This is a genomic window from Streptomyces sp. NPDC127114, from assembly GCF_042677525.1.
Lineage (GTDB): Bacteria > Actinomycetota > Actinomycetes > Streptomycetales > Streptomycetaceae > Streptomyces.
This window is the reverse complement of the sequence record NZ_JBHXTJ010000014.1, coordinates 55774-110661: the sequence shown is the minus strand read 5'-3', so window position 1 is coordinate 110661 and position 54888 is coordinate 55774. Positions and strand designations below refer to the sequence as shown.

The 54888-nt window shown below is 71.2% G+C and carries 55 protein-coding genes and 4 pseudogenes (2 of these 59 cut by a window edge); 30 read left to right on the top strand and 29 right to left on the bottom strand.

Annotation, left to right across the window (positions count from 1 at the left end; translation table 11 throughout):
- Positions 1-551: the 5' portion of a DUF2785 domain-containing protein gene (locus ACFVGS_RS17035; protein WP_385692881.1), read on the bottom strand. 280 nt of this gene lie to the left of the window's left edge; 551 of the gene's 831 nt are visible here — the first part of the coding sequence; it begins with the start codon at positions 549-551; its stop codon lies off the left edge, out of view.
- A gap of 74 nt (positions 552-625) precedes the next feature.
- Entirely contained in the window at positions 626-982 is a 357-nt protein-coding gene (locus ACFVGS_RS17030) for a hypothetical protein (RefSeq protein ID WP_384406559.1), read from the bottom strand.
- Between the two features lie 167 nt (positions 983-1149).
- On the opposite strand from ACFVGS_RS17030, the gene ACFVGS_RS17025 reads away from it, so the two are divergent.
- Entirely contained in the window at positions 1150-1686 is a 537-nt protein-coding gene (locus ACFVGS_RS17025; protein ID WP_385692880.1) for a hypothetical protein, read from the top strand.
- A gap of 111 nt (positions 1687-1797) precedes the next feature.
- Here ACFVGS_RS17025 and ACFVGS_RS17020 read toward each other — a convergent pair whose 3' ends face one another.
- Positions 1798-2232: a YdeI/OmpD-associated family protein gene (locus ACFVGS_RS17020; RefSeq protein WP_384406563.1), complete on the bottom strand. Its 435-nt coding sequence runs from the start codon at positions 2230-2232 to the stop codon at positions 1798-1800.
- A 132-nt stretch (positions 2233-2364) separates the two neighbouring features.
- The gene (locus tag ACFVGS_RS17015) at positions 2365-3024 is read right to left on the bottom strand and encodes a glyoxalase (protein WP_385692879.1); all 660 of its coding nucleotides are present in this window, start codon (positions 3022-3024) and stop codon (positions 2365-2367) included.
- 235 nt (positions 3025-3259) lie between these two features.
- Between ACFVGS_RS17015 and ACFVGS_RS17010 the strand changes: the two genes are divergently transcribed.
- Positions 3260-3700: a VOC family protein gene (locus ACFVGS_RS17010; RefSeq protein WP_385692878.1), complete on the top strand. Its 441-nt coding sequence runs from the start codon at positions 3260-3262 to the stop codon at positions 3698-3700.
- 216 nt (positions 3701-3916) lie between these two features.
- Here ACFVGS_RS17010 and ACFVGS_RS17005 read toward each other — a convergent pair whose 3' ends face one another.
- Complete coding sequence (locus ACFVGS_RS17005; RefSeq protein WP_385692877.1) at positions 3917-5737, bottom strand: VWA domain-containing protein; 1821 nt, start codon at positions 5735-5737, stop codon at positions 3917-3919.
- Positions 5738-6318: 581 nt separating this feature from the next.
- Positions 6319-7035 carry a type III effector protein gene (locus tag ACFVGS_RS17000; RefSeq protein ID WP_385692876.1) on the bottom strand — a complete coding sequence of 239 codons (717 nt, stop codon included), beginning with the start codon at positions 7033-7035 and terminating at the stop codon, positions 6319-6321.
- Between the two features lie 127 nt (positions 7036-7162).
- Here ACFVGS_RS17000 and ACFVGS_RS16995 point away from each other — a divergent pair, with 127 nt between their 5' ends.
- From ACFVGS_RS16995 to ACFVGS_RS16985, 3 genes are all read left to right on the top strand, one after another.
- The gene (locus tag ACFVGS_RS16995) at positions 7163-7594 is read left to right on the top strand and encodes an Hsp20/alpha crystallin family protein (protein WP_384406573.1); all 432 of its coding nucleotides are present in this window, start codon (positions 7163-7165) and stop codon (positions 7592-7594) included.
- 100 nt (positions 7595-7694) lie between these two features.
- The gene (locus tag ACFVGS_RS16990) at positions 7695-8090 is read left to right on the top strand and encodes a DUF2267 domain-containing protein (RefSeq protein WP_384406575.1); all 396 of its coding nucleotides are present in this window, start codon (positions 7695-7697) and stop codon (positions 8088-8090) included.
- Positions 8091-8164: 74 nt separating this feature from the next.
- A complete protein-coding gene (locus ACFVGS_RS16985) occupies positions 8165-8608 on the top strand; it encodes a DUF2267 domain-containing protein (RefSeq protein WP_384406577.1) in 444 nt (147 codons plus the stop codon).
- Between the two features lie 98 nt (positions 8609-8706).
- Here the strand turns inward: ACFVGS_RS16985 and ACFVGS_RS16980 are convergent, their stop codons facing one another.
- Positions 8707-9318, bottom strand: a complete 612-nt coding sequence (locus ACFVGS_RS16980; RefSeq protein WP_384406579.1) for a CGNR zinc finger domain-containing protein — start codon at positions 9316-9318, stop codon at positions 8707-8709.
- 102 nt (positions 9319-9420) lie between these two features.
- On the opposite strand from ACFVGS_RS16980, the gene ACFVGS_RS16975 reads away from it, so the two are divergent.
- Positions 9421-10269 carry an SDR family NAD(P)-dependent oxidoreductase gene (locus ACFVGS_RS16975; RefSeq protein ID WP_385692875.1) on the top strand — a complete coding sequence of 283 codons (849 nt, stop codon included), beginning with the start codon at positions 9421-9423 and terminating at the stop codon, positions 10267-10269.
- A gap of 290 nt (positions 10270-10559) precedes the next feature.
- Here ACFVGS_RS16975 and ACFVGS_RS16970 read toward each other — a convergent pair whose 3' ends face one another.
- The gene (locus ACFVGS_RS16970; protein ID WP_385692874.1) at positions 10560-10964 is read right to left on the bottom strand and encodes a type II toxin-antitoxin system PemK/MazF family toxin; all 405 of its coding nucleotides are present in this window, start codon (positions 10962-10964) and stop codon (positions 10560-10562) included.
- A gap of 345 nt (positions 10965-11309) precedes the next feature.
- The gene (locus ACFVGS_RS16965) at positions 11310-11738 is read right to left on the bottom strand and encodes a hypothetical protein (RefSeq protein ID WP_385692873.1); all 429 of its coding nucleotides are present in this window, start codon (positions 11736-11738) and stop codon (positions 11310-11312) included.
- A gap of 133 nt (positions 11739-11871) precedes the next feature.
- Between ACFVGS_RS16965 and ACFVGS_RS16960 the strand changes: the two genes are divergently transcribed.
- Entirely contained in the window at positions 11872-12312 is a 441-nt protein-coding gene (locus ACFVGS_RS16960; RefSeq protein ID WP_385692872.1) for a DUF6086 family protein, read from the top strand.
- Positions 12313-12422: 110 nt separating this feature from the next.
- Here the strand turns inward: ACFVGS_RS16960 and ACFVGS_RS16955 are convergent, their stop codons facing one another.
- Positions 12423-12680 (bottom strand): hypothetical protein, encoded by a 258-nt coding sequence (locus ACFVGS_RS16955; RefSeq protein ID WP_384407298.1) that lies wholly within the window; start codon positions 12678-12680, stop codon positions 12423-12425.
- A 643-nt stretch (positions 12681-13323) separates the two neighbouring features.
- Here ACFVGS_RS16955 and ACFVGS_RS16950 point away from each other — a divergent pair.
- Positions 13324-14076, top strand: coding sequence for a class I SAM-dependent methyltransferase (locus ACFVGS_RS16950; protein WP_384406589.1), 753 nt, complete (start codon positions 13324-13326; stop codon positions 14074-14076).
- On the opposite strand, the gene ACFVGS_RS16945 is transcribed toward ACFVGS_RS16950, so the two are convergent.
- Positions 14073-16472, bottom strand: coding sequence for a SpoIIE family protein phosphatase (locus ACFVGS_RS16945; RefSeq protein ID WP_385692871.1), 2400 nt, complete (start codon positions 16470-16472; stop codon positions 14073-14075). The two genes, ACFVGS_RS16950 and ACFVGS_RS16945, sit on opposite strands and share 4 nt — an antisense overlap.
- A gap of 463 nt (positions 16473-16935) precedes the next feature.
- Here ACFVGS_RS16945 and ACFVGS_RS16940 point away from each other — a divergent pair, with 463 nt between their 5' ends.
- On the top strand, positions 16936-17301 hold the full coding sequence (locus ACFVGS_RS16940) for a hypothetical protein (protein WP_385692870.1): 366 nt from the start codon (positions 16936-16938) through the stop codon (positions 17299-17301).
- Between the two features lie 263 nt (positions 17302-17564).
- Here the strand turns inward: ACFVGS_RS16940 and ACFVGS_RS16935 are convergent, their stop codons facing one another.
- Positions 17565-18017, bottom strand: coding sequence for an Lrp/AsnC family transcriptional regulator (locus ACFVGS_RS16935; protein WP_384406594.1), 453 nt, complete (start codon positions 18015-18017; stop codon positions 17565-17567).
- A gap of 107 nt (positions 18018-18124) precedes the next feature.
- Here ACFVGS_RS16935 and ACFVGS_RS16930 point away from each other — a divergent pair, with 107 nt between their 5' ends.
- Complete coding sequence (locus ACFVGS_RS16930; protein WP_385692869.1) at positions 18125-19069, top strand: SMP-30/gluconolactonase/LRE family protein; 945 nt, start codon at positions 18125-18127, stop codon at positions 19067-19069.
- Between the two features lie 101 nt (positions 19070-19170).
- Here ACFVGS_RS16930 and ACFVGS_RS16925 read toward each other — a convergent pair whose 3' ends face one another.
- Positions 19171-19632: an STAS domain-containing protein gene (locus ACFVGS_RS16925; protein ID WP_385692868.1), complete on the bottom strand. Its 462-nt coding sequence runs from the start codon at positions 19630-19632 to the stop codon at positions 19171-19173.
- Positions 19633-19714: 82 nt separating this feature from the next.
- Entirely contained in the window at positions 19715-20071 is a 357-nt protein-coding gene (locus ACFVGS_RS16920; RefSeq protein WP_384406600.1) for a helix-turn-helix transcriptional regulator, read from the bottom strand.
- A 274-nt stretch (positions 20072-20345) separates the two neighbouring features.
- Here ACFVGS_RS16920 and ACFVGS_RS16915 point away from each other — a divergent pair, with 274 nt between their 5' ends.
- Together ACFVGS_RS16915 and ACFVGS_RS16910 are read left to right on the top strand one after the other, a co-directional pair.
- Positions 20346-20630, top strand: a complete 285-nt coding sequence (locus ACFVGS_RS16915; protein WP_385692867.1) for a hypothetical protein — start codon at positions 20346-20348, stop codon at positions 20628-20630.
- 162 nt (positions 20631-20792) lie between these two features.
- Positions 20793-21667: pseudogene (locus ACFVGS_RS16910) on the top strand (IS5 family transposase).
- A gap of 52 nt (positions 21668-21719) precedes the next feature.
- Here the strand turns inward: ACFVGS_RS16910 and ACFVGS_RS16905 are convergent.
- The gene (locus ACFVGS_RS16905) at positions 21720-21956 is read right to left on the bottom strand and encodes a hypothetical protein (protein WP_385692866.1); all 237 of its coding nucleotides are present in this window, start codon (positions 21954-21956) and stop codon (positions 21720-21722) included.
- 346 nt (positions 21957-22302) lie between these two features.
- Between ACFVGS_RS16905 and ACFVGS_RS16900 the strand changes: the two genes are divergently transcribed.
- Positions 22303-23496 carry a hypothetical protein gene (locus ACFVGS_RS16900; protein ID WP_385692865.1) on the top strand — a complete coding sequence of 398 codons (1194 nt, stop codon included), beginning with the start codon at positions 22303-22305 and terminating at the stop codon, positions 23494-23496.
- Between the two features lie 36 nt (positions 23497-23532).
- On the opposite strand, the gene ACFVGS_RS16895 is transcribed toward ACFVGS_RS16900, so the two are convergent.
- A complete protein-coding gene (locus ACFVGS_RS16895; RefSeq protein WP_385692864.1) occupies positions 23533-24378 on the bottom strand; it encodes a GntR family transcriptional regulator in 846 nt (281 codons plus the stop codon).
- A 477-nt stretch (positions 24379-24855) separates the two neighbouring features.
- Between ACFVGS_RS16895 and ACFVGS_RS16890 the strand changes: the two are divergent.
- The 10 genes and pseudogenes from ACFVGS_RS16890 to ACFVGS_RS16845 form a co-directional block, all read left to right on the top strand.
- Positions 24856-25302, top strand: a pseudogene (locus tag ACFVGS_RS16890) (glycoside hydrolase family 20 zincin-like fold domain-containing protein); the annotation flags it as partial.
- Positions 25303-25372: 70 nt separating this feature from the next.
- Positions 25373-26815 (top strand): cellulose binding domain-containing protein, encoded by a 1443-nt coding sequence (locus tag ACFVGS_RS16885; protein WP_385692863.1) that lies wholly within the window; start codon positions 25373-25375, stop codon positions 26813-26815.
- 229 nt (positions 26816-27044) lie between these two features.
- Positions 27045-27638 carry an RNA 2',3'-cyclic phosphodiesterase gene (gene thpR, locus ACFVGS_RS16880; RefSeq protein WP_385692862.1) on the top strand — a complete coding sequence of 198 codons (594 nt, stop codon included), beginning with the start codon at positions 27045-27047 and terminating at the stop codon, positions 27636-27638.
- A gap of 112 nt (positions 27639-27750) precedes the next feature.
- Positions 27751-28308 (top strand): annotated as a pseudogene (locus tag ACFVGS_RS16875) (PadR family transcriptional regulator); the annotation flags it as partial.
- A gap of 382 nt (positions 28309-28690) precedes the next feature.
- The gene (locus ACFVGS_RS16870) at positions 28691-30415 is read left to right on the top strand and encodes an acyl-CoA dehydrogenase family protein (RefSeq protein WP_385692861.1); all 1725 of its coding nucleotides are present in this window, start codon (positions 28691-28693) and stop codon (positions 30413-30415) included.
- A 277-nt stretch (positions 30416-30692) separates the two neighbouring features.
- Positions 30693-31625, top strand: coding sequence for a hypothetical protein (locus tag ACFVGS_RS16865; RefSeq protein ID WP_385692860.1), 933 nt, complete (start codon positions 30693-30695; stop codon positions 31623-31625).
- 199 nt (positions 31626-31824) lie between these two features.
- Positions 31825-33033 (top strand): serine hydrolase domain-containing protein, encoded by a 1209-nt coding sequence (locus ACFVGS_RS16860; RefSeq protein ID WP_385692859.1) that lies wholly within the window; start codon positions 31825-31827, stop codon positions 33031-33033.
- Positions 33034-33279: 246 nt separating this feature from the next.
- Positions 33280-34845 carry a phospholipase D-like domain-containing protein gene (locus tag ACFVGS_RS16855; RefSeq protein WP_385692858.1) on the top strand — a complete coding sequence of 522 codons (1566 nt, stop codon included), beginning with the start codon at positions 33280-33282 and terminating at the stop codon, positions 34843-34845.
- Between the two features lie 119 nt (positions 34846-34964).
- The gene (locus tag ACFVGS_RS16850) at positions 34965-35651 is read left to right on the top strand and encodes an SMI1/KNR4 family protein (protein ID WP_385692857.1); all 687 of its coding nucleotides are present in this window, start codon (positions 34965-34967) and stop codon (positions 35649-35651) included.
- Positions 35652-35752: 101 nt separating this feature from the next.
- Positions 35753-36151, top strand: coding sequence for a hypothetical protein (locus tag ACFVGS_RS16845; RefSeq protein ID WP_385692856.1), 399 nt, complete (start codon positions 35753-35755; stop codon positions 36149-36151).
- 385 nt (positions 36152-36536) lie between these two features.
- Here the strand turns inward: ACFVGS_RS16845 and ACFVGS_RS16840 are convergent, their stop codons facing one another.
- Together ACFVGS_RS16840 and ACFVGS_RS16835 are read right to left on the bottom strand one after the other, a co-directional pair.
- On the bottom strand, positions 36537-36944 hold the full coding sequence (locus tag ACFVGS_RS16840) for a hypothetical protein (RefSeq protein WP_385692855.1): 408 nt from the start codon (positions 36942-36944) through the stop codon (positions 36537-36539).
- A gap of 11 nt (positions 36945-36955) precedes the next feature.
- Positions 36956-38362: a DEAD/DEAH box helicase gene (locus tag ACFVGS_RS16835; RefSeq protein WP_385692854.1), complete on the bottom strand. Its 1407-nt coding sequence runs from the start codon at positions 38360-38362 to the stop codon at positions 36956-36958.
- A 230-nt stretch (positions 38363-38592) separates the two neighbouring features.
- Here ACFVGS_RS16835 and ACFVGS_RS16830 point away from each other — a divergent pair, with 230 nt between their 5' ends.
- Positions 38593-38976, top strand: a complete 384-nt coding sequence (locus tag ACFVGS_RS16830; protein ID WP_385692853.1) for a VOC family protein — start codon at positions 38593-38595, stop codon at positions 38974-38976.
- A 17-nt stretch (positions 38977-38993) separates the two neighbouring features.
- On the opposite strand, the gene ACFVGS_RS16825 is transcribed toward ACFVGS_RS16830, so the two are convergent.
- Both ACFVGS_RS16825 and ACFVGS_RS16820 read right to left on the bottom strand, forming a co-directional pair.
- Positions 38994-39416 (bottom strand): hypothetical protein, encoded by a 423-nt coding sequence (locus tag ACFVGS_RS16825; RefSeq protein WP_384406636.1) that lies wholly within the window; start codon positions 39414-39416, stop codon positions 38994-38996.
- A gap of 157 nt (positions 39417-39573) precedes the next feature.
- Entirely contained in the window at positions 39574-40890 is a 1317-nt protein-coding gene (locus tag ACFVGS_RS16820; protein WP_385692852.1) for a phytase, read from the bottom strand.
- 241 nt (positions 40891-41131) lie between these two features.
- Here ACFVGS_RS16820 and ACFVGS_RS16815 point away from each other — a divergent pair, with 241 nt between their 5' ends.
- A complete protein-coding gene (locus ACFVGS_RS16815; protein ID WP_385692851.1) occupies positions 41132-42283 on the top strand; it encodes a PP2C family protein-serine/threonine phosphatase in 1152 nt (383 codons plus the stop codon).
- A gap of 58 nt (positions 42284-42341) precedes the next feature.
- Here ACFVGS_RS16815 and ACFVGS_RS16810 read toward each other — a convergent pair whose 3' ends face one another.
- The 5 genes from ACFVGS_RS16810 to ACFVGS_RS16790 all read right to left on the bottom strand — a co-directional run bounded on the left by ACFVGS_RS16810 (position 42342) and on the right by ACFVGS_RS16790 (position 48829).
- Positions 42342-42563, bottom strand: coding sequence for a hypothetical protein (locus tag ACFVGS_RS16810; RefSeq protein ID WP_384406642.1), 222 nt, complete (start codon positions 42561-42563; stop codon positions 42342-42344).
- 30 nt (positions 42564-42593) lie between these two features.
- The gene (locus ACFVGS_RS16805; protein WP_385692850.1) at positions 42594-43868 is read right to left on the bottom strand and encodes an NAD(P)/FAD-dependent oxidoreductase; all 1275 of its coding nucleotides are present in this window, start codon (positions 43866-43868) and stop codon (positions 42594-42596) included.
- Positions 43869-44020: 152 nt separating this feature from the next.
- Entirely contained in the window at positions 44021-44833 is an 813-nt protein-coding gene (gene xdhC / locus ACFVGS_RS16800) for a xanthine dehydrogenase accessory protein XdhC (RefSeq protein ID WP_385692929.1), read from the bottom strand.
- Position 44834: 1 nt separating this feature from the next.
- On the bottom strand, positions 44835-47246 hold the full coding sequence (gene xdhB / locus ACFVGS_RS16795; RefSeq protein ID WP_385692849.1) for a xanthine dehydrogenase molybdopterin binding subunit: 2412 nt from the start codon (positions 47244-47246) through the stop codon (positions 44835-44837).
- Entirely contained in the window at positions 47243-48829 is a 1587-nt protein-coding gene (locus ACFVGS_RS16790; protein ID WP_385692848.1) for a xanthine dehydrogenase small subunit, read from the bottom strand. Before ACFVGS_RS16790 ends, xdhB begins: the two co-directional genes overlap by 4 nt.
- A 751-nt stretch (positions 48830-49580) precedes the next feature.
- On the opposite strand from ACFVGS_RS16790, the gene ACFVGS_RS16785 reads away from it, so the two are divergent.
- Positions 49581-50255 (top strand): beta-glucanase, encoded by a 675-nt coding sequence (locus tag ACFVGS_RS16785; RefSeq protein ID WP_384406650.1) that lies wholly within the window; start codon positions 49581-49583, stop codon positions 50253-50255.
- A gap of 15 nt (positions 50256-50270) precedes the next feature.
- On the opposite strand, the gene ACFVGS_RS16780 is transcribed toward ACFVGS_RS16785, so the two are convergent.
- Positions 50271-50906, bottom strand: a complete 636-nt coding sequence (locus ACFVGS_RS16780) for a hypothetical protein (RefSeq protein WP_385692847.1) — start codon at positions 50904-50906, stop codon at positions 50271-50273.
- Between the two features lie 235 nt (positions 50907-51141).
- Between ACFVGS_RS16780 and ACFVGS_RS16775 the strand changes: the two genes are divergently transcribed.
- Positions 51142-51573 carry an Ohr family peroxiredoxin gene (locus ACFVGS_RS16775; protein ID WP_385692846.1) on the top strand — a complete coding sequence of 144 codons (432 nt, stop codon included), beginning with the start codon at positions 51142-51144 and terminating at the stop codon, positions 51571-51573.
- 281 nt (positions 51574-51854) lie between these two features.
- Positions 51855-52598 carry a class I SAM-dependent methyltransferase gene (locus ACFVGS_RS16770; RefSeq protein ID WP_385692845.1) on the top strand — a complete coding sequence of 248 codons (744 nt, stop codon included), beginning with the start codon at positions 51855-51857 and terminating at the stop codon, positions 52596-52598.
- 8 nt (positions 52599-52606) lie between these two features.
- Here ACFVGS_RS16770 and ACFVGS_RS16765 read toward each other — a convergent pair.
- Positions 52607-52714 (bottom strand): annotated as a pseudogene (locus tag ACFVGS_RS16765) (response regulator transcription factor); the annotation flags it as partial.
- Between ACFVGS_RS16765 and ACFVGS_RS16760 the strand changes: the two are divergent.
- Both ACFVGS_RS16760 and ACFVGS_RS16755 read left to right on the top strand, forming a co-directional pair.
- A complete protein-coding gene (locus tag ACFVGS_RS16760; protein ID WP_385692935.1) occupies positions 52707-52892 on the top strand; it encodes a hypothetical protein in 186 nt (61 codons plus the stop codon). The pseudogene ACFVGS_RS16765 and the gene ACFVGS_RS16760 overlap by 8 nt on opposite strands.
- Before the next feature lie 93 nt (positions 52893-52985).
- The gene (locus ACFVGS_RS16755; RefSeq protein ID WP_385692844.1) at positions 52986-54071 is read left to right on the top strand and encodes an NAD-dependent epimerase/dehydratase family protein; all 1086 of its coding nucleotides are present in this window, start codon (positions 52986-52988) and stop codon (positions 54069-54071) included.
- Here ACFVGS_RS16755 and ACFVGS_RS16750 read toward each other — a convergent pair.
- Positions 54061-54591, bottom strand: a complete 531-nt coding sequence (locus ACFVGS_RS16750) for a GNAT family N-acetyltransferase (RefSeq protein WP_384406661.1) — start codon at positions 54589-54591, stop codon at positions 54061-54063. The two genes, ACFVGS_RS16755 and ACFVGS_RS16750, sit on opposite strands and share 11 nt — an antisense overlap.
- Positions 54592-54644: 53 nt before the next feature.
- Positions 54645-54888, bottom strand: the 3' portion of a protein-coding gene (locus ACFVGS_RS16745; protein WP_385692843.1) for a hypothetical protein. It continues 434 nt past the right edge of the window; only the last 244 of its 678 coding nucleotides appear in the window; its start codon lies off the right edge, out of view; it ends in the stop codon at positions 54645-54647.

The window sequence follows — 54888 nt, the reverse complement described above, 5'->3', positions numbered from 1 at the left end:
GCGAGCCGGTCGTCCTCCTGCTGCGCGAAGAGCTCGTCGGTCGGAACCACGAGCCGCTCCGCCGCAAGCGCGAGCATCTCCTTCGGGTCGACCTCCGGATGGAGCCCGAAGGTGCCCAGCAGGTCGGCGCCGTGCGCGACGGCGTGGAGCCAGCCGAGCTCGGGGTCGTACCCGCGCAGGTCCTTCTCGGCCGGGTACCAGCGTCGGAAGGCGGCGAGCCATGCCGGGTCGAAGTCGCCGCGACCGACGATCATGTCGAGCACGAGCGGCGCGAAGGTACGCGCCTGGATCTCGGGGTCGTCGAACCGGGCGGCCATCACGGCACCGAGCCGGGCGCGCAGCGGCTCGTCGATGACGTCCCGCTGAATCCACGTCCGCAGCACCCCGTAGGGAGCGCCGTCGCGGATGTCCGGGTCGGGGTGGCGGAGTGCCTCGGCCAGTTCGGAGGCGAGGGCCGGCAGCTCGGCCGCGGCCGGGGCGGGGCAGTCGTTCTCGTAGAGGTCCAGCCAGCGGGCCTTGTCGATCGGCGGCCTGTCGTCGTTCTTGATCACGGCCTCACCTTCGGTGAGTGCCCCCGGGCAAGGCAACCGGTTATCGGACTCCCTCTCTCGTGGATGAGGTCGGCTTACGAGGCGGACGGGGGCCGGGTGTCGGTTTCCCGTCTCGGTGGGTAGTCGATCGGGTCGGGTTCCCAGTGCCAGTCCTCCCCCTGGTGGACGCGCCGGCCGGGAACGGGGCTGGGTCCGCCGTCGCGGCCGGCGTGCCAGTGGATCAGGGCGATCACCGCGCCGAGGAAGAGGACCGTCCCGAGGACGGCCCACGCTGCCGGGTCGCCTTCGGCGAGCCGTGGCCCGCCCGTGGTCCAGAGAAAGCGCCCGAACCGCCATGCCGCGACCACCAGCACGTACCCGAGCCCGAGGGCGAAGGGCAGGAACACCAGCCCGATCCCCAGACAGCCTTTGTCCACGCTCCGGCGTTTCATCTCGCAGCCCCCTTGTTTCCCCGCCCGCTGCCGGGGTGTCGCCAGGGCGGGGCATACCCGGCCCGGGACGGCCCGACACCGGCGCCGGCGCCGACACGTACTGCAATGGCGTACGCGCTGCCCCGCCGCCTCACGCCTCGCGAGGAGTGGTCACCCAGGACAACGACTTGAACGCGTTCAAGCCCTGTGCCAGGGTACGGCATACGTTCTCGATGCGGCCGGTCGCTCATGCGGCCCGCGGAACCCGCCAGGGGTGGAGTGTGTTGCGTTCCTTTCGTATTGCGCTGTTCTTGCCCGCCACGGCCCTCGCCCTGACGGCCTGCGGCAGGCTCACCGTCATGCCGCCGCCCGAGGGCGAACCCGTCTTCCTCAAACCGGCCGAGGTCGCGACCACGTGGACCGACGCCGACGGCGGAACCCTGACGCTGAAGCAGGACGGTACGTTTCTCGCCGACAAGGTCTGCGTCGCCGTCGGCTGGTACGACAGCTTGGCCTGGTCCGGAACAGGCACCTGGAGGCTGGGCTCCAACAAGGACGAGAGCTTCGTCCATGTCACCTTCGACGCCGAACACCCCGAAACGGATGGCCGGGAGCCCGACGCCTATTCCGCCTTGAAACAGGGCAAGGTCCTGAAGCTCTGGGCCGCCGTCGGCGATCCGGACAACGACTATCCGAACTGCGTCCTGACCAGCCCGGCGAGCTGACCCGGGCCGCGGGGCGGGCGAAGTCGGTGCCGCAGGCGGCCCGATTCCGCAGTCGGTGGTGGACGCCGCCGTGCCGTACGTGCGGCTCCGACCGCCGGCGGCAGACGCCGGTCAGCCCCTGAGCGTGACAATGGCCTTCTCGATGCGCCGTCGGCGCGTGTCGGGCCTCTTCGCGCTCTCGATGGCGTGCACGTGCTCGCGCCTGCGGCTGTAGGCAAGCCTGTCGTACGCGGCGCGGGCGGCGGGGTCCTCGTCCAGGGCCTGGGCGAAGTCCGCCGGTTCGACGACGACGCGCGGCTCGGTGTCGAGCTCCAGCTCGACCTCGACCTCGTCGCCGATCGCGACACCCGCTGCCCGTCGGTTGGCGTTGCTGAGACCGAGCAGGTGACGGCCGCGCAGGAGGGCGACCCGGCTCTTCCAGGAATGCCCGTTGACCGTGATCGTCACCGGCGGCCGCGCGCCCCCGCCGAGCGCGGTCACCACCTCGGCCGGAACTTCCAGGCCCCGCATGGGCTCGGGTGGTTCGACGTGGGTCCGAAACTTCATGATCTTCCTCCTGTGGGGTTCTGCCGGCTCACCGCTGAGCCGGCCCTCCGGGCCCGGACAGCCGCTTCTCCTGCCCCCGGCACACACGGGTCCGCCGCCGTGTCCTGGACGGTCCGGGGCAGGCGATCGCGGCTACTGCGCGTAAGGCTGGTCGGCAGCCTCCCAGGCGAACCCGTCCAGGTCGGTGAAGGCGCCGGCGCTGCTGCCGAGGACGATGCGGTGGGAGCCGGTGCCGTCGGCGGGGACTCCGAGGTCCTTGGCCAGGGCACGGCGCTTGTACAGTGCAAGCTTGACGGGGCCGGACTGGCCAGGGGCGAATTCCGCGTACTTGCCGCCGAAGCTCTTGGCCACGGTGAGGCCCCGGTCGACGTAGAACTGCTTGGTGGCCTTCACGTCCTCGACGCCGATCAGTACGACGACCTCGTCGACCTCGCGGGTGGCGGGGCCGGTGTCCTTCTTCGCCGACGTCGCGATCTTCCAGATCGTCCCGTCCGGGGCCTGGACGACGCCGCCGTAGCCCCACATCGACTTCGCGGCGGGCTTCAGCACCGTGGCGCCGGCCTCCACGGCAGCGCGGACGAAGCCGTCGACGGTGGCCGGCCCGGACACCGTGAGCGCCAGGGTGAAGCCACGGAACCCGGTGGAGTGCGCGTCGGACTCCCGCAGGCGTATGTACGTGTCCACGCCGAAGGCGGCGTAGAAGCGGCGAGCGGCGTCGAGGTCGGCCACCTCAAGGGTGACGGACGCGAGGGACGTGTCGGCTGCGGTGGAAGTGGTGGTTGCCATGACCATCACGCTAGGGGTCGCACGGCGGACGGGGCTTCTTCAATCCTGACCGGTCCGGTGTCGAGACCTGGGGCGGGTCACGTTCCCGCATTCGCACATTCCCGGGGCTGGGCTGGAGAACGGGGCCCGGGAACTCGGTCCGGTTGCGGGTGTCGAGGCGGGGCCGCCGGCTCCGTTCTCGGTATACCGGTGGCCTGCACCGGTGACCTCGAAGACTCGCGCAAGGCCAAGGGAGACCGTCATGACGCTTCAGCGGATCGACAACGTCGGCATCGTCGTCGAAGACCTGGACGCGGCCATCGCCTTCTTCACCGAACTGGGCATGGAAGTCGAAGGCACGGCGGAGATCGAGGGCCTCTTCGCGGACCAGGCCGTCGGACTCCAGGGAGTCCGCAGCCACATCGCGATGATGCGAACCCCCGACGGCCACGGAAAGCTCGAGCTCGCGCAGTACCACTCCCCCGCGGCGACCGGCGACGGATCGCACCCTCTGCCGCCGAACACGCTGGGCCTGCACCGGGTCATGTTCGCCGTCGACGACATCGACGACACCATCGCGCGCCTGCGCCCCCACGGTGCCGAACTCCTCGGCGAGGTGGCGCGGTACGAGGACATCTACCGCCTGTGCTACCTCCGTGGCCCCTCGGGGATCATCCTCGCCCTCGCCGAAGAGATCAGCTGACGACCCTGCGCGGCCCGGCCCGGTGTGTGGGCGTGGGGACGGCCGGACGGGCCGGCACCGGCAGCCGCGGCACCGATGATCCCGGTGCCGACGGTCCCGGTGCCGACGGTCCCGCCGGGGAGGGCGGCGGATACCGGCTGGTCATGAAGGTCTGCCCGGCCGGCGCCGCCTTCCCCCGGTCCGTCCACCCCGCAGGAGTCAGCCGGACCGGCGTGGTCAGGCTCCCTTGCGGCGCCTGAGGGCGTAGAAGGTGATGCCCCCGAGCACGAGGACCGCGACGCCGGCGCCGGCCGGTACGGCGAGGCTGCCCAGGGGCGAGTCGCCGTCCTTCGCCGACGGTGCCGGGGCGCTGGTCGCGCCGTGTTCGCCGTCGCCGTTCGCTCCGGACGGTGTTCCGTCCTGGGTGGTGGCGTCGCCGAAGAAGAACACCGGGCCGTTTTCGGGGCGTGGTGTGCCGGAGACGTCCACGGTCAGCGAGATCGGCACCACGATGCCTTTGGCCTTGTCGTCCGGCTCGGCCACCTGCGCCTGGATGTAGTAGGTGCCCGGCACGTCGTACCCGTTGGGGTCGGGGCTCTTCGTGTCGTCCTGCTCGGTGATCTCCCACGGGCCGCAGACCCGCTCGATGAGTCCGGTCCGGCCGGCGAGGAGTTCGGTGGAGCGGTGGTCCTCGTTGCAGAGTGTCGAGGTGCGCTGGGCGTTGTAGACCGTGACGCCCCATCCGGTGGTGGCGGACGCGGGGAAGTCGGCCGGGATGTCGACGCCGGCCTTGACCGTCAGTTTCTGACCCGCCTTCAGTTCGACACGCCAGAAGGGGGCCTCGCCGACGGCGATGGACTGGCGGTGGGTACCCGGTCCGATCGGCGTGGCGCTGTTGAAGGAGAAGCCGCCCTCGGCATCCGCCCCGGTACGGGGTTCGGGAGTCCGCGAGCCGGTCTGCTGGGTGTTGTCGTCGGCGATGCCGACGAGAAGTTCGACGGGCATGGGCTTGTCGCCGGGCCTGGTGATGTCGTTCTCGACCATGATGCAGCCCGTGTCGTCCGGTGCGGGCTTGTCGTTGCCTGCTCCGGGCTTGCTGCGTCCTCCGGTGGAGAGGATGTTCGCCCAGCCCATCGACTGGTCGAACTCCCGCAGCCACGCCCGGGGTTCGCCGTCGCCCGCCGGGCCGGCCGCGACGGTGATGATCGAACCGCGCTCGTAGCCCTCCTCGGCGACGGCGGTGGCGCTCGCCTGGAGCCGCTGGTCCGGCCGCTTCTTCACCTTGTAGTAGAGGTCACGGCCTCCGGTGAACTCGTCCAGGTACTGGCCGGGGGCGACCAGCGGAGCGTCCTGGCAGCCGGTCGTCGAACCGTCGACCGGTTTTCCGGTGGCGTGGTAGGTCCGCCACTCCTTGCGGAACAGGGCGCCCAGATGGGCGGTCAGCGAGTCGGCGTCGTCGGCGTCCGCGTACGACCCGTCGGTCACGTCCGCGATGCACTTCAGCTGCGCTCGCGCCGTAGAGGGCGTACGGAACCCGACCACGTCCACGGCGAGGTCGATGCCCTGTGCCTTGAGCTCGCGGGCCACCTCGCACGCGGGCGGCGGCGCACACGTGTCCTCGCCGTCCGAGACCAGGACGATGCGGCGCTTGCCGCCCGTACCGTTCCTGTCGAGGTCCTTGGCGGCTTCTCGCAGCGAGACGCCGATCGGCGTGAAGCCGACCGCCTTGAAGCCCGCGACCTGCTTCTTGGCATCCGCGCGCGCCGCCCGGTCCATCGTCGCCACCGGCCGGATCAGCTGCGTATCGGCGCAGCCCTGCTTCCTGTCCTGCCCGGGATAGGTGGCGCCGTACACGCGCAGTCCCAGTTCGGCCTGTGCGGGGGCGGTGTCGATGATCCGGGAGACCGCCTGCTTCGCGGCGGCCAGGCGGGTCAGGCCGCCGGCGTCGTTCTGGTTCATCGACCCGGACAGGTCGAGAACCAGATCGATCCGGGCCGGCTCAGGAACGCCGGGCGCTGCTGGCGCGGCGGCGTTCGCGGCCGCCGCCGCTGACGGCACGACCGCGGCAAGTGTGAGGAGAGAAACGGCGGCGAGCGCACGTCGCCGACGTCGTCTGAGAAACATGAAGGTGATCTCCGAAAGGTTGGTCTGCCAGGTCCGTTGCAAGGACCCAAGGACTCGGGACTCGGGGACTCGGGGACCCGAGGACTTGGGACTCGAGGACTTGGGACATGGGGACTTGGGACATGGGGACTCCGGGCGGTCGCACGTGGGTGAGCCGGATGCCCGGCCCCGGCGTGGCACCAGGCGGGCCTCCGGGCTCGCAGAGCCGGCCGAGGTCTCAACAGTTCCAAGCAGCACTGCTGTTGTGGGTGATCAGGGACACGCCTCGATCGACGATGAACATATGCGAACGGTTCCTCAGAACTTCCCGGATACCAATTTCCTGCACTGATTGCGCAGGCTTATGACGGGACCGTTCCGACCGCAACCACATTCGGGCCGACGCCTCGCGCCGCCTCTTCGTGCCGCCTCTTCGTGCCGAGCGCGGCGGTCCACCGGCGCGAAAGAGCGCAGAGTGGTGCTCCATGAGGGCGGAGGATCTACCCCTCACGACTGGGGACAGGCGTCGGGGGGGCTCAGGGCGGCGTGAGCCTGTCGATCCGGGCGGCGAGGTCCGGGTGGGCGGACGCCAGGTGGGGGCGGGCGGCGGCCAGGTGGGCGATGAGGTCGGCGGGGTCGTCGTGGGCGAGGGCCGCGTGGAGCTCGCCGAGCGGGCCCCGGGCGGCCGGGGGAAGGTCGGTGAGGGCGGTGATCTGGCCCGCGAGACGGCGCAGGTCGGCGGCGTTGGCGCGGGCCCAGGTGGCGGTGGTGCGTTCGGCGGCCCGGGCCTGTCGGGTGGCCGTCACGCGTTGCTCGCCGGTGGTCCCCGCGGGGCCGGGACGGCCGCGCAGATAGCGGCGCTCCGCGGCCTGGCGGCTGGCGACGCCGAGGGGATGGGCGAGGTCCGCCCAGCTGGCTCCCGCCTCCCGGGCCGTTTCGATCAGGCCGGTCTCCCATCCGGCCAGCTGCTCGCGCACCTGCCGCAGCAGCAGCAGGGAGGCCAGCGCCTGCTCCGGCCCGGGGCCGGGATCGGCCCCTGCGCGGGAGCCGAGGTCGGGGTCGGAACCTGTGCGGGAGCCGGGAGCGGGGCGGGGCGCGGAGCCCGAGTCGGGGCCTTCGGATGCGTCCGGGGACTCTCGCCGGGCGTTGCGCAGGGCGTCGTCTATGGCCCGCAGGGCCGCCGAGGCGGCGAAGAACGAGGCCGGGCTGTGGGCGTTTGCGCTGGTCGCGGGCGGTTGGTCGGCTGCAGTCACGGGCACCTCCTCAGACTGTCATCGTTTCGACGACATCATGTTTGTCATCCGATGGATGACATGTTACAACGGTGTCTGTGAGGCGCATTGGCAGCAACTGCCCGAACCTGCTGGAGGTGTTTTCACGATGTTGATGCGCACTGACCCCTTCCGTGAGCTGGACCGGCTGGCGCAGCAGCTGATGGGCCCGGGCACGTGGTCCCGCCCCTCGCCGATGCCGATGGACGCCTACCGCGAGGGCGACGAGTACGTGGTGGCCTTCGACCTCCCGGGCGTCACCGCGGACGCGATCGACATCGACGTCGAGCGGAACATGCTCACCGTGAAGGCCGAGCGGCGGCCGGTGGCCAAGGCCGACGACGTGCAGATGGAGCTGTCCGAGCGGCCGCTGGGCGTCTTCTCCCGCCAGATCGTGCTCGCCGACACCCTCGACACCGAGCGCATCCAGGCCGACTACGACGCCGGCGTGCTCACTCTGCGTATTCCGATCGCCGAGCGCGCGAAGCCCCGCAAGATCTCCATCGGCGGCGGATCCGGCCGCAAGGAGATCTCCGGCTGAAACCGGCCGGACAGGTGCGGAGGGCGAGCACCCGATCTCCCCCTCACCTCGCTCTCCGCACCCCCGTCGTACGTCCGAAGAAGAAGGGTTGGCGGCCGAGATGACCCTGCGACGCGAAGCATTCCTCGACCAGGTGAAGGAACGCGGCGAGTACGACAGTGCGGAGGAAGCCGAGCGCGCGGCGCGCGTGGTGCTCGCCCTGCTCGGCGCCCATCTGGTCGGCGACGTGCGCGCCCAGCTCGCGGCGCGCCTGCCAGAGGCGTTCTCCCTGATCCTGCTCAACCCGCTGCAGAGCGCGGAGCCGCTGTCTCCGGAGCGGTTCGTGCGCGCGACCGCGGCGTGGATCGAGGGCGCGACCGAGCAGACCGCGGCCTGGGACGTCAGTGCCGTGCTGTCCACCGTCGCCGACTCCGCCGGCGAGGAACTGCTGGGGCGGATCCTGCTCCAGCTGCCCGTCGGCTACGACCTCCTCTTCGGCCGCCCCCAACACAGCTGACCGGGACGGGTGGTGCCGCACGCACGCCGGCGCCACCCTTCACCCTCCTGACTCCACGAAAGGCATGCACCGCAGTGATCTCCGACGTCCGCGTACCGCTCGATCACCAGCAGTCGTGCGGGAAGGCGTACGAGCAGATGCTGGAGAAGGTCCGCTACGAAGGCGCCTACCCCACGCGTGAACGCGCCGACGAAGCCGTCCGCCTCGTCCTGGCCGGGCTCGGGCGCCAGCTGACCGGTGACGAACGCGTCGACCTCGCCGCCTGCCTCCCCCTGGAGGCCGCCCGCGTCCTGACCGCACAGGTCCCCGACACCCAGCCGCTGACCGGCTGGGCCTTCGTCAAGGACCTCGCCGCCCGCACCGGCGCCTCCCTCGCCGTCACCCGCTGGGACACCGGCTCCGTCCTCTCGGCCGTCGCCGCCCACGCCGGCCCGGACCTCACCGCCCGCATCCTGGCCCAGCTCCCCACGGGTTACGCCCTGCTCTTCGGCCGCGCCGAACTCGCGCCCACCGCATAGACCGAGGTGCGCGCCGGTGCCGGGCGTGACGCAACGTACGCCCCTCGCCCGTGCACCTGCCCCGCGGATGATCACCCTTCCTCGCCGGAAGGGCGGCCTCATGCCTCCGACGGCGCGCCACTGCCCTGGCGCTGCCGTCGGCGGTGTTTGCGCATGGACACCTGAGAGCCGCATCCGGTACTGCAGTACAGCCCGGCACCGTTGCGGGTGCGGTCGAAGAAGCCGAAATGGCACGGAGGGTTCCGGCACGCCTTGATGCGGCCCCAGTCGCCGCTCTGGGCGAAGGTCGTCACCGCCGCCAGTACCGTCCCGAACACCCGCGGCACCCCCGCCTGCGGCGAGGTCAGTTCCACTCCGCCGGCCGTGACCGCCGTGGCCAGCGGGTAGAGCTCACCCACACGTCGCAGGTGCCTCTCGGCCCGCAGCAGCGGCTCGCCCAGACTTTCCTCATCGCCCGAGTGCGCGAGCAGCACGGTCACCAGGGCATCACGCAACTCGCGCGCGACCGCGGCGTCGGCATCGGTCACCACGGTTTCGCCACCGAACTCGTCGCGCTCCCTCAGCCATGCCGCGAACGCGTCCCCGTCCCCGAACAACTCACGGCGACCCGATCCGTCCGCACGCGTGTTCACGAACGCGAGAACGGCCTCCACCGTCGGCGGGACGGCACGAGGGCTGAGTGCAGGAGATCCGCCTGTCGCACTGCTCATACGTCCACCCTACATCAGCACTCAGGAGCTAATCGGACTAGAAGGCAACTCAGGCCACCAGATCAATTGACGTGTTGCGAGCTAACGCCTTACGGTCGCAACATGAACGAAGCATCCAACCAGCAGACCCGCCTCCGCACATGGCTGATCACCGGCGCGACGTCCGGCATCGGCCGCGAACTGACGCTCCAGGCACTGGAGAACGGCGACACCGTCGCGGCCCTCGCCCGCGACGTCTCCCCTCTGGACGACCTGGCGCAGGCGCACGGCGACCGCCTGCTTCGCGTCCAGGCGGACGTACGCGACGAGCAAGCCGTCCGGAACGCGGTGGAGGGCACACTCGCACGCTTCGGACGTATCGACGTCGTGGCCAACAACGCGGGATACGGCCTGTTCGGAGCCGTCGAGGAGGCCTCCGACACGCAGGTCCGCGCCGTGTTCGACACCAACGTCTTCGGAGTGCTCAACGTGCTCCGCGCCACGCTGCCGGTACTCCGCGCCCAGCGGTCCGGGCACATCCTCCAGGGCTCGTCGGTCTACGGGCAGTCCGCCCACCCCGGCGTCGGCCTGCTGGCCGCCACCAAGTACGCGGTCGAGGGACTGTCGGACGCGCTCGCGGCCGAGGTCGCACCCCTCGGCATCAGGGTCACCCTCATCCAGCCCGGAATGACCGCGACCCCCTTCCTCGCCAACCTCGACGTCGCAGCCGGCCTGGACGACTACGACCAGACCGTCCGCGAGGTCCAGAAGGGCATCGGAGAACTGCCGGCATCCGCGTTCTCCGCCGCGGCACGGATAGCCGCAGGCATCCGGACCGCCGTCGAAAGCCCCAACCCTCCGCTACGCCTGGCCCTTGGCACCTCCAGCTCGACGGGCATGCGCACGGCACTGGAGGCACGCATCGCGGACCTGGCCGACTGGCACCACGTCACGGAGGCCGTCGACAGGTAGAAGCCGGCCACGCATTCCCACCAGGACCATGGTCAGGGCGGTGGCGGTACAGCCCACCGCACCGCCCGGCCATGCCCCGAGGACCCGGGGGGCGAAGCCACGTCAGACGGCTTCGCCCCAGCCTCTTCTACTACCGCTTTCCGCTACTACCGCTGCTCCGCGCTCGCCTTCAGACTGAATCGGCCCGGCATCCCTCTCGGTGGTGAGGGGCGCCGAGGCAGCAGGTGGCCAGCGTCGATCATCTCGTCCGAGATCGCCCACGCCGTCGCGGGCGCCGACTCCTTCTCCGTCTACCCGAGTTCACCGAGACGGAGCGCATCCCTCATCTCGCTGAGCTTCGCGGTCGTGGCCGGGGTCCGCTCCTGCGCTTGTTCAGCGAGTAGGAGGGCGTCGTCAATCTCGCTGAGCTTCACGGAGGACAGGACGGCTGCCCGCTCGATGAGGTCGTCCCGGGACACAGTGGTCAGCCACGTGCACGGGGTGAAGCCCGGACGCGGGAACGCGAGCCGCAGCACGCCTTCGAACGGCAGTCCTTCACCAGCACCGACCGTCACTTCGATGCCCAGACCGCTGATGTCGACGCCCGCCGGAGCGACGACCTGCATCACCCGGATCCCGGACGTGTCGTCTCCCGACAGCAGTACGACCAACCTCCGCTCGTCGAACTGGACCCACCAGACTTCGCCACGTTGCACAAGTCCTCCAGACACATGACGGCAGACAGACGCTGCGCGACGCTGACGCTCTGCGGAGACGGGTACGGCCACCGTTGATCATCGGTGTGTGAAGACTGAAGATCATGTGAGGGCCGCAGGTCACAGCGTAGACCTTGCCCGCTGGCAGGAGGCGTTCGAGGGCCTGATGGCCCAGATCGCGGGCCGGTTCGTACGGGTCGGACCCCGACGTCGGGTGGCGGGTCGAGCGTCATCCGGCCCGCGTTTGACCCGGTCCACCGGCTCGGCTGGTCCGACTGGCGTCACCGCCTCCAGGCCCGATCCCAGACCAGCCACTACCGGCGGCAAGCCGCTCGGACGTGAAGATCACGGTTTGCGGCTGGGGTTTGAGACGTCGTCTCCATTGGTGAGGTGCCGTCGGATGACCGGTGCCGTTCCCAGGACGAGTGCGGCGAAGACGGTCAGTCGTTGAAGGCCAGGCTGAGCGGTGAGGCTGCTGTGCTGGATGCCGTAGACCGCGTACCAGTTGGCGGCGAGGTCGGTCGCCACGATGACGCAGGCGAGGTCGATTCCACGGCGTTTCCCCCTGATCAGGAGCATGGCGGCGAGGGCGTCGAACAACGCCAGCGACGACCAGTACAGGTTGAGCCACCCAGGTGCCCAGTCGTACGGATGCAGACCGTGGTTGAGGAGGTCGGCGACGTGCACGGAAGCGCCGACGAAGAGCAGGACGGCCGCGATGACGCCGGTCAGCATGACCACCTTGCGCGGGGTGTGGTGCATCCATCCGATCACGCTGTGGATCGTCCCACCCGCGGGTGCTGCCCGTCAGACCGCCAGCGGGGAAACGCCTCATGCCCACGACGGCAAAAAGGGGCGGCTGGATAGGCTGGTCTGTCATGCCTAGCCTCTGGCTGAAAGGTGCGCTATGAGTCAGTACTTCGACATCGGCGACGAGACACTCTGGAACCCGTCCAACGGCGCTTCTCGCATGTTCCAGCGCCAGGTAGCGGTTTTCGAAGCGGAGTTGGAACTCCCTTCGGGCATCGGGCCGATGGAGAACGACGAGTGCCAGATCAGCCTCGACACCTTCGAGACCTTCGTCAACGCCCTTCTGATGAAGCACCGAAGAACGAGCCACGCCATCTGGCTCGCTCTCTCCGAAGGCTTCACTGCAACAGTCCTGGTTCTTGCCGAGCGCGCCGGGATCAAGGTGGACTGGGCACGACACGGGACCGCCCCTGAAGGGCCGCTCGAAGACGTGCAGGTTTCCGCGGTCACCGGCATGTCCGCCCCTTCAGAGGGTGAAGCCTGGGCGGCGGGCCTGCGTGAGAAGGCACAGGAGCTGAGCCGGCGCATGCCCCGCTGATCGAACGATCAGCACCCACGGCGCCTCGATCGCCCACCCCGAAGGGGATCCACTCTCCGCGAGGAGCTGCGCCGAGAGCTGTGACGGTGGTCAGCAACTGCGCGGACGCGCTAGACGCGCCCGCGTCCCTCCCCTGCCTCGCCGCGCCGCCCATGCGGCCGTCGCTGCTCCTCGCGGCCCAATCCGGGAGACTGGCGCTTGGCGCGCATGCCGTCGGCGTCGGGTTCGGCGTCGTCGTGGCGGTCACGGATCGCGTCGTCGGCTTCCCGGCGTGCCGCGTCGTCGCCGCTCTCGCCCTTGGCCTGGGAGGGCGTGGTGCGCGGCGGTGCGTCCGCGGGCAGGGTCCGCCGGCGCTCGTGGTGGTTCATGGTCGTCCCTCTCCCTGTTCGTCCGGACGTCAAACGGGCTCTGAAGGCGGCTGCCCCGTCACCCCACCGGGAAACACCTGGCAAGACGGTGGCCATGCTTGCGATGACCGGCCGTGTCGGCACAGCGGCGCAGTGGACCGGGTGGTCGCGGTCGACTCCCCGCTCGTGCGCAGTCATCAGCACGCCGCCGGGGCCGGTCAAAGGGGGCCCGACCGGCTAACCGTACGGCCATGCCCTCGGCAGGGCCCATGGCGCACTGACCACCAAGGTCCACCTCGCAGCAGACGTCCAATGTTCGCCCGCCCGCCTTCGTCATCACACGGGCGCCCCGCGCCTGGCCGTGGGATGGCCATCCCCGTCAAAACGCCGTTTCTACAGAAGGTGTGCGCCTTGTCGCACGGACTGGTCGGGGCGGACGGGTGGCCGGCCCTGTCCGATGCGGGACACGCAGACCTTCTCAAGTGCCAGTTCGAACGGCGGCGAGTCCCCGTACGGTTCGGCAACCGCGGCTCCAGCGCCGCCCACTGGTCGCCCGCGGGATCGTCCGGCGGATCATGGGCCGGGCGAGGGCCGGACCAGGGCGAGGGCCGGCCAGCGGGCTAATCGTTTGACCGCCCCCGGCAGGCAGTGCTGGAGTCGGCATGTGGACAGCATCCCCGCCAACCGGCGGTTCTGGAACCAGATCAGCAGCGCCTACCAGCAGGAGCACGATCCCCAGATCGGAGCCGCACCCCGGCTGTGGGGCATGTATTCCATCCCCGACGCGCACCTGCACGCCCTGGGCGACGTCACCGGCAAGCGCGTCCTCGAACTCGGCTGCGGCGCCGGTCAGTGGTCCAGGGCGCTCGCCGCCGAGGGCGCCATCGTGGTCGGGTTCGACCTGTCCGAAGCCCAACTGGTCTCAGCGGCCCGCTCGATGGGAACGGCCCGTTACCCGCTCGTGCAAGGCGCCGCCGAGCAACTCCCTTTCGCCGCCGACAGCTTCGACCTGGTGTTCTGTGACTTCGGTGGGCTCAGCTGGGCGCCCCCGCGCCTGGCCGTCCCGCAGGCCGCCCGTGTCTTGCGCCCGGGCGGGCGCCTGGTGTTCAACGTCGCCAGCCCCTGGTTCGAAGCCTGTTACGACGAAGCCGCCGACCGCGTGACGACGACGCTGCAGCAGGACTACTTCGGGCTGAACACCATCGCCGAAGACGACGGCGCGACCAGCTATCAGCTCACCTACGGCGACTGGGTCAGGGTCCTGCGCGGCGCGGGGCTCATCATCGACGACCTCATCGAGCCGCGGCCCGAACGCGGAACACCCAACGGCTACAACGAAACCGACCCACCCGACTGGGCACACCGCTGGCCTGCGGAACTGCTCTGGGTGACCCACAAACCGGGCGCTCCCATCTAGTCGTGTCCGGGGTCCTGCGGAGTCGTGGGGTGGCTCGGCGGGCTCCTGTGTCCGGTGGTGGTGCGCAGCAGGAGCAGGGCGGTGTCGTCCGTGTGCCGGCCGGTGGGCCAGGCGCGGCGGATGAGCTGGTCGATGAGGCGGTCGACGTCCTCGTCGCAGTGGCGGGCGAGGTGCTCGGCGAGGCGGGCGGCGGTCTGGTCGGGGTCTGTGCCTGGCACCTCCACGAGTCCGTCGGTGTAGAACGCCAGAGTGCTTTCCGGCGGGAGGGCGAGGTCGGTCACGGGGTAGTCCGTCCCCGTGTCGATGCCGAGCAGCGGGGCGGGGTCGAGCCCGACGACCAGGCCCTCCTGTCCCGACCGGTGCAGGAGGGGCGGTGGATGGCCGGCGCTGGCCAGGGTGGCCCGCTCGTGAGCGAGGTCGATCCGGGCGTACAGGCAGGAGACGAGGAGGTCGGTGCCCAGACCCATCAGGACGCGGTTGGTGTGGGCCAGGACCTGGTCCGGCGGGGCGCCGGCGGTGGCGCGGATGGCGGTGCGCACCTGGCCCATCAAAGCGGCTGCGGCAACGTTGTGGCCTTGGACGTCACCGATCACGGCGGCGACCGTGGTGCCGCCCAGGCGGATGACGTCGTAGAAGTCGCCGCCGATGTCCATGCCGCGGCTGGCGGGCAGGTAGCGGGCGGCCAGCGTGAGGCCGGGTACGGCCGGGAGGCTGTGCGGCAGGAGCGTTTCCTGGAGGCCCAGGGCGACGTCGTGAGCGGTGTCGTAGAGCCGGGCGCGGTCCAGCGCCTGGGCGATCAGGCCGGCGAGGGACGTGAGGACGGCGCGCTCGTCGGCGGTGAACGCGTGCGGCCGGTCGTAGGAGAGGATGCAGCACCCTACGGGCCGACCGGAGATCAGCAGCGGCAGGAAGGCCCAGGCGCGTTTGCCGCTGATCAGTGGCGCATGGGGGAACTCGCGCGCCATCTCCTCGACGCTGCCGAAGAACGACGGGACACCGGTGGCCAGCACGTGCCCGGCGGGGGTGATGTGGGTGTCCATGGGCAGGCCGTCGAGGCGTTCGATGGTGTGCGGGTCGTAACCGTGCCAGCCGGTGATCTTCAGCCGGCCGGCCTCGGCCGCGGAGAGGACCAGTCCGTCCGCGCCGAAGGCGGGCAGGACCTGCCCGGCGACCAGTTCGACGACGTCGCTGACGGCCACGGTCTCGGTCAGGGCGGACGCCAGATGCAGGAGCTGGTAGAGGCGACCGCTGTGAGCGGTCGGGGACGGGGCGGACGCGGAGCGGTCAGATGCAGGGTCGGCAGACGCAGGGCGGTCGGACGCGGGGTCGGCAGACGCAGGGCCGGCAGGCGCATGGTGGCCGGACGCGGGGGCGACAGGCGCAGGGTGGTCGGACGCGCGGCGGGCGTCGGCGGGGACGTGACCGGAGGCATCGGGGCCGTTGACGGGGCCGCTACCGGCGCCGGACCCGGATACGGCTCCGGGCCCCGAGCCGGGGTGGCCTGGGCCTGGCACGGATCGGGGCCCAGGGCCAGGTACGGAGGTGATGCGGGCGCTGATGCCGCTGGCGTCCGGATAGAGCTGGAAGCGGAGCCGGCGGTCCGGAGGGTGCGGGGTGGTGAACTCGACGTACTCCCGGCTGATGACGGCGGTGCGGTAGTGGTCCTCGACAGCGGGCTGGTCCAGCCAGGGCAGGGACTGCCAGGGCCGGGTCCCCAGCAGCCGGTCCGCGGTCCGGCCCAGCAGGGCGGCCGCCGTGCCGTTCAGGAACGTGATCCTGCCCTCCAGGTCCAGGGCCAGCGTGCCCTCAGGCAGTCGCTCGGCGTAGTCCGCGGCCGCCTGCGAGGTCCGGCCCGCGTACGGGTGGGGCGACTGCTCGACGAGCGGCACCCGATGGGGCTGCTCGGGCGCCTGGGGCGGGTTCGGGGACAGGTCGAGGGCGTGTGCGATGCCCCGCGCCTCCGCGACGATGTGGCCCTGCTCGCGGCGCGTGGCCCGTTCCGGGTGGGCGGCCGGCCACAGCAGGACCAGGCCGCCCCAGCAGCGGGAGCGTCCGGGCAGCGGCGTGGCCGCGAGGGCGAAGCGGTACGGCAGGCTCGCGGCTACTCGCGGGTACGCGCGGGCCATGTCCTCCTGGGAGCCGACCCATACCAGGCGGTTCTCCCGTACGGCCTCGGTGACCGGTGCGGTGGTCGTGAGCGGAACCCGGTGCCAGGGCCAGGCCACCTCCTCCGGAAGCCCGCACAGCACCGCCAGCCGCAGGGTGTCAGTGGCCTCGTCCAGGAGGTAGATGGCTCCCGCGGAGGCGCCGGTGTGCCGCACGGTGTCGGCCAGCGCGGGACCGAGCAGCCCGCTCTCGCCGGGCTGCTCGCCTGGGCCGGATGCCTCAGCGCGCATATCAGGACCATACGCCGACGAGCCCGACCGATCGCGCTGGTCGAGGGGGCATCCGCTCCGCCGCCGGGCCGGCGCATCGATCCGGGCGGCTCGTCGCCTCGAAGCGGAGGTCGGGTGGCGAAGGCCCTCCCCCCCACACACCTCCGCTTCCTTCCGTCGCGCCGCCCGAGCTACGAGGGAGCGGAAGCGGCTGTCGGCGGCGGGGCGCACCTAGGTGGTCAGACCGCCGCGGGAGCGTCCGAGGGCATGGTCGGTCGACTGGTCGGCCGGATCCGATTTCGCCGGCCCGGCGGCGCGTGCCCTGGTGGACGTTGCGGAGCCGGTGGATCCGGTCATCCGGTCCCGCGCGCCGGCCCCCGGCTCGTAAACCGTTATCAGGGCTGACAGCAGGCCGGATATCGTCCCCGACGCAAGTCATCCAGCTACGCACGATCCCGATCGGAGTCTCTTGTACGACGACCAGATGGCCGCTGCCACCGTCGGTCTGCTTCTCTTTGCCGTCGAGGTCCTCACGCCCGTGGTGGGAGCCGTCGTAGCCGCCCTGGCGATCCGCCGACGAGGGCGTCATGCTCGCCTCGCCATGGCGGGCTGCCTGGTCATGCTGCCCGGGCCGATCGTGTCCACAATCGGATTGGCCGTGGGCCTGGCACCACTCATGCAGGCCGTCGGGACCTACATGGCCGCCCACGTGCTCACCGCGATGACGCTGCCCTTCCATTTGGTCGGCTTCGGACTCATCCTCGCCGGGGCGATCTCCGCCCCGACGCAGCCCTCCGGGTCGGCCCCGCAATCTCCCCCTGCTCCGGCAGTCGAAGCCAGGCCGAACTGACGGACACCCGACCCGCGCCTTCCGCACCTTCCGTACCCTGCCGCTCCGGACCGGGAGGGGCGCGCTGTCGCTGATCGGAGCGCGGCCACGCGGTACACGAGCATGCCAACGCACACCCTCAGGTCACTTCGCGGCAGAGCCGGGCCGTCTGCGCGCCCAGGCGTTCGGCGAGCCGCTCGACGATCGACTCCTTCGAGCGACCGGTGAAGCGGTCGGCCACCTCGTCGGGCCGGAAGCGGTCAGCCCATCGGCGGGTGCGGTGATCACTTCTGATCCGTCGTCAGCGGTGAGAGCGGCCGCTCGAAGAAGGTCTCGAGCACGACCGTCGCCTGCGTTCCGCTGACGCCCTCGATGGCGTAGATCCGCCGCAGTACGTCTTGCAGTTGCTCGGTGGTCGCGGTCCTGACCTTCACCAGTACCGAAGCGCTTCCGGCGATGACGTGCGCCTCCAGGATCTCGGGCAGTGCGGCGAAGTCCTGCGCCGAATCGCCCATCCAGGACGTCGAGTCGACCATCACGTACGCCAGAACGGCGCTGCCGACGGCGGCTGGGTCCACCTCGGCCGTCGTGCGCCGGATGACGCCGCGCTCCCGCAGCTTCCGCACCCGCTCGTGGGCGGCGCCGGCGGACAGGCCGACGGCCTGACCGAGCGCGGCGTAGGACTGGGTGGCGTCCTGCTGGAGCTGCGCCAGCAGTGCGCGATCGATGTGATCCACAACTCTCCGTTCGGAATCAACTAGCCATAGCAGTATGGCATCTTGCAGCATGCGACTTAGGCCGATTCTCATTCGGCACGTGACAGGTTTCGCGAGAGGTGGATCCGATGAGCGGCGAGCGCCGGGGTCTGTACGAGATGCTTGACGACCGGTTCCGGACCGGCAGGTGCATGAACGGGGACGAGGCGCTGGAGGTCCTGTACACCGGCTGCCGCTGGGCGGAAGGGCCCGTGTATCTGCCCGCCTGGCGCCAGGTGATCTGGAGCGACATTCCCAACGACCGGATGCTGCGGTGGGACGAGGAGACCGGCTCGGTGAGCATCTTCCGCCGATCCGCCGGGCACACCAACGGCAACACCCTTGACCGTGAAGGCCGGTTGATCACCTGCGAGCAGGGCAACCGCCGGGTGACCCGTACCGAACACGACGGCACCCTCACCGTGCTGGCCGACCGCTGGCAGGGCAAGCGCCTTAACAGCCCGAACGACGCGGCCGTGAAGTCCGACGGCTCGATCTGGTTCTCGGACCCCGACTTCGGCATCACCAGTGACTACGAGGGATACCGCGCGCAGAGCGAGATCGGAGCCAACAACGTCTACCGGATCGACCCGGCCACGGGCGAAGTGCGGCTGGTCGCGGACTGCTTCGGCGCACCGAACGGGTTGGTCTTCTCCGCCGACGAGCGGCAGCTGTTCGTCTCCGACACGCGGGCGGGCTTCATCCGGGTCTTCGACGTACGCGACGACGGCACCTTGTCCGACGGCAAGGTCTTCGCCGAGGCCGGCGCCCGCGAGAGGGCCCGCTTCGACAACCTCCGCTTCGACGACGGCGGCCGGCTCTGGGTCGCCGCCATGGACGACGGGGTGCACTGTTACGACCCCGACGGCACCCTGATCGGCCGCCTCGACGTCCCTGAGGCGGTCGCCAACATCTCCTGGGGCGGCGCCAAGCGCAACCGCCTCTTCATCGCCGCCGAGACCAGTCTGTACTCGGTGGTCATGGGAGTGACCGGCACGCACCCGACGGGACCGGGACGACGACCCTGGCTGTAGACGGCACCTCGGCCACCTCGGCGAGCCGCTCGGAGCGACGGCGCCTCATCCCGCACCGCCGCGAGGGCATCCAGGAGGCATGCGCACGGCATCGGCTGCCCTCACCACCCACCCGGCCCTGGCCCGGCCCCGGGGAAGGGGAATGGGTCGGGGTCGGCGCCGGCGGTGATGGCCCTCGGCGGGGGCCAGCCGCGGACGATGAAGACGTGCTGGGCCCCGGTCACGTGCAGCAGGCGCGCGACCGGGCGGCTCAGTGCGGTCAGTATGAGGGTCTTTCCGGCCTTGCGTGCCAGCCGGTTCAGGCCCTCCAGGACGTGCAGGCCCTGACTGTCGAAGAAGGTGACGGCGGACAGGTCGACGTCGAGACCGCGGCTGCTGGATTCGAGTGCCGCGGCGAGGTCACGGCGCAGGCCGGCCGCGTTGTCCATGTCGATCTCGCCGCTCAGATGGGCCACCACCCGCAGCGGCCCGGGTTCGACGACCACGGCGACGACGGACGGCCGCAGGGCGCCGTTGATGTGCGCCGCCCCAGCGGGGAGCGGGCGGCCGAAGTCAGGGGTCATGGCCTTACTCCCTTCAGACCCCGAAGCGCGGGGAAGAAGGCCTGGTCGGGCACTCGCGCGGTGAGCTCGGGTCCCTCGAAGATCAGCCGTGCGGGTCGCGTCCACTGTGATCACCATCCGGATGCTCGGCCGCCCCGGCAGGTGGGGCGAGGTCGACCAGCAGGTGCAGTAGGTCCGTGATCTCGTGATGACCCTCGGCCGGATGGCGGAAGAGGGTCCCCGGCGTGACCTCGTAGTGGTTACGGCGACCGTGGCGCACCCGGGTGAGGTATCCCGCGCTGTCCAGGTCCGTGACGATCGCCTGGGCCGCCCGCTCCGTGATCCGGCAGCTCTCCGCCAGGTCACGCAGCCGGATCTCCGAGTCACGCAGGATCATGGCGAGGATCCGGGCGTGGTTCGTGACGAACGTCCAGCTACTCCGAGACACCGTCGACTCCATGTCCGAAATTATATGATTTGAGATACTTGTTCCGCCAGACCGGAATTCGGAATCCGGAATTGGAAGCGGGGCTTCCGAGTCGCGGCTCTCGGAGCGTGGCACGATGGCGGCATGCTGATCCGAAAGGCGGATGCCGCGTAGGCGTCCCAAGGGGCTGCGCGCGGAGCGTTGGCGGCCCAGACGAGGTATCCCGGTTCGCCGTATCCGCGGAGTCTCCGCGGCGACTCGCGTAGCGATCCGAAGGCTGGAAGAAGAGCGTCTGTGGCCAGGTGCCGTGGCCGCCGCCCTGGCCGAATGCCGGTGGTACCTGGGGCAACCGGGGCGCGTTCTGCCGGATCCGGTGATGGCCTGCGAGTGCTGCGATCCTCTGGTGGCGCGAGACCGCCTGGAGGACGTGCTGTTGTGGCTCCCCGGTGGCGCTCGGACCGACCTCGGCAGGCTCGTTGCCAGGCTGGACGCCGAGTTCGACCGCAGGGCCGTCTCTCTCGGTTCGCACCTCCGGCTGGCCACGCCGTTCAGCGCGTACGGATATTGGCGTCGGCGATTCATGGAGATCTGAGGGAAGCGGCTCCTCGCCGCTCGACGCGCGCCGCTTCGGGCGGCGCACTCCGAGAGGCCGACCTCTCCCCTCCAGCACCGTCAGGCGCACTGCCCGCTAGTCACACCTGCCCGCTAGGCCGTGTATCGAAAGTGGATCTTGGGCTGTGGATGATCACGGTTCATGGGTCGGGGAGATCTCACGGACGAGCAGTGGGCGGTGCTGGAGCCGCTACTGCCGAAGGGGACGAAGGCGAGGCGGCCGCCCGTCTGGCCTCGGCGGCGGTTGATCGACGGCATACGGCTCCGGGTCCGTACCAGTGTTCCGTGGCGGGACGTGCCCGTCGAGTACGGGCCGTGGGGCCGGGTATATGACCTGTTCCGCCGGTGGCAGCGGAACGGAACCTGGCACCGGATCCTCACCCGGCTGCAACCCAGGCCGATGCCAAGGGTGCGATCGTGTGGGACCTGAGCGTCGACTCCACTGTGTGCCGCGCCCATCAGCATGCGGCCGGGGCCCGCAAGCAGGGTGACCTGCAAAAGGAGCCGCCGGGTGGCGTGTTCACCGAGCCCGGAGATCACGGGCTCGGACGTTCACGCGGCGGGTTCACCACCAAGTTGCACCTAGCCGTTGAGCAGGGGTAAAAGCCCGTGTCGATTGTGATCACGGCCGGTCAGTGCGGGGACTCGCCTCAGTTCGAGCCCGTGCTGGAGAAGGTCCGCGTGCCCCGCATCGGTCGGGGTCGGCCACGCGTCCGCCCCGATCGCGTGCGGGCGGACAAAGCGTATGCCTCCCGCAAGAACCGTGCCTACCTGCGTCGCCGGGGGATCCGCTGCACCATCCCCGACAAGGCTGACCAGGCACGCAACCGGCACAAGCTCGGCTCCCGTGGCGGCCGGCCTCCGCGTTTCGACCCGGTCGACTACCGCGAGCGCCATGCGGTCGAGTGCGGGATCAACCGGCTCAACAGACACCGGGCGGTCGCCACCCGATTCGACAAGCTCGCCGTTCGCTTCGAAACCACCGTCCTTGTCCCCGCGATCGGAGAATGGCTGTGACGGACGGAGCTGCCGGTACTGCCTGCTCGCGTCCGCCATACCCTCGCGGCGATCACAGCCAGCCGGCCCAGCCGAAAGTCAAGAGGTAAGCGCGCTTGACTGCGGCCCACCCGCGGCGATCGCCACCGGCAACCGCGATAAGGGCGGCGGCGAACCAGAATGCAACCGCTCCACCAACGATCAGAGCCCACGCGGTGCCGCCAATGGCAGCGAACAAGACCACGATGAAGACCGTTATGACGAACCCGGCATGGGCACCACCGATGCTCACGCGGAACATCTCGCGCACGACGCGACGGTCCTCTGCGAGAACCCTCTCGTAAGCGTTCAGCTCTTGCCCCGGACCGTCCTGCTTCCCCTTATCCCGCTCCACAAGCCCCCCTCAACACACCCTGGCCAAGCCGAGTCCGGCAATCCCATGGACGCTCCAGCCCGCCACAACGTTGCCTCTCAGCAACTTTCGACACAGGGTCTAGTAGCACCTGCCTCCCGGTTGCCCCGCGCGCCAGTCGCACATTCCTGCCTTGAGGTCACCGCGGTCGCGTCCGAAGTCGATCTGCCGAGCAGCAGGCGCGACTCCCATAGCATGTGCACATCATGATCAATATCCGGCACAGTCTCGACGAAAGCAACTGATGCACCTCAAGCGCATGCGCACCGGCCTCGCCGCCCTCACCGCGGTCACTGCTCTCTCCGCGCTCACCGCCTGCCAGGACAGCTCCCCCGACCGTACGACCGCAGCGGACTCACCGACGTCCATGACCGACAAGGGTGCTGACGCCTCCTCACTGGAGGAGGCGCAGAACTACGTCCGGCGGTACGCCTCATGCGAAAAGATGGGCACCGACCCGAACGACCATCGACTGCCGCTCGTCGATCTCACGACCGTCGGCAAGTGGTCGGTGACCGAACGAGGAGTGTGCAGCGACCGCGTCGAGCGCGGCGAGATCGTCTTCTACATGGCCTCCGACATGAAGGCCTTCCAGGAGGGGTACAAGCAGCGCGTCATGGCGAAGATCGCCGCCGGCGACGCCACTTACGGCCTCTTCAGCCGTGTGTTCGTCGGCAAGAACTTCGCGGTCACGCCTACGGAGACCAAGACCGCGCTTAAGCTGTCCCGCTCGGAGCTGCGCATCCTCACTTGCAACCCGACGGCGACGGTTCCCGAGGGGTACAAGCGGGAGAAGGCACTCGTCGACGGCTGCGTGCTGAGCGACTTCGTCGCGAGCGCGAAGGGCGACGGCAGCCCGAACTTCGAGACGCCGCAGGATCCGGCCGCGGGCGGCTCCGCGTCCGAGAAGCCGGGTCAGCCGGCCGACGGCAGTCTCGGTCTGCCGAAGGCGGGCAGCCTGGCCGAGCTGAAGGCCATGCTGCACCCGAACTACGTCGACTGCACGCAGTACTCGACCGACCCGGCCTCGCTCGCGGTCGAGTCGATCGACTACCAGCCCGTCGTCACCGGCGACCACCACGCCTGGGGCGTCGAGGAACGGGCGATCTGCGGCAATCCCGGCGGTGCCCAGCGCGCCCATGATCTCAACTGGCTGAATGTGGTTAGCGATATGACGGTCCTTCAGTTGCGCGCCAAGGCGGCCCAGCAGGAGGACCTCAAGGACGACGGTCGCGTCCGGGCCACCGCGAGCAAGCTGCTCGTGGGCCAGAACATCGCGGTGGAGACGAACGACCAGTCCGTCCGCCACGGCCTGTACCAGCTCCAGTTCCTCTACCTGAACTGCGAGCCTGGCTTCTCCGCACCGGCCGGCTACCGCGTGGAGAAGGCCGCCGTCGCCGGCTGCGTCCTGACCAATTACGAGCCGGGCGCCAACTGACGAGCGGCGCGTCGCCGGTCCCTGCGACGGGGTGGTTCAGATGCCGTGCTGGACGACCCCTCGCGTGGAGAAGGTGACGGGATCACCGCCGGTGAAGTCGCCCGGCGGGATCCCGGGGTGGTGTCCTTCGGTGGTGACGGCGGGTTCCGCGCTGGGGCCGAGGGCGAGGCGGGAGACGATGCGGTAGCGGTCGCCGCGGTAGAGGGAGTGGACGTACTCCACCGGGCGGTCGCGGACGTCCGTGGTGAGGCGTTCGAAGAGCAGCGCCGGGGAGAACTCCGGGACGTCGAGCAGGTCCGCTTCGGCCCGGGTGACCACGGTCGGCTCGATGGACTGCACCGCTTCGCTGACCTGGATGCCGTGCAGGTCACGGAGGTGCTCGTACAGGTCGCCCTCCTCCAGTTCCTCACTGGTCAGGTCGGGTACCAGGTCGGCCCTGATGTGCAGGTGCTCGATGGCCATGGGCGCGCCGTCGACCAGCCGGAGGCGGGCGACGTAGCGGATCTCCGCCGCCGGCGAGATCCGCAGCCTGCGCCCCACGCGCGCGCCCGCGGGCAGCGTGCGAAGCTCCAGCAGTCTGCTGGTCCACACACCGCCCGCCTGCGGGAGGCTGAAGGCGTTGCGGTCCGAGACCAGTTCCTGGGTGATCTTCTCCGCGGCCACGAACATGCCGCGGCCGTGCTCGCGGACCAGCAGTCCCGCCACGACGAGTTCGTCGACCGCGGCGCGCAGGGTCGGGCGGGAGACCCCGAGTTCCGCGCACAGGACGCGCTCGGAAGGAATGGCGTCACCGGGGCGCCGCGCCTCGATGAGTTCGAGGATCGCCTCCCGGACCCGTTCGCGCTTGAGCATCGCCCCGGAGGCGGCGGTGTCGATCTCCAATGGGAGCCCTCGTTCGTCTGGGGACAGTCACTGGTCATCTTCAGTGGTTCGCTGGTCAGGTCAGTCTAAGCGGTGAGACGCGCGGCCATCCAGCCCCTTGATCGCGACCCTTCGCCAAATCCCCGTCATTCCGGCGGGGTTGACGGCGCCAGTGGTCCATGCCACCTTCATCCCCGCACCAACTGGTAAGCCCTCTACGACCAACTGGTCAAGCCGAGATGTCGTGCGCTGCTCCGTCTCCCGTCCCCCGTCTCCCGCCTCCCGTCCCCTCGCTCCTTCTCCAGGCTCCTCAGAGGTGAAGCACCGTTCCCTGGCCTTATCGGCCCCGACCAACCCTCGAACGCTGACGGTTGGCCGCTGACCGCGCCCGCCCGCCGCAGAACCGTCGCCCCCGCCCCATCGACGCCGAACCGTAGAGCCGCACAACAGCCGACCGCGCCCGCAGCCCGCCGACCGCCGGAGACACATCCCGTGGACATGCCACGCCCCGAGCTCTCCCTGGTACCCCGCCCCCGCACCATGCTCCGGCGTCCCGGACACTTCCGCGTCGACGCCACCACCCGCCTCCGTGTGACGCCGGGCGCCGAGACCGCCGCGCGCCTGCTGCGCGACTATCTGACGCCGCCCACCGGGCTGCGCCTGGAGCACTCCGACGAAGGGGCGTTCGTCCTGGCCGTCGACCCCACGCTCAGCGGCCTGGGCGACGAGGGGTACGGGCTGACCGTCGGTCCGTACGGGGTGCCCACAAGCTCAACGTCCTCCAGCTCCACCTCACCGACGACCACGGCTGACGCATGCCGGTGGCCGCCTGTCCCCCGGCTCACCGAAATCGGCGGCCACCGCGCCGAGTCGATGGTCGGACCGGCGGGATGCGACCGCTTCGACGGGCGTCCGCGCGGCGGTTCGCATGGACGTCTTTCCCTCCCCGTACGTCCACATCGGCCACCTACCTCGACTACCCCGCACACCGCGAGAGTCACCGAAAGGAACAAGGATGAGCACTCGCCCCACCGGCCGCCGATCCCGCGCTGTCCTCGCCCTGACCGCGCTGACGGGAAGCGCCGCCCTGGCCACCCTGCCCGTCACGACCGCCTCCGCGAGCGCCGACGGAGTCGCCGTGCAGTACCGCACCAGCGCCTCGGGAGCCACGGCGGACCAGAGCGAGCCCTGGTTCAAGGTACGGAACACCGGCTCCTCCACGATCCAGCTCAGCCAGGTCAAGGTCCGCTACTACTTCAAGGCCGACTCCCCCACCGCCACCTACCGCTTCGCCTGCTCCTGGGCCGTCCGCGGCTGTGCGGCGATCACCGGCACCTTCGGGACGCCGGCCCATCCCACCGCCACCGCCGACCGCTATCTGGAGGTCGGCTTCACGCCGGCCGCCGGCTCGCTGGCGCCTGGTGCCGACACCGGCGACATGCAGCTGCGCTTCTACGAGTCGAACTGGCAGACACTCCGGCAGAGTGACGACTACTCCTTCGGGGCCACCCAGACCGCGTACGCCGACTGGTCCAAGGTCACCGCCCAGGTCGCCAGCACCACCGTGTGGGGCACCGCCCCCGAAGGCAACGACCCGACCGACCCCACGGATCCGACCGACCCCACCGACCCGACCGACCCGCCCGGCGGCGGCCAGACGCTCTTCGACGACTTCACCTACTCCTCTCACACCGACCCGGCCCTATCGGCGCACGGCTGGAGCGTCCGCTCGAACTCCGGCGGACCCGGTGTGCCCGGAGCCACATGGGACCCGTCCAAGGTCACCTTCGTCAGCCAGTCCGGGAACACGGTGATGAACCTGGAGACCTCCACCGCCGGCACCGGCGAGTCCACCCGGCACACCGAAGTCCTCACGAAAGCCGTGAAGTTCAGGAACGGTACCTACGCCGCCCGCGTCAGGTTCTCCGACGCCCCCAGGTCCGGCCCCGACGGCGACCGTCTCGTGCAGACCTTCTTCACCATCAACGACCTCAAGGCGCCGATGGCGGACGACTACGCCGAGTACGACTTCGAGTACCTGCCCAACGGAGGCTGGGGCGAGCCGGCCGACATCCTCTACACGACCTCGTGGGAGACCTACAACCCCGACCCCTGGCAGGCGGTCAACCAGCACAGCGAGAGCCGGCAGAGCTTCGCCGGCTGGCACGACCTGGTCGTGACCATCGACAACAGCGCGATCAGGTACTACGTCGACGGTCAGCTCTTCGGTACCCATGACGCCGCGTACCTGCCGGAGCGGCCGATGTCGATCAACTTCAACCAGTGGCTCATCGACCTCAACGGCCAGACGTCGACCACGCCGCGCGCGTACGACCAGCAGGTCGACTACGTCCTGCACGTCAAGGACCAGGTCCTCACCCCGGCCCAGGTGGCCGCGAAGATCGCCGCCTACCGGGGCGCGGGCACGACGTTCGTCGACGAGGTCCCGTCAAGCTGATCGTGACGTGAACGGACGCGCGGCAGCCCGCCCCCGGCCCCGCCCTCCTCGGAAGCGGGGCCGGGGATAGCCCCGTGCCGGGACGGCCTTTCGGCCGGGTGACGACGGGCTGGTCCCGCGCCGGAGCGCCGGACCGGCCCCTGGCTTCCGCCCAGGAAGTACGCGGTGACGGCATGGCGCTCTCGCCCGGACATGACCCGAGAGGGCCGGATGAGGTACGAAGTGCTGCGTGAATGATCAGTCCATCGGTGCGGCCACCAGCGCGACCATCCGCGTCTTCATCGCCCTCGCCCCGCCCGACCACGCGAAGGACGAGCTGGCGCGGCAGCTCCGCCCCGCCGTCGACACGTACCCCGACCTGCGCTGGAACCGTATCGAGGACTGGCACATCACCCTGGCGTTCCTCGGCGAGCTGCCGGTCACGGCGGTGCCACCGCTGCGCGCCGCGCTGGCGCGCCTCGCCGCGGGCCGCGGGCCGCTGGAGCTGGCTCTGCGGGGGGCCGGTCACTTCGACGAGCGGGTGGTGTGGAGCGGCGTCGAGGGCGACCTGGAAGGACTGCACCTGCTGACGTCCGACGTACGGGCCGTGGTCAAGGACTGCGGCATCCCGTACGTGGACCGGCCGCTGCGTCCGCATCTGACCCTGGCCAGGGCTCGGCGGGGCGACGCGACGTCCGTCACACGGCTTGCCGCGGACCTGGCGGGATTCTCCGGCCGCGGGTGGCCGACGGAGCGGCTGCACCTGGTCGGCAGCAACTTCGGGCGCGGTCCGGGACCGATCCGCTACCAGGACATCGAGTCCTGGCCGTTCGAAGGGCGCTGAGTCCGCTCCGGCGGCCGGCCGGACGCACCAGCACTGGTGCCGCGCCAGAGGTGAGTCGTGTCTCATCCGGACGGGCTTGCTATGCAACAAGGTGCATAGCAAGATCGGGGGCATGGCGCTCGACCACGCGATCCTCGTGTCCCTGCTCGAGAAGCCCGGATCCGGATATGAGCTGGCCCGGCGCTTCGAGCGGTCCATCGGGTATTTCTGGACCGCCACCCACCAGCAGATCTACCGCGTGCTCAAGCGCATGGAGGCCGACGGCTGGGTCGACGTCCGCGACGTGCCGCAGTTCGGACGGCCGGACAAGAAGGAGTACTCCGTCGCCGCCGCCGGACGGGACGCGCTCTCCGCGTGGCTGGGCGCGCCGATCGAGCCCGAGAGCGTACGGCACGATCTCGCCGTGAAGATCCGGGGCGCCGCCTTCGACGACCCCGCCTCCCTCATCGATGAGGTCGAACGGCACCGGCAGGCACACCAGGACCGCCTCGCCCACTACCTCGCGGGCGAGGCACGCGACTTCGGAGCACCGCCGGTCGCGGACGACGGCCCTCCCGACGCCGAACGCGAGCTCCAGCACGTCGTGCTGCGCGGTGGCATCGCGTACGAGCGGATGATGATCGACTGGCTCGACGACGTCCTCTCCACCCTCGCCCGGTTCGGACCGGGCCCTGAGCCCGGGCACGAGTCCGGGCACGAGGTCGGGGACGAGCTCGGAGACGGATCCGAGGTCGGCACGGAGCCCACGGCCCCAAGCACTGAGCCTGCGGCCCCAAATACCGAGCCTGCGACCCCAAGCGCCAAGCACGAGCACTGACCACGAGCGCCCCCAAGGCCGAACCCAGCCGCCGGAGCGAGGGCCCTGGCCCCGGACCCCGAACCCGGGCGCCGGCCGTGGCGGCCCGGACCGAGGCCGCCGGGCTCGGGCGACGCACCCAGGCGCCCAACCCGGGCGCCGAACCCGGGCAATGCACGGCTGGAACCGAACCCCCGGGGCGCCGAACCCACCTCCAGCATCACCACCCTCATCCCGATCCGGAAAGGCGGACGTCATGGCCGACCCGCTGCTGTTCAACCCGCACACCTACGACCCGGCGCACTTCGACCCGGAGACGCGCCGGCTCCTGCGCGCCACCGTCGACTGGTTCGAAGCGCGCGGCAAGCGCCGGATCATCGAGGACTACCGGACCCGGGCCTGGCTCGGCGACTTCCTCGCCTTCGCCGCCGAGGAAGGCCTCTTCGCGACCTTCCTCACGCCCGCCTCCGCCGCCGGGGAGTCGGAGGGTGACAAGCGCTGGGACACCGCCCGCATCGCCGCCCTCAACGAGATCCTCGGCTTCTACGGCCTCGACTACTGGTACGCCTGGCAGGTCACCATCCTCGGGCTCGGGCCGGTCTGGCAGAGCGACAACGCGGCCGCCCGCGCCCGCGCCGCCGAACTCCTCTCCCAGGGAGAGGTGTTCGCCTTCGGGCTCTCCGAGAAGTCGCACGGTGCCGACATCTACTCCACCGACATGCTCCTGGAACCGGACGGCACCGGCGGCTTCCGCGCCACCGGCTCCAAGTACTACATCGGCAACGGCAACGCGGCCGGCCTCGTCTCCGTCTTCGGCCGCCGCACCGACGTCGAAGGCCCCGACGGCTACGTCTTCTTCGCCGCCGACAGCCGCCACCCGGCCTACCACCTCGTCAAGAACGTCGTCGACTCCTCGAAGTTCGTCAGCGAGTTCCACCTCGAGGACTACCCCGTCGCCGCCGAGGACGTGCTGCACACCGGTCGCGCCGCCTTCGACGCCGCCCTCAACACCGTCAACGTCGGCAAGTTCAACCTCTGCACCGCCTCGATCGGCATCTGCGAGCACGCGATGTACGAGGCCGTCACCCATGCGCAGAACCGCATCCTGTACGGCCGGCCGGTCACCGCCTTCCCGCACGTGCGGCGGGAGCTGACCGACGCGTACGTCCGGCTCGTCGGCATGAAGGCGTTCAGCGACCGCGCCGTCGACTACTTCCGGACCGCGGGGCCCGACGACCGCCGCTACCTCCTCTTCAACCCGATGACGAAGATGAAGGTGACGACGGAGGGCGAGAAGGTCATCGACCTGATGTGGGACGTCATCGCCGCCAAGGGCTTCGAGAAGGACAACTACTTCGCCCAGGCGGCCGTGGAGATCCGCGGACTGCCCAAGCTCGAGGGCACGGTCCACGTCAACCTCGCCCTGATCCTCAAGTTCATGCGCAACCACCTGCTCGACCCGGTCGCGTACGAGCCCGTCCCCACCCGTCTCGACGCGGCCGACGACGACTTCCTCTTCCGGCAGGGCCCGGCCCGCGGCCTCGGCTCCGTCCGCTTCCACGACTGGCGGCCGGCCTTCGACGCGTACGCGCACCTGGCGAACGTGAGCCGCTTCCGCGAACAGGCCGACGCGCTCTGCGAGTTCGTGCTCAAGGCCGCTCCGGACGAGGAGCAGAGCCGCGACCTGGACCTGCTCCTCGCCGTCGGCCAGCTCTTCGCGCTCGTCGTCCACGGTCAGCTGGTCCTGGAGCAGGCCGCGCTCACCGGCCTCGACGAGGACGTGCTCGACGAGCTCTTCGCCGTCCTCGTACGGGACTTCTCGGCGTACGCCGTCGAGCTGCACGGCAAGGACTCCGCGACCGAGCAGCAGCAGCTCTGGGCGCTCGGCGCCGTCCGACGGCCCGTGGTCGACGAGGCGCGCTCGGCGCGCGTGTGGCAGCGGGTCGAAGCCCTTTCGGGGACGTACGAGATGGCTCCCTGAGCCACCCCAGGCCCGGCGCCCCGCTGCGGCACGCTGAGCTGCGGGGCGCTGAGCTGCGGGCTCGTCGCTGAGGGCCGGCGGCACGGCGGGGATGGGCGTCGCGGCCGGACCGGGCGTCGCGGCCGGACCGGGCGCCTCGGCCGGACCGGGCGCCTCGGCCGGACCGGGCGCCTCGGCGGGCTCGACGTCGCAGGCCGGCGCCAGGGCGGGGCTCGGCGTCGCCGCGGGCTCGGCGCCGACCGGGCGGGTGCCTGAGCAGCCGTCGTATGGTCCTGACATGCAGCGCAGCGATGTCAGGCGGGACGACGGCACATGGGTCGGGCTGTCCCTGGACGTACGGGGCCGGCCCCGGCCCGGGCTGTGCGTGTTCAGTGCCGGATCGCGACTGCTGATCTCCCAGCAGTCGCGGCCCGTGCTGCTCGCCGTCGTCGACGAGCAGCTCGACGGCGTGGATTTCTGGCGCACGGAGGAGTACCGCTCCTTCGTCCCGCCGTTGCGCGCCGATGTGGCGCGCGCCCTGGCCGGCAGCCGTCAGCGGTGGGCGCATCGCTTCGCGCAGTACCTGGCCGACTCGCCGGAGAGCCCGTTGCACGAGGGCCGATGGCTGCTCTCGTGCGAGAGCCCGCTCCAGCACTGGCGCCACGCCGGCGAATCTCATGCCGAGTACTGGGGCTCGATGCTGGTCGACGGCCATCCCGAGGGCTACCTCGACTGGTTCTTCCATGCCACTTCGTGGGAGGTCCTGCCGCTGCGGCCCATGCCAGGCGCCCAGGACAGCCGGGTCAAGGCGTACCGCAAGCAGGCCCGTGAAGGGACGCTCCCACCCGTTCTCCTGTGGTGGGTGAGCGGCCTGGACTGTCATCTGATTCTGGACGGTCACGCGCGGCTCGCCGCGGCGGTCGCCGAATCCGTCGAGCCCCCGTTGCTGCAGTTGCACCGCACGGTGCCGCGCGACGTCCTGGCCGAGCGGACCGACGAGGCCGTGGCCTCCTACGAAGGCGAACTGGCGCGCTTCGCGCGGCTCCGGGCCGTCCACGGCCCCACCGTGCCGGACGGCGCCGACACCGCCGGCCCCCAGCTCGCCCGCCTGCTCCACGACCTGAACACCGTGGCGCAGCCGACCTGGGCCTGGCCCCTGCCCGGCGGGGAGGACCAGTGGCGTCGTACCGCTCGCGAGGTGACGGCCGACCGGGAATGGCCCCCCTCCTGAGCGTCCTCCGTGCGCGCACGGTCGTGCCGGCTGGGCGGCGTGGCTGGTCGGCGTGGCTGGTCGGAGAGGAGCGCTCTACGGCCAGATGGCGCACGGATCGCGCGCCGGAGCAGCGGGCGTGGGCGGGGTGGCCGATGCTGGGCGTCGGACCGCCTGTCGCACCTGCGGGCGTTCATCGCCGCACCTGAGGAGGCAAGACGTGCCCGTTTCCGCCCTCGGAGCCCGCACTCGTCGGCGTGTCGTCCGGCGAGCGGTCGCCGCGGCCGTGGTGGCCGGGGCCGTGCTGACCGGTACGGCGGCGGCGCCCGGCGTCGCCGGCGGACCTCCGCCCGTCGGCCATGGCCCTCACGACGAGGCGCTTCGGCGCGCCCTGGCCGAGCTGGTCGCCGCGCCGGGCGGGCCGCCCGGAGCGATCGCCGTGCTCACCTGGGACGGCATGCGGCGGGTCTACCGGGCCGGCACGGCCGAGGTGGGGACCGGGCGCCCGCCGCGGGCCGGGGACCACATGCGCATCGCGAGTGCGGCCAAGGCGTTCAGCGGGGCGGTGGCCCTCAGTCTCGTGGACCGGCGTGCGCTGGCGCTCCACGAGACGATCGGCGAGCGGCTTCCCCACCTCCCCGTGGCCTGGCACGCGGTGACCCTGCGCCAGCTCCTCCAGCACACCAGCGGTCTTCCGGACTTCAGCCGGAGCAAGGCGTTCCAGGACATCGTCCGCGCCGATCCCCGGCACCACTTCGAGTCCCGCCGGCTGCTGGATTTCGTGGCCGACCAGGGCCTCGCCTTCACGCCGGGAAGCCGCTACGCCTATTCGAACTCGGACAACATCGCGGTCGCCCTGATGGCCGAGCAGGCCACGGGACGGCCGTACGAGTCGCTGCTGCGCGAACTGGTCTACCGGCCGCTCGGCCTTCGCGAGACCAGCCTGCCGCAGGGCTACCGGCTGCCCCGCCCGTACCTGCACGGCTACGGCACGGCCCCGGGTGAGCCGCCGGAGGACGTCAGCGAGGCGGTCAGCGCGTCCGGCGCCTGGGCCTCGGGCGGCATCGTCTCGACCCCGGCCGACCTCTCCGCCTTCATCGGCGGCTACGCGGGCCCCGGGCTGCTGACCCCGGCCACCCGCCGTGCCCAGCAGGACTTCCTGCCGGGCGGCGCCTCCGAGCCCGCCGGTCCCGGGACCAACTCGGCCGGGCTCGCGTTGTTCCGGTACGACACCCGATGCGGGACCGTCCTCGGCCACACCGGCAACACCCCTGGCTACACCCAGTTCGCCGCGGCGACTCCCGACGGCAGGCGCACGGTCACGGTCTCCGTGACCAGCCAGGTCCCGCTCGACCCGGCGCTGCTCGCCCGGCTGCGGGCGACCGAGGAGAAGTTCGTGTGTGCCTTGCTGGAGCACGGGCGGCCCTGAGGAGGGCCGGGCGCGGGCAAACGGCCGGGCGCGAAAGGGCAGCCGGGCCAGCGGGCCAGCGGGCCAGCGGGCCAGCGGGCCAGCGGGCCAGCGATAACGGCTGAAATTAGCCCGGGCTGGGGTGAACAGGCGCCTACGCGCTGGTAACTTGCGGGAGTTGATCAAGGTCGAGGCCCTTCACGGAGCCGTCGGCCCGCGCCACCCCCCAACCTAGGAACCACATTGGCAAGCCGCACCATCCGCACGATGGCCCTTCCCCTCGCCCTCTCCGCCCTCCTGCTGTCCGCCGCTCCGGCCGCCGCCGACGCTCCCACCCCGCACCTGGACGCGGTGGAACAGACCCTGCGTCAGGTCTCGCCGGGCCTGGAGGGCTCCGTCTGGGAGCGCACGGCGGGCAACCGGCTGGGCGCATCCGCTCCTGGCGCCTCGGACTGGCTGCTCCAGACGCCCGGCTGCTGGGGCGATCCCACCTGCGCCGACCGCGCGGGCTCCCGGCGCCTGCTGGAGAAGGTCCGCGAGGACATCGCGAACGCCCGGCACAGCGTGGAGATATCCACGCTGGCACCGTTCCCCAACGGCGGCTTTCAGGACGCGATCGTGGCGGGCCTGAAGGAGGCGACGCAGAAGGGCAACCGGCTCCAGGTCCGCATCCTGGTCGGCGCCGCGCCGGTCTACCACGCCAACGTGATTCCGTCCTCGTACCGCGACGAGCTGGTGAAGAAGCTCGGCCCCGCGGCGGCGAGCGTCACCCTCAACGTGGCCTCGATGACGACGTCGAAGACGGGCTTCTCCTGGAACCACTCCAAGCTGGTGGTGGTGGACGGGAGTTCGGTGATCACCGGCGGCATCAACAGCTGGAAGGACGACTACCTCGACACCTCCCACCCGGTGAACGACGTCGACCTCGCGCTGTCCGGCCCGGCGGCGGGCTCCGCCGGCCGCTACCTCGACACGCTGTGGGACTGGACGTGCCGCAACAAGAGCAGCTGGACCACCGTCTGGTTCGCCTCCTCCAACGGTGCGGGATGCATGCCCACGCTGCCCCGCCCCGCCGCCCCTGCCGACGGAGGCGACATCCCCGCTCTTGCGGTGGGCGGCCTCGGTGTCGGCATCCGGAAGAACGACCCGTCCTCGTCGTTCAAGCCCGTCCTGCCGACGGCCTCCGACACCACCTGCGGGTTCGGGGTCCACGACTACACCAACGCGGACCGCGACTACGACACGGTCAACCCGGAGGAGAGCGCCCTGCGGGCACTGGTCGCGAGCGCGACCGAGCACATCGAGATCTCACAGCAGGACCTGAACGCCACCTGCCCGCCGCTGCCCCGCTACGACATCCGGCTCTACGACACCCTCGCCGCGAAACTCGCCGCAGGCGTGAAGGTACGCATCGTCGTCAGCGACCCGGCCAACCGGGGCGCCCTCGGCAGCGACGGCTACTCGCAGATCAAGTCGCTGTCCGAGGTGAGCGACGCCCTGCGAGGCCGCCTCAAGGCCCTGACCGGTGACGAGCCGAAGGCGAGGGCCGCGATGTGCCGGAACCTCCAGCTGGCGTCCTTCCGCGCCTCGGACAAGCCGACGTGGGCGGACGGCAAGCCGTACGCCCAGCACCACAAGCTGGTCTCGGTGGACGACTCGGCCTTCTACATCGGCTCGAAGAACCTGTACCCCTCCGGCCTCCAGGACTTCGGCTACGTGATCGAAAGCCCCACCGCCGCACGCCAGCTGACGGACGGGCTGCTCGCCCCGCAGTGGAAGTACTCGCAGGCGACTGCGACGTACGACTACGAGCGCGGCGTCTGCCAGCCCTGACACCCCTCCGACACCTCGGGCCGGCCCGTACGCCGGCCCGAGGTACAAGGCCCGGCGCCCTCCACGGCTGCGACGCCGGTGGCGCGCCTGCCTGACCGCATGTCTGCTCAGGCAGGCGGATGTGGCGCCAGAAGCGCAAGATCTTCGCCGAACCCCACCACCAGCCGCCCGTCAGCCGCCATCTGGTGAGCCCGCCCGTCGACACCTCGGATGCGTGTGGCACGCTGCGACGCATGGATGGCAACGACCTGGTCAGCACACAGACGCCGCTGCGCCGCATCACCGATCCGGAGGAGGCTCTCGCGCTGCTGGAGCGTGCTGTCCCTGGACTGACCGACCTGCGGCGGCCGGCGCGGGCAGTGATCGACTGGATCGGGTTCGAGCAGGGCCTGGGCACCCCACTTCCCTCGGATTTCAAGTACCTCGCGGAGTGGTACCCGACCTTCGACATCGGTGGCTTCCTCCTGGTCCGGCTTCCTGAACCGGGCATGGAGGACAGCATTCTGCAAGGCACACGTGACACCCTCGACGTGCTCGCCCAAGCCTGGCTGGAACCCCGTCTCGGCTTCCTCACCCACCCCGCTCCCGGTGGGCTGCTCCCCTGGAGCGAGTCGTGCGACAGCGACAAGTTCATGTGGAGCACGACAGGGCCGACTCCGCAGGACTGGGTCGTCACCGTCGCTTCTCGCGGCGGGGCGTGGTGGCACTACGAAGGCGGCGCAGTCCAGTTCCTCGCGGAGTACTGCACGGGAGCCGTGGAACCCTGGGGGTTGCCGCTGCTCGATCTGGCAGTCCCCCCGAGCTGATCCGCTCGTCGGCAGCGAATGATCGCGCCAAAAGGAACGACGCCCAAAAGGCGTTTGTCCTGGCGAAGGTGTTCGTCAGGCCAATCGAGGATGATGGCTGAGTGTTGGTCAAGGTAGAGGCAGTGCAGCGGGCCCAGCAGGGGGCCATGTTCGTCCGAGTGCACTCGGCAGTGGGCACTGCCGAGGTGCTCTGGCAGGGGACGCCCCAGGCTGTGGGGCGAGACCATCACGTCGAGTGGACCGTGGATGAGGACATCGTCTGGACGGAGAACACCCGACCATGCACTGATGGAAGGCCTGAACTGCGGGAAGACGGTGGCCGCATCGTCTTTCGAGGACGGCTGAGTCTCGACGCGGACGGAGTGGCGGTCCTGGACGTGGGCGGATCGGTGATCCTGTTCGATCTTGCCGACCCGCCCCTGCCGGACGGTGTCGACGGGTCGTGGGTCGAGGTCCGCGTGGCAGCCGACAACGTCACGGTCTGGCCCTACGAGGCTTGACCGAGGTGAGCGGTCACCCGCTCGACGACCCAGCGCCCCAGGAACGTCTACTGCTTCGATCTCGTCTATGGCCGCGAGCAAAAGGCAGTGAGCGAGGCCTTCCTCCACAACTGGACCGACATCACTGATACGTGGCGGGAGGACCCACTCCGGCGCGAAATCGCCGATGCCTTCATCTGGCGGCCTCCAGCGCGCAGGACCGTCCTCCCTGGATGACCGTAACCCGCAGGCCTACACGCCCCTGCCAGGTGGCCGGGTTCACCGCCATGACCAGGCCCCGGCTGTGCCAGTCGTTGCGGAGCACGTACGGATCTGCAGATCGACGCGTGAGCCCGTGCGGCCTATCGCGCGAAGATCGAGCAGACCGTCAGAACGGCCGCGCCGATCAAGGCTTAGGGAGCAACAGCCGACCGAGAAACCGCGGAGCCGCGTCTTCAGGCGCCGACGGGGCTGCCGCTTCGGCGGTCCTCAGCAGTTCCCCGTCCTCGTCGTAGAGCTCGAGGCTGAACCGCAGGCCGAACCGGGTCACCAGCGCTGCCAGGTCCTCGAACCGGGCAGGATCGACCACTCCGTGGAGGAGCGTGTCCTCCTCCGTCGGGTCGATCTCCAGGCGGCACCAGCCGGTCTCGACCTCGTACGAGTCCCACGACATCGATCTGGAGCTCCAGCCGGAACCGACGAACCGCTCGGCCAGCGACGAGGCACTCGCGTCCTGGGCCAGGCTGCCGTACACGTTGTCGTCGAGCTCAAGCCAGACGGGATCGAGCGGCCGGCCCTCATCGGATAGGTCCACCGCTGCGCCGGCTACGCGCCGCGCCGTACGCGGGCGGCCTTGCGGGCTTCGGCCGTGCGGCGGGCCTCGGCGGACTTGCGGGACTCGTTCTTGGCGCGGCCGGGTTTTCCGGGCACGGTGCCCATGCCGCGGAAGGGGGCGTTGCCGCGGCGGTCGCGGCCCGCGCCGTCGGGGGTGACGGAGGGGGTCCTGGCTCCGGTGATGCGGCGCAGTTCGGGGTCGCCGGGGTGGGTCCTGGTGATCCTGGGGCGGATGCCCGCGTCCGTGAGGAGTCGCGCCATGTCGCGGCGCTGGTCGGGCAGGACCAGGGTGACGACGCTTCCCGAGGCCCCGGCCCGTGCCGTGCGGCCGCCGCGGTGGAGGTAGTCCTTGGGGTCGGTGGGCGGGTCGACGTTGACGACGAGGTCGAGGGCGTCGACGTGGATGCCGCGGGCCGCGACGTTCGTCGCCACCAGGACGTCGACCGCCCCGCTCCTGAAACGGTCAAGGGTGTCGGTGCGCTGGGGCTGGGACTTGCCGCCGTGCAGGGCGGCGGCCCGTACGCCGCTGGCCACGAGGTGCCGGGTGAAGCGGTCGACGGCGTGCTTGGTGTCCAGGAACATGATCACCCGCCCGTCCCTCGCGGCGATCTCCGTGGCGGTGGCGAATTTGTCGGCACCGTGGACGTGGAGCACGTGGTGCTCGACGGTGGAGCCGGTCTCCCCGGCGGGGTCGGCGGCGTGGACCACCGGGTCGCGCAGGTACCGGCGGACCAGGAGTTCGACGTCCTGGTCCAGCGTGGCCGAGAACAGCATCCGCTGGCCGCCGGGCCGCACCTGGTCGAGCAGTTCGGTCACCTGGGGCAGGAACCCCATGTCGGCCATCTGGTCGGCCTCGTCGAGGACCGCGATGTCCACCTGGTCCAGGCGGCAGGCCCTGCGTTCCACGAGGTCCCTGAGGCGGCCCGGGGTGGCGACGAGGACCTCGGCCCCGGCCCGCAGCTCGCCCGCCTGCCGGCCCGACTGCAGGCCGCCGACGACCGTGGCGAGGCGCAGTTTCAGGGCCTGCGCGTACGGAGCGAGCTCCTCGGACACCTGCTGGGCCAGCTCGCGCGTCGGGACGAGGATCAGGGCGAGCGGCTTCTTCGCGTCGGCGCGCCGGCCGGCCGTGCGCGCGAGGAGCGGGAGCCCGAACGCGAGGGTCTTGCCGGAACCCGTACGTCCCCGGCCGAGCACGTCACGGCCCGCGAGGGCGCTGGGCAGGGTGGCGGCCTGGATCGGGAACGGGGCTGTGACGCCTTGGCGGGCCAGTGTCGTCAGGACCGCTCCGGGCAGCTCCATGTCGTCGAAGCGCTCCGCGGCCGGGAGCGGGGATGTGCCGGTGTCGCCGGTGAGATCGGCGAGGCCGGTGAGATCTCCCGTACGGGCCGAGGGGTTCATGGGTGCCGTGCCTTCGTCGAGGGGATGCCCACCAAGGAAAACACGGCGGGGCTCGGCCGGTCGAATCCCCTGGATCATGCTGCGGCGAGCGGTGTCCTGGCCGGTCAGGGCCAGGGGGCGTGCTCGCGTACGGCGCCCCCGGCTGTACGGCCGGCTCGGCGCGATGCGCCGGGCAGAGCGCGGCACGGTGGCTCTGGCGCTGGGAGAGGAAGTCGGGAAGGCTGGCCCGCATGATCTCGGTACTGCAGAACGTGGCGATCGACTGTGCGGACCCCTACGAGCTGGCCCGCTTCTGGAGCGCGGTGACCGGCCGTCCGCTCGATCCGGACAGCGCACCCGGTGACCGGGAGACCCAGGTGCTGCTGGGCGAGGGCCCCGTTCTGTACTTCAACCAGGTACCCGAGACGAAGACGACCAAGAACCGGATCCACCTGTGCCTCCGCCCTGACACCTCACGGGATCAGGAGGTGGAGCGGCTCCTCGGGCTCGGCGCCACCCTCGTGAACGACCTCCGCAACGACGACGGCTCGGGCTGGGCGGTCCTCGCCGACCCCGAGGGCAACGAGTTCTGCGTGCTCCGCAGCGACTCCGACCGGGCCGCCATGAGCCTCTGACGTCCGAATCCACGCGGTTACGTCCCCCGCGGCTCCGCCCCCGTGTGCTCCGCGCCGTGCGGCTCGACCGGGCCGCGTCGGCGGGCTCGTACCCATCGCACCAGGCGCGTGATGCCGTAGCCGAGCAGCCAGGGCAGCACCGTGATGGCCCCGACGTACACCGCCAGGTAGCCGAGGAAGTCGGCCAGGTGGGGCGGCAGCTCCTTCGCGCCGTCCACCCGCACCGGGCGCTCCCATCGGCTCAGCGGGAAGATCATGACGATCGCCGACGTCACCACCGGGTACAGCGGGACCAGCACCGACCACCACCGGCGTCGCGGACCGGGCCCGGAGCCGCACCACACCCCCAGCAGCAGCATGGTGAACGGCCCGAACAACACCCACAGCACCGCCGGAAAGAGCAGCAGCACCCACCACTCGTCGGAGTACCCGAACATCATCAGCGCCCCCCAGCTGAAGTCGCCCGCCCCCCGGCGGGCTCCTCCCCGTCCCGTACCAGCGTCGTCGCGTCCCCCCACAGCCAAGCACGGCCCGGTCGAGAACGGCAGCGATATTCGACGGGCCGGGCTCGGCACCTGATGCGGTGGTGTACGGGCGTCAGTCCGCGTCGCGCGGGTCGAACGACTCCGTGTCGACCGTCAGCCGCTCGGGAAACGCGCCGGCGACGGCGTCCCACCGGACGAACTTGAAGTCGGTGCCTTCGCGGTCGCCGTCGGCAGGCGCGGCCTCGCCGTCGTGGGTGACCAGCATGCCCTTCGGGAAGGCCCGGCCCAGGGGCACGTTGACCACCGTGGAGCCGTCGGAGTGCTGCACCCCGTCGACCGCGCCGTCGGCGAGGCGGAAAGAGCCGACGTAGTCGTTGTCCCCGTCGCGCTCGTACACGGCGAAGGTGTTGTCGCCCTGGCTGGAGGCGAGGACGTACCCGGTGCCGTCCTGCGCGTGGTAGACCGTGACGCCCTCGGCGTCGGCGCTCAGGTGCTCACCGCCGAAGCCGGGGTCGCCGGCAGTGTCGAGGACGCATTCCTCCTCCTCGGCGTCGTACGTCCAGGGCGTGCCGTACTCGCGGACGCGGTCGACCAGCTGGGGGTCCTCGAACTCCGCGTCGTCCAGGTCGATGCGCCACAGGCCGACGCGCTCCTGCGCGGCGTACAGCACGTGCTCCTCCTGGTCGACGGCCATGCCCTCGACCTGGGGCCGTTCGCCGGGGTCCGCGCAGGGCGTCCAGTCCTGGCCGTTCGGCAGGGTGAAGGTGGTGGGCAGGTCGAGGGTGTCCTCGGTGCCGTAGCCGACGCGCCCGTCGCGGTCCTTCAGACGCAGCAGCCGCAGGCGGGTCTCCTCGCGTCGCGACACCACCACGTAGGCCTCGTCGTCGTCGCTGAAGGCGGCCAGGCCGTAGGAGGTGCGCTGGTCGTCCACCTCGGCCTCGTCGGCGGCGAAGACCGGCGGCGCGGCGGGGTCGGTAACGTCCCTCAGCGGCGGCCGGCCCTCGGCGACGGCGCGCGGGTCGATCGCGTAGGCGCGGACGCGGTCGCGGCCGCGGTCGCTGACGAGGGCGAGGTCCGTCTTGCGGCCGCCCAGCTCGAAGCCGTAGACGATGTCGACGTTGTTGAAGCGGCCCGGCTTGGCGTCCTCTCCGGGGGCTTGGGGCGCGGCGACGTGCTGGAGGCGGCGGCCGTCGAGCCCGTAGACGTCCAGGCCGGCCTCCTTCAGCGTGCCGATCACGATGCTGCGACCCCGGTTCGCGGGGTCGACCCAGACGGCCGGGTCGTCGGCGTCGGCGTTGCCGCCCGCCTCGTCGTCGTAGACGGCGGGGGTCTCCACCGTGGCGGTGAGGGTCACAGGCGCCGCGGGGCCGGTCGTCAGGGCGAACGCGGTGGTCAACGCGGTCAGCGTGCTGAGAGCGAATGCGCTCACGTTACTCCTCGGTAAGAGTGTGGTCGCGGTGAACCTACGAGTGATCTTCGAGTGACCGGCGACCTGGTTCGTACGCGAGGGTGAACGGCCCTTGAACCCTCGCCCTGCCGCTCGCTCGCGACGGCCCGGCCGCGGGCTCCACCCGGGCGAGCTCCCGGGGCCTCAACCGGGCGGGCGGTGACGTGCCGCGCCGTGAGCCCGGCAACGGGACATGCCCGGCCGCCTGAGGTATGCCTTTCGCATGGACCCCCACCGAAGCGCCTTCTTCCCCCGCCTCACCCGGCGTGGCGGAAAGCTGCTGCCGGCCGTGCCCTTCGTGCTGATCGCGGCGGTGACGGTGGTGGACGTCCTGGTGCCTCCCGAGGTCCACCTCGGGCCGTTCCTGATCGCCGCGCCCGCGGTGACGGCTTCGTTCGCGGGGCCGCGGATGACGGCGTTCGTGGGGGCGGTCGCGGTTCTCGCCCAGTCGGTGGTGGCGGTCGCGCGGACGAGCCTCACGGATCTCAACCACACCTACCAGATCGTCGCGCTGGTCCTGATCTCGGTCATCGCGACCTTCTTCGCCCATCTGCGCGAGCGGGACGAGGGCAGGGTGACGCGGCTGCGCTCCATCGCCCACGCCGCCCAGAGCGTCGTCCTGCGACCGCTCCCCCACCGGGCCGGGCCGCTGCGCATCGCCTCGGTCTACCTGGCGGCCGAGGAGGAGGCGCAGATGGGAGGCGATCTGTACGCGGCGGCCCGTACGGCGTCGGGGACCCGGCTGCTGATCGGCGACGCCAGGGGCAAGGGGCTAGACGCGATCAGCGAGGCGTCGCTGGTCCTGGGCGCCTTCCGGGTCACGGCCGGGCGGGAGCGGGAGCTGCCGGAGCTGGTCAGGCACCTGGAGGCGGGCGTCGGTTCGGCCGAGGTCAACGGTGCGACGGGGGCGGGCCCAGGTGCGGGACCGGGTGCCGAGGAGGTGGACGACCACACGGACGAGGCCTTCGTCACCGCGGTCGTCCTGGACATCCCCGACGGTGAGCCGGTGGTCCGGTTCGTGAACTGCGGTCACCCGCCGCCGCTGCTCCTCAGAGAGGGCCGGGTGATCTCGCTCGACGCGGCCGGGGCGAGCCCTCCGCTGGGTCTGTCCGACGTCCTGTCCCCCGACGTGACGGTGGAGACCTTCCCCTTCGGCGTCGGGGACGTGCTGCTGCTGTACACGGACGGGGTCGTCGAGGCCCGGGACCGCTCGCGCGCGTTCTACCCGCTGACGGAACGGCTCACGGCCTGTGCCTGGGACGATCCGCAGACCTTGCTCGACGGGCTGCGCGCCGATCTCCAGGCGTACGCGGGCGGTCATCTCGGCGACGACGCGGCCCTCGTCGCGGTCGAGCGGCTCGCGGCGGGGCCGTAGGGGTCAAGAAAACGCCCACGGCCCCGGTGGTCCCGACGGTTCCTCGGCCGCCGTGCGCTCAGGGCTTGGCAGCGCGCAGGTCCTTGAGGGCCTTGCCGACGGGGATGAGGCCGTCGCCGCCGGGCTTCATCTGCTTCGGGTCCACGGGCAGGGTCTTGGTGACGGGGGCGGTGTCGAGCGGAAGGGCTTCGGTGACGTTGCCGACGCCTCCGGCGTGCGCGGGGGCGGCGATGGCGACGCCGGTGAGGGTGAGCATGGCGGCAGTGACGATCTTGTTCATGTCTGGAGGAACGATCGGCTCCGGTCCGGGTCACGCGCGGAGGGACGCCGTGGCCGTCCTGCGGTGCCTGAGGTTGACGGCGGCCGCCCTGGCGAGGGCGAGGGGGCTGAGGAAGCGCATCGGGCCGATGAGGCGGGACGCGAAGAGGAACATGTGGCGTGCCATCGCCGCGTCGCGCGCCGCCGCCGAGAACATCAGCTGTTCGCCGGGGTTGAAGGGGCGGGCGGTCTTCGCGAAGTCGACGGCCAGCTTCTGGTGTCCGGTCAGCCGGCGGCGGTGCGTGCGGGCGTACGCCGCGAGCGAGGTGTCCAGGTCGCCGTGGCCGGTCACGGCGGAGGCGACCGCCTCTGCCAGCCACTGCGCGGACTGCAGGGCCCACCCGCAGCCCACGCCCCACAACGGGTCGCCCGTCAGGGCGGCGTCGCCGACCAGCGCGAGGCCCGGCGCGGTCGGTTCGCGGGTGAGCAGCGGGTAGTCGACCGTTCCGATGATCTTCGTGACGCGCTCGGCGGAGTCGACGGGGGGCGCTTCGGGCAGGCCGCGGACGAAGTCCAGGAAGCTGCCCTCCAGGTCTTCCCGGAAGGCCGGCAGCCGCTTCTTGTCCGGGAGGACCGCGACGACCGTCACGCCGTCGTCGTTGGGGAACGCGTACGCCATGTCGGGTTCGAGGAACCAGGCGTGGGCGATCCCGTCGCGCAGCGGAAGGTCGCGGAAGTGCGCGAGGTAGCCGAACCGCGCGTTCTCGTGCCGCCGGACGGGCACCTCGGCGTACTTCGCCACGGCCGAGTCCTTGCCGTCGGCGCCGACGACGAGGCGGGCCCGGATCTCCCGGTCGTCGCCTTCGGGCGTCCTCGTCCGCACTCCCACGGTCCGGCCGTTCTCCCGGAGCAGTCCGGTCACCTGGTGGCCGAGGAGCAGGTCGACGCCGGGCGTCCGGGCAGCGTGGGACCTGATGAGCGGGTCGAGGGTGCTGCGCCGGATGTTGTAGCCGTAGGGGAGTTCGGGGCCGGAGGGCGCGGCGCGGGGTTCGATCCAGCCCCAACGGGTGTACCAGCGGGCCTCGTTGCGCACGGCTCCCGCCTCTTCCAGGGCGGGGACGAGGCCGAGTTCGTCGAGCACCGGGTAGGCGTTGGCGGTGAGGGAGTGGGTGCACAGCACCTTGTACGCGTCGGGGTCCGAGCGGCGTTCCAGCAGGGCGACGCGGGCGCCGCGGCGGGCGAGCAGGATCGCCGCGGCGCTGCCGGCGAGGCTCGCTCCGCCGATGACGACGTCGTAGTCGTGTCCCGCGCTCTCGGGCTTGGTCATGCGCTGATCGTCCCCTTCGGGTTCACGTGCCGTTCGTGGGAGTGATGCAGTGCAACTGGTGTCAGGGGCATGACGGATTGTCAAGGGTCCGGAGGCCGGGTGACGGTGTTCGGGACAGCCGCCACCCGGCGGTCGTCGCGGCCCGGCGCCGCTCAGGCGCCGCCCTGCTCGAAGGTCCGGAGCAGGTCGGCTGCGACGCTGACCGCGATCGTGGCGGGTTCCTTGCCGGTGATCCCGGCCGTACCGATCGGGGTCTTGATCCGGTCGATGGTGGCGTCGTCGTGGCCGCCCTCGGCGGCCAGGCGCTGCCGGAAGCGCGACCATTTGGCGGCCGAGCCGATCAGTCCGATCGTGCCGAGGCCGCTGGTGCGCAGGGCCGCGTCGCACAGGGCGGCGTCCTCGGCGTGGTCGTGGGTCATGATCAGGACGTGGGTGCCGGGGGCCAGCTCGGCGAGCACCTCCTCCGGGAGCAGCGGCGTGTGGTGCACGCGGACCTGCGCCACCGCGTCGGCGAGCAGGACGCCGAGCCGTTCGTCGGTGAGCATGTCGGGGCGGCTGTCGACCAGGTGCAGGTCGAGGTCGTGGCGGGCGAGGATGCGGGCCAGCTCGAGGCCGACGTGTCCGACGCCGAAGACCGCGACCGCGGGGACCACCGGCAGCGGTTCGAGGAGCACGGTGACGGCTCCGCCGCAGCACTGCACGCCGTGCCGGCCGGTGACCTTGTCGTTGAGGGCGAACTCCATCAGCTCGGGTTCCGCGCCGGCCGTGCCGGTCAGTTCGCGGGCCCGGTCGACGGCCACGGCCTCGATGTTGCCGCCGCCGATCGAGCCCCAGGTCCCGGTCCGCCCCACGACGAGCTTGGCACCGGCCCTGCGGGGCGCGTGGCCGCGCACGGTCGCGACGGTCACCAGCACGCCGGGCTCCCGGCGTGCTCGCAACCGCGCGACCGCGTCGACCCAGGTCATGTCAGGCATGGAGCGGGGCGTCGGTGTCGGCGGGGGTCCGGATGCCGTCGCGTGCCCGGCCGCCGCCCGGTCCCCGTACCTCGGCCGTACGGGCCGCTTCGACGGCCCAGTAGACCGCCTCCGGCGTGGCGGGAGAGGCGAGTTCCACACCGACCCCGGCGGGTCCGAACGCCGCGGCGGCCTCCCGCAGCGCTTCCCGTACCGAGAAGGCCAGCATCAGCGGGGGCTCGCCCACCGCCTTGGAGCCGTACACCGCGCCCTCTTCGGTGGCGTTCTCGAGCAGCGTGACGTTGAACTCCTCGGGCATCTCCGAGAAGCTCGGCAGCTTGTACGTGCTCGCGGCCTGGGTCAGCAGCCGCCCGCGGTTCGGTCCGTCGCCGGTGTCCCACCGCAGGTCCTCGAGCGTCAGCCAGCCCGCGCCCTGGACGAAGCCGCCCTCGACCTGACCGATGTCGATCAGCGGGGACAGGCTGTCGCCGACGTCGTGCACGATGTCGACCCGGCGGATGCGGTACGCGCCGGTGAAGCCGTCCACCTCCACCTCGGTCGCGGCGGCGCCGTAGGAGAAGTACTTGAACGGCGAGCCCCGGAACGCCTTCGCGTCCCAGTGCAGTCCCTCGGTCCGGTAGAAGCCGGCCGCCGACAGCTGGACGCGCTGGAGGTACGCGGTGCGCACCAGGTCGTCCCAGGCCAGTTCCCGGTCGCCGCCGAGGACGCGCGCGACGCCCTCGACGATGCGCACGTCCGAGGCGGCGGCTCCGAGCTGGGTGGCGGCGACGTCGAGGAGCCGTGCGCGGAGCTGCTCGCAGGCGTTCTTCACGGCGGCGCCGTTGAGGTCGGCCCCGGCACTGGCGGCGGTCGCGGACGTGTTGGGCACCTTGTCGGTACGGGTCGGGGCGAGCCGTACCTTGTGCAACGGGATGCCCAGCGTGGTCGCGGCCACCTGCAGCATCTTGGTGTGCAGGCCCTGGCCCATTTCCGTGCCGCCGTGGTTGATGAGGACCGATCCGTCCTTGTAGATCAGGACGAGGGCGCCGCCCTGGTTGAAGGCGGTGAGGTTGAAGGAGATGCCGAACTTGATGCCGGTGAGCGCGAGCGCCCGCTTGGTGTGCGGGTGCGCGGCGTTGAAGGCGGCGATCTCGCGCCTGCGGTCGGCGAAACCGGCGTCGTCCTTGACCTGCCGCCAGACGGTGGCGATCCGGTCGGCGTGGGTGACCGGCTGTCCGTACGGCGTGGTCTGGCCCTGGCCCGGCCGGTAGAAGTTGCGCTCCCGGAGCTCCGTCGGGTCCAGGCCGAGCAGCGGCGCGCAGCGGCCCATGATGTCCTCGATCACCAGCATGCCCTGCGGGCCGCCGAAGCCGCGGAAGGCGGTGTTGGACACCTTGTTGGTCCTGGCGATGCGGCCGGTGACGCGCGCGTTCGGGATCCAGTAGGTGTTGTCGATGTGGCACAGGGCGCGGGCCACGACGGGCTCGGACAGGTCGAGGCTCCAGCCGCCGTCCGCGGTCAGGGTGGCGTCGAGGGCCTGGATGCGTCCCTCGGCGTCGAAGCCGATCTTCCACGTGGCGTGGAATCCGTGCCGCTTCCCGGACATGGTCAGGTCCTGGGTCCGGTTGAGGCGGACCCGGACCGGCCGGCCGGTCAGCCGGGCGCCGAGCGCGGCGACGGCCGCGAAGCCGTGCGGCTGCATCTCCTTGCCGCCGAAGCCGCCGCCCATCCGCAGGCACTGCACGGTCACCTCGTGGCTGTGCAGGCCGAGCACGTGCGCGACGATCTCCTGCGTCTCCGAGGGATGCTGGGTGCTGCTCTGGACGAACACCTGCCCGGCCTCGTCGACGAGGGCGAGCGCCGCGTGCGTCTCAAGGTAGAAGTGTTCCTGGTCGGAGAACTGCAGCTCTCCGGAGAACACGTGCGCGGAGTCGGCGAAGCCGGCGTCGACGTCTCCGGCCAGCATCACGGGCCGTGCGCCGTGGAAGCTCCCGGCCGCGATCGCGTCCTGCAGCGTGACCAGGGAGGGCAGTTCGTCGAGTTCCACCTCGACGGCCGCCGCGCCGAGCCGCGCCGCCTCCAGGGTCTCGCCGAGCACCCACGCGACGGCGTGGCCGTGGAACATGACCTCGTCGGGGAACAGCGGCTCGTCGTGCTTCATGCCGGCGTCGTTGACGCCGGGCACGTCGGCACCGGTCAGCACGCGGACCACACCAGGCACGGCGAGCGCGGGCTCGGTGCGCAGCGCGGTGATCCTGCCGTGGGCCTTCATGACCTGGACCGGGTAGGCGTGCAGCACGTCCTTGGTGCGGTGGACCAGGTCGTCGGTGTAGAGCGCGGTGCCGGTGACGTGCAGGGTGGCGCTCTCGTGCGGCATCGGGACGCCGACGACGGGCTTCTCGGGGCGCTGGGACAGCTGACTCATGACGACACCGCCTCGGTGGTGGTCTGTGCGTAGGTCTTCATCAGGCTCTGGCCGAGCATCGCGGAACGGTACGCGGCGCTGGCGCGGTGGTCGTCCATGGGCGTGCCCTGGGCCCGCAGCACCCGGGCCGCGTCCTCGACGGTCCCCGCCGACCAGGGCCTGCCCTCCAGGGCCGCCTCGGTGGCGAGTGCGCGGATCGGGGTGGCGGCCACGCCGCCGAGGCCGACGCGCGCCTTGCGGACGATTCCGTCCTCGATGTCGAGGGCGAAGGCGACCGCGACGCTGGAGATGTCGTCGAAGCGCCGCTTGGCGATCTTGTGGAAGGCCACGACCGGCGACAGCGGCAGCGGGATGCGCACCGAGCGGATCAGCTCGCCCGGGCGGCGCACGCTCTGCCGGTAGCCGGTGAAGTAGTCCGCGAGCGGGACCTCGCGCTCGCCGTCGGGTGCGGCGAGCACCACCGACGCCTCCAGCGCGAGCAGTACGGGCGGGGTGTCGCCGATGGGCGAACCGGTGCCCAGGTTGCCGCCGAGGGTGGCGCTGTTGCGGATGAGCCGGGAGGCGAACTGCGGGAACAGCTCGGCCAGCAGCGGTACGCGACCGTCCAGGTGGCGCTCGATCTCGGTGAGCGTCACCGCCGCGCCGATCTCGATGCGGTCGGACTCGACGCGCAGGTCCCGGAGTTCGGGCAGCCGGTCGACGGCGATCACGCAACCGGCGCGGCGGGAACGGATGTTGACCTCGACGCCCCAGTCGGTGCTGCCGGCGACGACGACCGCTTCGGGCCGTTCGCGCAGCTCGTGCAGCGCCTCGGCCAGGGTGGCGGGCCGCAGGAAGACGCTGTCGCCCTGGGCGTACGCGGTGGCGACCGGCGCGGGCGGGGCCTGCTCGCGGCGCTGCGCCAGGACGTCGTCCGCGGTGGGCGTGCCGACGGCGAAGGCGGCGTCGCGAATGGGGCGGTAGCCGGTGCAGCGGCACAGGTTTCCGCTGAGTGCGTGGAGGTCGAAGCCGTTCGGGCCGTGCTCGGGGTCGGCGGAGCGGGTGCCGAGGGGGGCGCTCGCGGCGTCGGCCGCGGATGTGTGCGTATTCGGATGCGCCTCCGCATGGGCGTGCGCCTCCGTATCGGCGTGCGCTTCCGCGTCCGGGTGTGCCTCCGCATCCGCGTGCGCGCAGCGGTCGGGGCGGTAGTACTCGGCGGCCATGCTGCAGATGAAGCCCGGTGTGCAGTAACCGCACTGGGAGCCGCCGCGGACGGCCATCTCCTCCTGCACGGGGTGCAGCCTGGGCGGAGTGCCGTGCTCGTCGGGCCGGCCGGCGGTGGCGAGGCCTTCGGAGGTGACGATCTCCTGCCCGTCGAGTGCCGCGACCGGGACCAGACACGCGTTGACCGCGACCCAGTCGGTGGGCATGTCCACCCCGGGGCGGGCCACGAGGACCGCACAGGCACCGCATTCGCCCTCGGCGCAGCCCTCCTTGGTGCCGGTGAGGCCACGCTCGCGCAGGAAGTCGAGCACGGTCGTGTGGGGCGCGACGGGCGAGATCGGCGCTTCCTTCCCGTTGACGGTGACCCGCGCCTCTACCATGACATGTCCTCATTTCGGTGCACGGTCGATCCGATCGTCGTAGTCGCCATTTTTTTTCAGGAGCTTTCTGTAGCGGTGGCGCGGCGCGCGCATGGGGGGTCAGGAGAATCCCGGGCGTGTCCCCGGAGCACGCGGATCGGGAGGACGCCGACCCGGAGCGCGCGGACCAGGAGCGCGCCGACCCGGAGTCTGCCGACCGGGAGTGCGAGAACCCATGACTCACATCAGCACGCGACGCCGTGCACGAGGTGGACGACATGCACGGCGCGCCGCGAGGGTGGTGACAGAGATCAAGGAATGCCGGTGGCGCCATCGGGCGGCACACCGGGAGAAGGAGGCTGCTCAGCAGCCGTGCGCTACACGGCCCGGAACCCAGGCGGTCCGGTGAGCGAGGCGATTCAGGTCGGAGAAGAGGGACATCCGACTTCGCCTCCTTTCGACAACTCACGAGCCGGTGCGCACGAAAGTACGACGCGGCGGGCTGATCGGTCAAGAGACCGGCCGTAGCCCCCTGACCGGCCGCGCCAGGGTCTCGCCTGCTGGTGGAGCAGGAGCAACCGGAGCCGCCGCCAGGGGTGGTGGCGGGGCGGGCGGAGGGCTGCCAGAGGGACGGTGTTTGGCGACTTCTCGACAAGGAGTGCGGGATTCCGCATCCGGGCGATGGTGGCGGGCAGAACAGCCGGAGAGACCTCGGACGTACGTGATCCGCCGCAACCCCGTCGAGCGGGTTCCCCGACGTGAGGAGAAGCGCATGCCGACCTGGCCGCCGGCCGAAGAGCCGGTCTTCACCGCGGACTTCGGCTCGTCCGAGCAGTGGGTCGCGGGCCGCAGCTGGGCCTATCCGAACGGAGGGCCGGTCAACCCGGGCGACAACAAGCTGGACCACCTGGTCGACGACCCCGCGTACAGCCGTACGGGCGTGTTCCGGGCGACCCGTCGGCGCGACGGGCTGTGGGACACCGGGCTGCTGACGACGGAGGGCAGCCCGGAGGGCTTCGAGGTACGCACCGGGGACGTGCTGGAGGCGCGGGTGCGGCTCCCGGAGGAGACGGGGGCGTGGCCGGCGATCTGGACCTGGCGCGACGGCGGCCAGGAGGTCGACGTCTTCGAGTACCACCCCGACAACCCCGATCTCCTGGAACTGTCCAACCGCGTCCGCGGCACCCACCGTTACCACCGCTCCCCCGACGTCCGGCCGGGCGGCTGGATCGCCCTGCGTATCGAGTTCGGAGCGCGTTCGGTGGTGTGGTGGCTCGACGGCACGGAGGTCTTCGCCGACGACCGCGGTGTCGGACGCGGGTGGCACGCCGCTCTGATCGTCAACCTCTCGGTCTGCGCGGGCCGTTACCACCCCGCCCCGGACGACACGACGACGGAGATGTCCTACGAGGTGCAGGACCTGCGGGTGTTCCGGCGGACCGGGTGACGGTGGAGCCGCGGGTCACGTGAGATGCAGCGCGACGGCGCAGAGCCCGAGGCCGTCGCGGGCGGCGTTGCGCCAGACACGCGGCGGGCCGTCGAGGACGCTCTCCTCGTCCGCGCCGTAGTAGAGCCAGTCCCTGCCCTCCGCGGCGGCCCGCTCGGCAGGCGTGAAGGCGAAGGCCGCCTCGACGCGGGGAAGGGCCTCGCGCACCTCGGCCGCGGTGAGGACGAAATTCCCGCACCAGCCGGGCAGCAGGGCGGCGCGGGCGGGGCCGAGGGACTGGAAGAGGGAGGCGACCGCGTAGTCCTTGGAATGCACGGAGACGAAGATGTGGCCGAGGTCCCGCCCGACCCACACGTCGTCGACGACGTAGAAGTCCGGGTCCGCGACGCCGTCGCAGAGCCTGTCGACATGACTTCCTGGCGTCGTCAATTCCCGGAAGGACTCGATCGCGTCCTCTTCCGCGGACCCGAGCCGTCCGGCGGCGTACCAGGTGCGGTGGTCGGGAAGCGGTGCCCGCTGCCAGGCGTGCCAGCGCTCCTGCGCGCCCGGGGTCGTACGGTCCGCCTCCATCGCCGGGAGCAGGCGGAGGGCCAATTCCGCCATGACGGTGTCGGGGTGGGCACTGATGCCCCAGGCGCTCATGAATCCCATGAGCCGGAGGCTAGCCACCGGCACTGACAGTTTCGGCGGCGTCGGCCATCACCCGGCAGAGCGGGGCCTGTCGAACCCTCTGTGAAGGCGAGAGACATCGTCACCCTCTTGACCGGTGACGGGCGTGGCGGCCATCATGGCGTCACCGCTTCAACCGGTGACGCAAGGGAACTGCGACGTGTCCCGGGCTTGAGGTCGTGTGAGAAGCCTTCGATCCGAACTGGGAGTACGAGCCATGGCAGTCACCTACACCGCTCACATCGAAGTCGACGGAGAGGGCCGCAACGGCGGTCGCGTGCGCTCCGCCGACGGTCTCCTGGAGACCCGGCTCGCCATTCCGAAGGAGTTCGGCGGGGCGGGGGACGCGACCAACCCGGAGCAGCTGCTGGCCGCCGGCTGGGCCGCCTGCTTCCTCGGCGCCCTGCGCCGCGCCGCCTCGACCCGCAGGATCCGGCTCGGCAGCACCACCATCACCGCCGAGATCACGCTCATCCACGGCGACGACGGCGAGTTCTCGCTCGCCGCGGTCCTCAGCCCCGTCCTCGGCGGCGTGAACCAGGCGACCGCCAAGGAACTCGCGGAAGCCGCCCACCAGATCTGCCCGTACTCCAAGGCCACCCGCGACAACATCCCCGTCACGCTCAACGCCTCCGGCACCGCCGCCTGACGCACCCCTGAACCGCCCCCGCCCCGTGCCTCGTTCAGTCCCGACCCCCCTCGCCCGCTCCGCTCCCACTGCCGCTCCCGGCACCGTTTCGGCGGCCACGGCCGGCGGGCGACGGCCCGCCCTCGCCGAACGCGAACAGCCAACCGCCGCACACATCTGGGACTGGACGGAAACAGCAGTGCTGTTCGGATACGGCCCCGGAGCTCGCAGCTTCACCTGAAACCGCCGTGGCCGAAGACGCGCCCTGTCCAGGAGGCCCGGGCGCGCGGAATAGTCGGGGCATGGCCTCCGAGACTCCCCCGCCGACTCGCGCTCTGGCCTTCGGCCGAGCCGCGCGCGCCTATGACGCCTATCGCCCCCGGTACCCCGGCGCCGCCTTCAAGACGGTGGAGGAGTTCAGCGGTCGGCCGCTCGCCGGGGCCCGGGTCGCCGACGTGGGCACCGGTACCGGGATCGCCGCTCGTGCCCTGCACGAGCGCGGGGCCAGGGTGGTGGGGGTGGAGCCGGGCGCCGCGATGGCGGCGCAGTTCCGCGGCGAGCTGCCCGGGATTCCGCTCGTACGCGGGGACGGCAACCGGCTGCCGCTCGCCGACGGCTCGCTCGACCTCGTCACGTACGCCCAGTCCTGGCACTGGACCGACCCCGCCCGCGCCGTCCCGTCCGCCCTGCGCGCCCTGCGCCCGGGAGGCGCGCTCGCGCTGATGTGGAACGACCCCGACCCGTCCGTACCCTGGGTGGCCGATCAGCGAGCGCGGATCGAGAAGTGGTTCGGTCCCGGCTGCTTCATCTCCGACGTGCGCACCCCGGCCGAACTCTCCTGGCGGAAGCGCACGCTCCGCTGGTCGCGCCGCGTCACCGTCGACTTCCACCTCGCGAAGCTGGCCACGCACTCGGCCGTCATCATGCTCGACGCGTCCGAGGCGGCTGCCTTCCTCGCCGCGGAACGGGCGCAGCTCACACGGCACTTCCCCGGTCTGCTGGACGAGCCTTATGCGACGACCGTGGTGGTGGCCCTCCGCCCCTGACCGTACGGTTCGGGGAAGTGGAAGGGCTTGGCGAGGTAGTCGTCGGCTCCCATGACCAGTCCGGCGACCCGGTCACCGGGTGCGTCGGCCGCGGTCAGCATCAGGACCATGCCGCGGCAATGGCAGCGCCATCTGCAGCAGATCGCCCCGATGACCGCCGGCCTCGCCGTGCAGTCCACCGCCCACCTCGACAAGCTGCCCATCGGCCCGTGGGCAGGCCTCGGCGTCCTCGCCGCGTGGGCGGCGGCAGCCCTGCTCGGCGGCGGCGTGCTGCTGCGCCTGCGCGACGCGTGATTCCCGTTCGGCGGAGCCCGAGGGGCTGACGGAAGTCTTACGGCGCGGCGCGGATCGCCCTGCCGCCCGCGCCCTTTCCGTAGCGTGCAGGGCATGCGCGTTCTCGTCACCGGAGGAGCCGGGTTCATCGGCTCGCACATCGTCTCGGCGCTGCTCGCCGCGGGCCACGAACCCGTGGTCCTCGACGCGCTGCTGCCCGGCGCACACGCCACCGTGCCCGAGCCTTCGCCCGTCGGCCTCACCCACGCCGACGTCAGGGACGCGACGGCCGTCCGGGCGGCCCTGGCCGGAGTCGACGCGGTCTGCCACCAGGCCGCGATGGTCGGCCTCGGCAAGGACTTCGCCGACGCCCCCGACTACGTGGGCTGCAACGACCTCGGCACGGCCGTGCTCCTGTCGCAGATGGCGGAGGCGGGCGTGCGGCGACTGGTCCTCGCGGGCTCGATGGTGGTGTACGGCGAGGGCCGGTACGAGTGCCCGCGGCACGGCCTGGTCCGGCCGGGCGCGCGCCGCCCCGAGGACCTGGTCGCGGGCCGCTTCGAACCGCGGTGCCCCGCGTGCGGCGCCGCACTCGTGCCGGGTCTGGTCGGGGAGGACGCGCCGGCCGACCCCCGCAACGTGTACGCCACCACCAAGCTCGCCCAGGAGTACCTGTCGTCGGCGTGGGCCCGGGCCGTCGGCGGGACGGCGGTGTCGCTGCGCTACCACAACGTGTACGGGCCGGGCATGCCCCGGGACACCCCGTACGCCGGTGTGGCCTCGCTGTTCCGCTCGGCACTCGCCCGCGGCGAGGCGCCCCGCGTGTTCGAGGACGGCGGACAGCGACGGGACTTCGTGCACGTCCGGGACGTCGCCGCGGCCAACGTGCTCGCCCTGGAGGCCACCATGGAGGCCGCTGCCGGACTGCCGCCCGGCGCCCTCACCCCGTACAACGCCGGCAGCGGGGAGCCCCACACGGTGGGCGAGATGGCGACGGCGCTCGCGCGGGCGCACGGCGGCCCGGAGCCGGTGGTGACCGGCGAGTTCCGGCTGGGGGACGTCCGGCACGTCACCGCGGACTCGTCGCGGCTGCGGCGCGACCTCGGCTGGCGGCCGGCGATCGGCTTCGACGAGGGCATGGCCGAGTTCGCCCGCGCCGGGCAGCGGGCCTCGGCGCTGACGGCGGGGATCAGGGCCTGAGCAGTCCGCCCACCCACCAGTCGTGCGGCTTGCCGTCGTTGGTGATGCTGCGACGGCGCAGTGTGCCTTCGACGGTGAAGCCGAGCTTCTCGGCGACGGCACGCGAGCCGGTGTTGCCGACCATGGCCCACCACTCGATGCGGTGGACGTCGAGGGTGGCCCAACCCCAGTCGCACAGGGCCCGGGCGGCCTCCACCGTATAGCCGAGCCCGCGCTGCTCCTTGACCGCCCAGTAGCCGAGCTCCCAGACACCGCGGCTGATGAGGGTCAGGCAGTACGAACCGACCAGGGCGCCGGTGTCCTTGCGGAAGGCCCCGAGGGTGTAATCCCTGTCCTCGGCCCACTGGGCGGGCAGCTTCTCGCCGACGAGGTCCTCCGCGTCCGCACGCCGGTACGGCACCGGCACCGGGGTGTAGAACTGGATGTCCTCGTCCTGGCAGGCCTCGTACACCGCATCCACGTCGGCAGGGGTGAAGGCCCGAAGCACCAGACGGTCGGTCTCAAGAGTCACCGGATCCATCGCGGCAGTATGACCACCGCCGGCCCGCGGCTGCCAGCGAATATCCCGGCCGGTCACGCTTCCTTCGGCGCTCGGGCACGCAGCATGTGGGCGATGTCGTCGAGCCGTCCCGCGCCGGACCTCGTCGGCGGAGCAGTAGTGGGTGAAGGCGGAGAGGACGGCGCGCAGGGCATGGGACACCCCTGCGGTTCCACAGCCCTGAGCAGACACTCGCGGTCGTCCACGCCGATCAGTCCGTCCGGAAGGGTCCCCTCGTCCAGCAACGCGCGCAGGTCGGAGGCGTGTGCGGTGAAGGCG

Bases quoted from the DNA above. Each gene is read 5' to 3' on its own strand.
- ACFVGS_RS16995 (WP_384406573.1), top strand. From the start codon at position 7,163: ATGTTGATGCGCACTGACCCCTTCCGTGAGCTGGACCGGCTGGCGCAG.
- xdhB (WP_385692849.1), bottom strand. From the start codon at position 47,246: ATGAGTCAGCTGTCCCAGCGCCCCGAGAAGCCCGTCGTCGGCGTCCCG.
- ACFVGS_RS16830 (WP_385692853.1), top strand. From the start codon at position 38,593: ATGATCTCGGTACTGCAGAACGTGGCGATCGACTGTGCGGACCCCTAC.
- ACFVGS_RS16925 (WP_385692868.1), bottom strand. From the start codon at position 19,632: ATGACCCCTGACTTCGGCCGCCCGCTCCCCGCTGGGGCGGCGCACATC.
- ACFVGS_RS16975 (WP_385692875.1), top strand. From the start codon at position 9,421: ATGAACGAAGCATCCAACCAGCAGACCCGCCTCCGCACATGGCTGATC.
- ACFVGS_RS16760 (WP_385692935.1), top strand. From the start codon at position 52,707: ATGCCGCGGCAATGGCAGCGCCATCTGCAGCAGATCGCCCCGATGACC.
- ACFVGS_RS17010 (WP_385692878.1), top strand. From the start codon at position 3,260: ATGACGCTTCAGCGGATCGACAACGTCGGCATCGTCGTCGAAGACCTG.
- ACFVGS_RS16785 (WP_384406650.1), top strand. From the start codon at position 49,581: ATGCCGACCTGGCCGCCGGCCGAAGAGCCGGTCTTCACCGCGGACTTC.
- ACFVGS_RS16850 (WP_385692857.1), top strand. From the start codon at position 34,965: ATGTGGCGCCAGAAGCGCAAGATCTTCGCCGAACCCCACCACCAGCCG.
- ACFVGS_RS16885 (WP_385692863.1), top strand. From the start codon at position 25,373: ATGAGCACTCGCCCCACCGGCCGCCGATCCCGCGCTGTCCTCGCCCTG.
- xdhC (WP_385692929.1), bottom strand. From the start codon at position 44,833: ATGACCTGGGTCGACGCGGTCGCGCGGTTGCGAGCACGCCGGGAGCCC.
- ACFVGS_RS16955 (WP_384407298.1), bottom strand. From the start codon at position 12,680: ATGAACCACCACGAGCGCCGGCGGACCCTGCCCGCGGACGCACCGCCG.
- ACFVGS_RS16825 (WP_384406636.1), bottom strand. From the start codon at position 39,416: ATGATGTTCGGGTACTCCGACGAGTGGTGGGTGCTGCTGCTCTTTCCG.
- ACFVGS_RS16960 (WP_385692872.1), top strand. From the start codon at position 11,872: ATGAGTCAGTACTTCGACATCGGCGACGAGACACTCTGGAACCCGTCC.
- ACFVGS_RS16835 (WP_385692854.1), bottom strand. From the start codon at position 38,362: ATGAACCCCTCGGCCCGTACGGGAGATCTCACCGGCCTCGCCGATCTC.
- ACFVGS_RS16790 (WP_385692848.1), bottom strand. From the start codon at position 48,829: ATGGTAGAGGCGCGGGTCACCGTCAACGGGAAGGAAGCGCCGATCTCG.
- ACFVGS_RS16900 (WP_385692865.1), top strand. From the start codon at position 22,303: ATGCACCTCAAGCGCATGCGCACCGGCCTCGCCGCCCTCACCGCGGTC.
- ACFVGS_RS16940 (WP_385692870.1), top strand. From the start codon at position 16,936: ATGGCCGCTGCCACCGTCGGTCTGCTTCTCTTTGCCGTCGAGGTCCTC.
- ACFVGS_RS16855 (WP_385692858.1), top strand. From the start codon at position 33,280: ATGGCCCTTCCCCTCGCCCTCTCCGCCCTCCTGCTGTCCGCCGCTCCG.
- ACFVGS_RS16780 (WP_385692847.1), bottom strand. From the start codon at position 50,906: ATGGGATTCATGAGCGCCTGGGGCATCAGTGCCCACCCCGACACCGTC.
- ACFVGS_RS16930 (WP_385692869.1), top strand. From the start codon at position 18,125: ATGAGCGGCGAGCGCCGGGGTCTGTACGAGATGCTTGACGACCGGTTC.
- ACFVGS_RS16775 (WP_385692846.1), top strand. From the start codon at position 51,142: ATGGCAGTCACCTACACCGCTCACATCGAAGTCGACGGAGAGGGCCGC.
- ACFVGS_RS16865 (WP_385692860.1), top strand. From the start codon at position 30,693: ATGCAGCGCAGCGATGTCAGGCGGGACGACGGCACATGGGTCGGGCTG.
- ACFVGS_RS16815 (WP_385692851.1), top strand. From the start codon at position 41,132: ATGGACCCCCACCGAAGCGCCTTCTTCCCCCGCCTCACCCGGCGTGGC.
- ACFVGS_RS16810 (WP_384406642.1), bottom strand. From the start codon at position 42,563: ATGAACAAGATCGTCACTGCCGCCATGCTCACCCTCACCGGCGTCGCC.
- ACFVGS_RS16945 (WP_385692871.1), bottom strand. From the start codon at position 16,472: ATGCGCGCTGAGGCATCCGGCCCAGGCGAGCAGCCCGGCGAGAGCGGG.
- ACFVGS_RS16770 (WP_385692845.1), top strand. From the start codon at position 51,855: ATGGCCTCCGAGACTCCCCCGCCGACTCGCGCTCTGGCCTTCGGCCGA.
- ACFVGS_RS16990 (WP_384406575.1), top strand. From the start codon at position 7,695: ATGACCCTGCGACGCGAAGCATTCCTCGACCAGGTGAAGGAACGCGGC.
- ACFVGS_RS16805 (WP_385692850.1), bottom strand. From the start codon at position 43,868: ATGACCAAGCCCGAGAGCGCGGGACACGACTACGACGTCGTCATCGGC.
- ACFVGS_RS17020 (WP_384406563.1), bottom strand. From the start codon at position 2,232: ATGAAGTTTCGGACCCACGTCGAACCACCCGAGCCCATGCGGGGCCTG.
- ACFVGS_RS16755 (WP_385692844.1), top strand. From the start codon at position 52,986: ATGCGCGTTCTCGTCACCGGAGGAGCCGGGTTCATCGGCTCGCACATC.
- ACFVGS_RS17015 (WP_385692879.1), bottom strand. From the start codon at position 3,024: ATGGTCATGGCAACCACCACTTCCACCGCAGCCGACACGTCCCTCGCG.
- ACFVGS_RS17030 (WP_384406559.1), bottom strand. From the start codon at position 982: ATGAAACGCCGGAGCGTGGACAAAGGCTGTCTGGGGATCGGGCTGGTG.
- ACFVGS_RS16920 (WP_384406600.1), bottom strand. From the start codon at position 20,071: ATGGAGTCGACGGTGTCTCGGAGTAGCTGGACGTTCGTCACGAACCAC.
- ACFVGS_RS16870 (WP_385692861.1), top strand. From the start codon at position 28,691: ATGGCCGACCCGCTGCTGTTCAACCCGCACACCTACGACCCGGCGCAC.
- ACFVGS_RS16980 (WP_384406579.1), bottom strand. From the start codon at position 9,318: ATGAGCAGTGCGACAGGCGGATCTCCTGCACTCAGCCCTCGTGCCGTC.
- ACFVGS_RS16750 (WP_384406661.1), bottom strand. From the start codon at position 54,591: ATGGATCCGGTGACTCTTGAGACCGACCGTCTGGTGCTTCGGGCCTTC.